This is a genomic window from Brachybacterium epidermidis, assembly GCF_015209585.1.
GTDB lineage: Bacteria > Actinomycetota > Actinomycetes > Actinomycetales > Dermabacteraceae > Brachybacterium > Brachybacterium epidermidis.
Genome location: NZ_JADEYR010000017.1, coordinates 1 through 54,097 on the forward strand (window position 1 = coordinate 1; position 54,097 = coordinate 54,097).

Annotated in this window: 48 protein-coding genes and 1 pseudogene; 24 read left to right on the forward strand and 25 right to left on the reverse strand. The window is 70.8% G+C overall.

Annotated features, from left to right (window positions below; translation table 11 throughout):
- Positions 1–678, forward strand: a pseudogene (locus tag IOE58_RS12355) (DNA polymerase III subunit gamma and tau); the annotation flags it as partial.
- Here IOE58_RS12355 and IOE58_RS12360 read toward each other — a convergent pair.
- Genes IOE58_RS12360 through IOE58_RS12370 form a run of 3 tightly spaced genes read right to left on the reverse strand, consistent with a single transcriptional unit; the run spans position 672 to position 3,412 of the window.
- Positions 672–1,226: a GyrI-like domain-containing protein gene (locus tag IOE58_RS12360; protein ID WP_193866684.1), complete on the reverse strand. Its 555-nt coding sequence runs from the start codon at positions 1,224–1,226 to the stop codon at positions 672–674. The pseudogene IOE58_RS12355 and the gene IOE58_RS12360 sit on opposite strands and share 7 nt — an antisense overlap.
- Positions 1,223–2,545, reverse strand: a complete 1,323-nt coding sequence (locus IOE58_RS12365; protein ID WP_193866685.1) for a glycoside hydrolase family 125 protein — start codon at positions 2,543–2,545, stop codon at positions 1,223–1,225. The genes IOE58_RS12360 and IOE58_RS12365 overlap by 4 nt, the downstream gene beginning before the upstream one ends.
- 33 nt (positions 2,546–2,578) lie before the next feature.
- A complete protein-coding gene (locus tag IOE58_RS12370; protein WP_193866686.1) occupies positions 2,579–3,412 on the reverse strand; it encodes a CDP-alcohol phosphatidyltransferase family protein in 834 nt (277 codons plus the stop codon).
- 71 nt (positions 3,413–3,483) lie between these two features.
- Here IOE58_RS12370 and recR point away from each other — a divergent pair, with 71 nt between their 5' ends.
- Positions 3,484–4,077 carry a recombination mediator RecR gene (recR, locus tag IOE58_RS12375; protein WP_193866687.1) on the forward strand — a complete coding sequence of 198 codons (594 nt, stop codon included), beginning with the start codon at positions 3,484–3,486 and terminating at the stop codon, positions 4,075–4,077.
- Positions 4,078–4,147: 70 nt separating this feature from the next.
- Positions 4,148–5,851, forward strand: coding sequence for a hypothetical protein (locus IOE58_RS12380; protein WP_193866688.1), 1,704 nt, complete (start codon positions 4,148–4,150; stop codon positions 5,849–5,851).
- A 141-nt stretch (positions 5,852–5,992) separates the two neighbouring features.
- Here IOE58_RS12380 and IOE58_RS12385 read toward each other — a convergent pair whose 3' ends face one another.
- The 6 genes from IOE58_RS12385 to IOE58_RS12410 form a co-directional block, all read right to left on the reverse strand.
- Positions 5,993–7,039 (reverse strand): ABC transporter permease, encoded by a 1,047-nt coding sequence (locus tag IOE58_RS12385; protein ID WP_348981979.1) that lies wholly within the window; start codon positions 7,037–7,039, stop codon positions 5,993–5,995.
- 225 nt (positions 7,040–7,264) lie between these two features.
- Entirely contained in the window at positions 7,265–8,485 is a 1,221-nt protein-coding gene (locus IOE58_RS12390) for an ABC transporter ATP-binding protein (protein WP_311199671.1), read from the reverse strand.
- Between the two features lie 243 nt (positions 8,486–8,728).
- On the reverse strand, positions 8,729–10,096 hold the full coding sequence (locus IOE58_RS12395) for an ABC transporter substrate-binding protein (protein WP_193866689.1): 1,368 nt from the start codon (positions 10,094–10,096) through the stop codon (positions 8,729–8,731).
- 637 nt (positions 10,097–10,733) lie between these two features.
- A complete protein-coding gene (locus tag IOE58_RS12400; RefSeq protein WP_228020034.1) occupies positions 10,734–11,756 on the reverse strand; it encodes a carbohydrate ABC transporter permease in 1,023 nt (340 codons plus the stop codon).
- Positions 11,757–11,771: 15 nt separating this feature from the next.
- Positions 11,772–12,635: a carbohydrate ABC transporter permease gene (locus IOE58_RS12405; protein WP_228020037.1), complete on the reverse strand. Its 864-nt coding sequence runs from the start codon at positions 12,633–12,635 to the stop codon at positions 11,772–11,774.
- Positions 12,636–13,021: 386 nt separating this feature from the next.
- Entirely contained in the window at positions 13,022–14,434 is a 1,413-nt protein-coding gene (locus IOE58_RS12410; RefSeq protein WP_431831709.1) for an IS1380 family transposase, read from the reverse strand.
- Between the two features lie 226 nt (positions 14,435–14,660).
- Here IOE58_RS12410 and IOE58_RS12415 point away from each other — a divergent pair, with 226 nt between their 5' ends.
- The 11 genes from IOE58_RS12415 (at position 14,661) to IOE58_RS12465 (ending at position 26,497) form a co-directional block, all read left to right on the forward strand.
- Positions 14,661–15,779 (forward strand): aspartate kinase, encoded by a 1,119-nt coding sequence (locus IOE58_RS12415; protein ID WP_228020040.1) that lies wholly within the window; start codon positions 14,661–14,663, stop codon positions 15,777–15,779.
- Positions 15,707–16,159 (forward strand): ACT domain-containing protein, encoded by a 453-nt coding sequence (locus IOE58_RS12420; protein ID WP_348981980.1) that lies wholly within the window; start codon positions 15,707–15,709, stop codon positions 16,157–16,159. Before IOE58_RS12415 ends, IOE58_RS12420 begins: the two co-directional genes overlap by 73 nt.
- Positions 16,156–17,382, forward strand: a complete 1,227-nt coding sequence (locus IOE58_RS12425) for an aspartate-semialdehyde dehydrogenase (RefSeq protein ID WP_193866691.1) — start codon at positions 16,156–16,158, stop codon at positions 17,380–17,382. Before IOE58_RS12420 ends, IOE58_RS12425 begins: the two co-directional genes overlap by 4 nt.
- Entirely contained in the window at positions 17,379–18,200 is an 822-nt protein-coding gene (locus tag IOE58_RS12430) for a TetR/AcrR family transcriptional regulator (RefSeq protein ID WP_193866692.1), read from the forward strand. Before IOE58_RS12425 ends, IOE58_RS12430 begins: the two co-directional genes overlap by 4 nt.
- 91 nt (positions 18,201–18,291) lie before the next feature.
- Complete coding sequence (locus IOE58_RS12435; protein WP_193866693.1) at positions 18,292–18,657, forward strand: PRC-barrel domain-containing protein; 366 nt, start codon at positions 18,292–18,294, stop codon at positions 18,655–18,657.
- Positions 18,654–19,973: a glycosyltransferase family 4 protein gene (locus IOE58_RS12440; RefSeq protein WP_193866694.1), complete on the forward strand. Its 1,320-nt coding sequence runs from the start codon at positions 18,654–18,656 to the stop codon at positions 19,971–19,973. Before IOE58_RS12435 ends, IOE58_RS12440 begins: the two co-directional genes overlap by 4 nt.
- A 12-nt stretch (positions 19,974–19,985) precedes the next feature.
- Complete coding sequence (rfbA, locus tag IOE58_RS12445) at positions 19,986–20,879, forward strand: glucose-1-phosphate thymidylyltransferase RfbA (RefSeq protein ID WP_193866695.1); 894 nt, start codon at positions 19,986–19,988, stop codon at positions 20,877–20,879.
- 193 nt (positions 20,880–21,072) lie between these two features.
- Positions 21,073–22,077 carry a dTDP-glucose 4,6-dehydratase gene (gene rfbB, locus IOE58_RS12450; protein ID WP_193866696.1) on the forward strand — a complete coding sequence of 335 codons (1,005 nt, stop codon included), beginning with the start codon at positions 21,073–21,075 and terminating at the stop codon, positions 22,075–22,077.
- A 12-nt stretch (positions 22,078–22,089) separates the two neighbouring features.
- The gene (locus tag IOE58_RS12455) at positions 22,090–23,514 is read left to right on the forward strand and encodes a sugar nucleotide-binding protein (protein ID WP_193866697.1); all 1,425 of its coding nucleotides are present in this window, start codon (positions 22,090–22,092) and stop codon (positions 23,512–23,514) included.
- 139 nt (positions 23,515–23,653) lie between these two features.
- Positions 23,654–24,946 (forward strand): Fic family protein, encoded by a 1,293-nt coding sequence (locus tag IOE58_RS12460; protein WP_193866698.1) that lies wholly within the window; start codon positions 23,654–23,656, stop codon positions 24,944–24,946.
- A gap of 87 nt (positions 24,947–25,033) precedes the next feature.
- A complete protein-coding gene (locus IOE58_RS12465; RefSeq protein ID WP_193866699.1) occupies positions 25,034–26,497 on the forward strand; it encodes an APC family permease in 1,464 nt (487 codons plus the stop codon).
- Between the two features lie 96 nt (positions 26,498–26,593).
- Here the strand turns inward: IOE58_RS12465 and IOE58_RS12470 are convergent, their stop codons facing one another.
- Together IOE58_RS12470 and IOE58_RS12475 are read right to left on the reverse strand one after the other, a co-directional pair.
- A complete protein-coding gene (locus IOE58_RS12470) occupies positions 26,594–27,019 on the reverse strand; it encodes a ribonuclease HepT family protein (RefSeq protein ID WP_193866700.1) in 426 nt (141 codons plus the stop codon).
- Positions 27,016–27,477, reverse strand: coding sequence for a helix-turn-helix domain-containing protein (locus IOE58_RS12475; RefSeq protein ID WP_193866701.1), 462 nt, complete (start codon positions 27,475–27,477; stop codon positions 27,016–27,018). The genes IOE58_RS12470 and IOE58_RS12475 overlap by 4 nt, the downstream gene beginning before the upstream one ends.
- A gap of 279 nt (positions 27,478–27,756) precedes the next feature.
- Here IOE58_RS12475 and IOE58_RS12480 point away from each other — a divergent pair, with 279 nt between their 5' ends.
- Positions 27,757–28,725 (forward strand): outer membrane protein assembly factor BamB family protein, encoded by a 969-nt coding sequence (locus IOE58_RS12480; RefSeq protein WP_193866702.1) that lies wholly within the window; start codon positions 27,757–27,759, stop codon positions 28,723–28,725.
- Positions 28,726–28,855: 130 nt separating this feature from the next.
- On the opposite strand, the gene IOE58_RS12485 is transcribed toward IOE58_RS12480, so the two are convergent.
- From IOE58_RS12485 to IOE58_RS12500, 4 genes are all read right to left on the reverse strand, one after another.
- Positions 28,856–30,325, reverse strand: a complete 1,470-nt coding sequence (locus IOE58_RS12485; RefSeq protein WP_228020042.1) for a hypothetical protein — start codon at positions 30,323–30,325, stop codon at positions 28,856–28,858.
- Entirely contained in the window at positions 30,322–31,635 is a 1,314-nt protein-coding gene (locus tag IOE58_RS12490; protein WP_193866703.1) for a KGGVGR-motif variant AAA ATPase, read from the reverse strand. The genes IOE58_RS12485 and IOE58_RS12490 overlap by 4 nt, the downstream gene beginning before the upstream one ends.
- Positions 31,632–32,042: an SAM-dependent methyltransferase gene (locus tag IOE58_RS12495; RefSeq protein WP_193866704.1), complete on the reverse strand. Its 411-nt coding sequence runs from the start codon at positions 32,040–32,042 to the stop codon at positions 31,632–31,634. The genes IOE58_RS12490 and IOE58_RS12495 overlap by 4 nt, the downstream gene beginning before the upstream one ends.
- 121 nt (positions 32,043–32,163) lie before the next feature.
- Positions 32,164–33,270 (reverse strand): SGNH hydrolase domain-containing protein, encoded by a 1,107-nt coding sequence (locus IOE58_RS12500; RefSeq protein ID WP_193866705.1) that lies wholly within the window; start codon positions 33,268–33,270, stop codon positions 32,164–32,166.
- A 91-nt stretch (positions 33,271–33,361) separates the two neighbouring features.
- Here IOE58_RS12500 and IOE58_RS12505 point away from each other — a divergent pair, with 91 nt between their 5' ends.
- On the forward strand, positions 33,362–33,763 hold the full coding sequence (locus tag IOE58_RS12505) for a signal peptidase I (RefSeq protein ID WP_348981981.1): 402 nt from the start codon (positions 33,362–33,364) through the stop codon (positions 33,761–33,763).
- 177 nt (positions 33,764–33,940) lie between these two features.
- Positions 33,941–35,029 (forward strand): Fic family protein, encoded by a 1,089-nt coding sequence (locus tag IOE58_RS12510; protein ID WP_233190888.1) that lies wholly within the window; start codon positions 33,941–33,943, stop codon positions 35,027–35,029.
- Positions 35,030–35,059: 30 nt separating this feature from the next.
- Here IOE58_RS12510 and IOE58_RS12515 read toward each other — a convergent pair whose 3' ends face one another.
- From IOE58_RS12515 to IOE58_RS12545, 8 genes are all read right to left on the reverse strand, one after another.
- On the reverse strand, positions 35,060–36,247 hold the full coding sequence (locus IOE58_RS12515) for a sensor histidine kinase (RefSeq protein WP_193866706.1): 1,188 nt from the start codon (positions 36,245–36,247) through the stop codon (positions 35,060–35,062).
- Positions 36,248–36,305: 58 nt separating this feature from the next.
- Positions 36,306–36,998, reverse strand: a complete 693-nt coding sequence (locus IOE58_RS12520) for a hypothetical protein (RefSeq protein WP_228020045.1) — start codon at positions 36,996–36,998, stop codon at positions 36,306–36,308.
- Between the two features lie 12 nt (positions 36,999–37,010).
- Positions 37,011–37,262 carry a permease prefix domain 1-containing protein gene (locus IOE58_RS14425; RefSeq protein ID WP_228020048.1) on the reverse strand — a complete coding sequence of 84 codons (252 nt, stop codon included), beginning with the start codon at positions 37,260–37,262 and terminating at the stop codon, positions 37,011–37,013.
- A 2-nt stretch (positions 37,263–37,264) separates the two neighbouring features.
- Positions 37,265–37,618: a PadR family transcriptional regulator gene (locus IOE58_RS12525; RefSeq protein WP_193866707.1), complete on the reverse strand. Its 354-nt coding sequence runs from the start codon at positions 37,616–37,618 to the stop codon at positions 37,265–37,267.
- A gap of 81 nt (positions 37,619–37,699) precedes the next feature.
- The gene (locus IOE58_RS12530; RefSeq protein ID WP_193866708.1) at positions 37,700–39,091 is read right to left on the reverse strand and encodes a TIGR01777 family oxidoreductase; all 1,392 of its coding nucleotides are present in this window, start codon (positions 39,089–39,091) and stop codon (positions 37,700–37,702) included.
- A 91-nt stretch (positions 39,092–39,182) separates the two neighbouring features.
- Positions 39,183–39,479 (reverse strand): DUF4235 domain-containing protein, encoded by a 297-nt coding sequence (locus tag IOE58_RS12535; RefSeq protein ID WP_193866709.1) that lies wholly within the window; start codon positions 39,477–39,479, stop codon positions 39,183–39,185.
- Positions 39,480–39,530: 51 nt separating this feature from the next.
- Positions 39,531–40,049, reverse strand: a complete 519-nt coding sequence (locus IOE58_RS14430; RefSeq protein WP_228020051.1) for a DUF3618 domain-containing protein — start codon at positions 40,047–40,049, stop codon at positions 39,531–39,533.
- Between the two features lies 1 nt (position 40,050).
- The gene (locus tag IOE58_RS12545) at positions 40,051–40,461 is read right to left on the reverse strand and encodes a phage holin family protein (protein ID WP_017823151.1); all 411 of its coding nucleotides are present in this window, start codon (positions 40,459–40,461) and stop codon (positions 40,051–40,053) included.
- A 231-nt stretch (positions 40,462–40,692) separates the two neighbouring features.
- Between IOE58_RS12545 and IOE58_RS12550 the strand changes: the two genes are divergently transcribed.
- Genes IOE58_RS12550 through IOE58_RS12560 form a run of 3 tightly spaced genes read left to right on the forward strand, consistent with a single transcriptional unit; the run spans position 40,693 to position 43,105 of the window.
- The gene (locus IOE58_RS12550) at positions 40,693–41,781 is read left to right on the forward strand and encodes a YihY/virulence factor BrkB family protein (RefSeq protein WP_193866710.1); all 1,089 of its coding nucleotides are present in this window, start codon (positions 40,693–40,695) and stop codon (positions 41,779–41,781) included.
- Positions 41,782–42,285 (forward strand): DUF2243 domain-containing protein, encoded by a 504-nt coding sequence (locus tag IOE58_RS12555; RefSeq protein ID WP_193866711.1) that lies wholly within the window; start codon positions 41,782–41,784, stop codon positions 42,283–42,285.
- Between the two features lie 10 nt (positions 42,286–42,295).
- The gene (locus tag IOE58_RS12560; protein ID WP_193866712.1) at positions 42,296–43,105 is read left to right on the forward strand and encodes a cytochrome c oxidase assembly protein; all 810 of its coding nucleotides are present in this window, start codon (positions 42,296–42,298) and stop codon (positions 43,103–43,105) included.
- A 126-nt stretch (positions 43,106–43,231) separates the two neighbouring features.
- Here IOE58_RS12560 and IOE58_RS12565 read toward each other — a convergent pair whose 3' ends face one another.
- On the reverse strand, positions 43,232–43,912 hold the full coding sequence (locus IOE58_RS12565; RefSeq protein WP_193866713.1) for an LPXTG cell wall anchor domain-containing protein: 681 nt from the start codon (positions 43,910–43,912) through the stop codon (positions 43,232–43,234).
- A gap of 473 nt (positions 43,913–44,385) precedes the next feature.
- On the opposite strand from IOE58_RS12565, the gene IOE58_RS12570 reads away from it, so the two are divergent.
- The 3 genes from IOE58_RS12570 (at position 44,386) to IOE58_RS14690 (ending at position 49,636) form a co-directional block, all read left to right on the forward strand.
- Complete coding sequence (locus IOE58_RS12570) at positions 44,386–45,495, forward strand: AAA family ATPase (RefSeq protein WP_193866714.1); 1,110 nt, start codon at positions 44,386–44,388, stop codon at positions 45,493–45,495.
- A gap of 95 nt (positions 45,496–45,590) precedes the next feature.
- The gene (locus IOE58_RS12575) at positions 45,591–46,973 is read left to right on the forward strand and encodes a DUF58 domain-containing protein (protein WP_348981982.1); all 1,383 of its coding nucleotides are present in this window, start codon (positions 45,591–45,593) and stop codon (positions 46,971–46,973) included.
- Positions 46,970–49,636, forward strand: a complete 2,667-nt coding sequence (locus IOE58_RS14690; protein ID WP_193866715.1) for a transglutaminase TgpA family protein — start codon at positions 46,970–46,972, stop codon at positions 49,634–49,636. Before IOE58_RS12575 ends, IOE58_RS14690 begins: the two co-directional genes overlap by 4 nt.
- Before the next feature lie 256 nt (positions 49,637–49,892).
- Here the strand turns inward: IOE58_RS14690 and IOE58_RS12585 are convergent, their stop codons facing one another.
- Positions 49,893–51,287, reverse strand: coding sequence for an NAD(P)/FAD-dependent oxidoreductase (locus IOE58_RS12585; protein ID WP_193866716.1), 1,395 nt, complete (start codon positions 51,285–51,287; stop codon positions 49,893–49,895).
- Between the two features lie 555 nt (positions 51,288–51,842).
- Between IOE58_RS12585 and IOE58_RS12590 the strand changes: the two genes are divergently transcribed.
- Positions 51,843–54,097, forward strand: a 2,255-nt coding sequence (locus IOE58_RS12590) for a bifunctional metallophosphatase/5'-nucleotidase (protein WP_193866717.1), incomplete at its 3' end; no start/stop codon positions are given.

Here is a 54,097-nt window from a genome sequence, read left to right on the forward strand (position 1 = left end):
ATCCCCCTGCGGGTCTCCCCGGCCGCCCACCCCGCCACCCCTCACGCCCCGCCGCCCGCGCCGCCCCGCCGCCGCCCGCTCGCCCGCGCACCGCGCCCGGCGCGCCCCCGCCGCCGCCCGCCCGGGCCCCCAGGCCCCCGCGCCCCCCCGCCCGCCCCGCCGGCCCCGCCCGCCGACGAGGACATCCCCGTGGTTGAGGACGAGGGCCGCGACAGCCTCCCCGAGGGAGAGCCGCGCACCTACGGCCAGGCAGCCCTGCGCCGTGCCATCGCCGAGGGGCGCGTGGTGCACTCGAAGCCGGCGGAGTCCACCGCACAGTCGACCGGTGAGCCCGCTGCTGCATCGGTGGTCGCCTCGGTGACGGCGGCCCAGCCGGCGCCTGCTGCACCCGAGCTCGAATCCGAACCCGCGCCGCAGCGTCCTCGCTCCGGGGCCGACCTGGCGCGCGAGGCCGCGCACGCCTCCCGGCATGCAGGTCGGCGCTTCGGAGTGGTCAAGGGGAAGCAGGCCGCACCGGGGGAGGCCGGTGGCGCGGACGAGCCGGACGATGATCCCACCGGCGGTGCCACCCGGGACGACGAGGATGCCGAGTACACTCGCCGCTCCGGGCGCGAGGTCATCGAGTCCGTGCTGGGCGGGAAGGTGCTCGAGGTGATCGAGGAGCGCCCGGACTACTGAACCGGGCCCGGTGCTACGCGCTCGCCGCGCGGCTCGAGCAGGCTGAACAGGTCCGTGCGTAGCGCCGCCGGGTCGACGTCGGGGGAGGGCACGCTCACGTACATTTCCCAGAACGGGTATGTCATCTGCTCCCCGTCCCGGCCGATGTCCTCGGTGAACGCGCCCCAGGTCTCCGCCAGGCCCCCGTAGGCACCCATGTGGGAGATCGCGGCGACGCGACCCCCGGGCAGCACCGAGCCCACCACCTCGTAGTCGCTGGGCAGCGTGAGGGTCTCGGTGAGAGGGGAATCCACGGGGAAGCCCACCTCCAGATCCGCCGTGTCCACCGGCATCCGGTGGTGCAGCACCACGGCCGGCCCGATCGGGTGGATCCCCACCTCGGCCAGGGCATCGGCCAGGTGCGAGAACGTGCCGTCCATCAGGGAGGACATCTCGTACATCGGGAAGTCGTCCAGCTTCACCACCGCAGTGGGGATCTCCGGTGCCTCCACCACACGGCTGGCTGTGAACGGCTCGCTCGCATCATAGGGGTGCGGCATCGACGTCATCGCTGGGTCCTGTGGATGCCCGCCAGGTCCAGCGCCAGCTCGCAGAACATCGAGTTCGACCAGGAGAACCACTCGCGGGTGAAGATCGTGGGATCGTCCACGTGGACGCCCTCGTGCATCATCCCGGTGCCGCCGTCGGTGCGCATCAGCTGCTCCAGGATGCGGCGCTTCTCGGCGTCGTCACCGCTGGTGAGACCCTCGATGTTCTTCGCGATCGGCCACACGTGGTCCTTCGGCGTGTGCGGGGAGCCCACGCCCTCCAGGTACAGGCCGGCGAAGTAGTACGGGTTGGCGCGGGAGAGCACCGCCGCGCGGGTGGCCCGGTACAGCGGATCGGCGGCATCGGAGCAGTCCAGGTACGGCAACGCCATCAGACTGGGCACGTTGGCGTCGTCCAGGAACACGTGATTGCCGCGGCCGTCGACCTCGTAGGCCCAGATCCGCTCACCCTCCGGTCCGTCGATCTGGCCGTGCTCGTCCAGCGCCTGACGGATCTCGGCGGAGAGTCGACGCGCCTCGGCGGCATCGTCCGCCTCACCCGCCACGTGCTCCAGCAGGTCCCCGAGCCGTTCCAGGGCCAGCGCCAGGAAATGGTTGCCGGGGATGTTGTAGCCCAGCTCGCAGGTGTCGTCGCTGGGCCGGAAGCCCGCCCACACCAGGCCCGTCGGCTCCGTCAGGCCGCCCAGGCCGTCCCGCGCCAGGGTGTCCTGGGCAGGGACGCCGGGGCGGCGGAAGCGGTACGGGGAGCGCTCCTCGTGGTGCTGCTCGGTGCGCACCGTCTCCAGGATCGCGCGGGCCGCGGGCAGGAACTCCTGATCGGCCCAGGAGGTGTCCCCGGTGGCCTTCCACACCCGCCAGGCCAGGTCCGGCCCGTAGGAGAGGGAGTCCAGCTCGAACTTGCGCTCCCAGGCCCAGGGGTTGTCCCGATCGGTCTCGTCGCCGTCCCAGGAGGAGCCGTCGGGGTGGCGGTTGAAGGCGTTGGCGTACGGGTCGATCACGATGTACTGCCAGTGGCGGCGCAGCAGGCCCGACAGCAGGGACACCAGCCCCGCTCGGTCCTCCGCGGAGCCCACCTCGCCCACCACCAGGCGCAGCAGCGGGGTGAGCTGGGCGGCGGAGTCCCGCAGCCACATCGCCGGGATGTCCCCGGTGATCACGAACGTGGTGCCGTCCGGTTCCACGCTCACCGTCGTCTCGGCCGTGTTGCGCAGGTAGGCGATGACGCGGCCGGCGATCTCCTGGCTGGAGCCGGCCTCCCCCAGGCCGTCCAGGAGTCTCTCGTGGACGGCGTCGAGCAGGGTGTCGGGCAGCTGGACCATGACTCTCCTCGGAAGCGGATGTGAACGTCAAGGCTAGCGGGGGCGGCCCTGCCCGGGGGAGGCGTTCGCGCCGAATCCGCGCAGCAGATCCGCGCCGTCCCGGGCGAAGGAGGCCGACAGCGCTATCGCGGCCCCGCCCGTCAGCGCGCGGACGGCACGCTGCGGGACCATGGGCCACGTGGTCGCCACCAGCGCCACCATCGACCCGCCGGCGATCACCCGGCGCGACAGGCGCGGCTCCAGCTCGCCCCGCAGGGCCGGGACCAGCTGCCGCGCCGCCCCGAACACGTAGCGCAGTGCGCCGGGCACCACCACCCAGCGGGTGCGGTGCAGCATCGCGGCCGACAGCACCGCGATAGCCGCGGCGTCGGCCTCCAGGTCGAAGCGCCAGCCGCGCGAGGTGGTGCAGCCGGTGCGGCGCGCCACTTGCCCGTCGATCGCGTCCAGGCCGATGGCGAGGGTGAACAATGCTGCCTGCGGGATGGTGCGGAGGCGGGCCTTGCTCCCATCGGCACCGCTTTCGAGGTCTGCGTCCGCGAGCAGGCGGCTCGCGAGCAGGCGGCCCGCTAGCGCCGCGATCAGCGAGGCGCGCACCCGGGTCACGTGATCGGCGCGCGTGAGCGGCTCCGGTCCCAGCAGCACCTCGGTGAGGATCCCGCCTGCCAGTGCCGTCCCGGCAGAGATCGCGCCCCGGAGCGGACCGAGACCGTCGGCTGCGCACAGGGCGCCGGCGACCAGAGGGGCGGAGCCCAGGTGCAGGGCACGGGCCCAGCGGTCCCGGGAGCGGTCAGCCGCATCCCCGGAAGTGCCAGCCGCGCCACGGGAGCGGGTCGTGTCACGGATGCGGGAGGCGCGGCGGTGGAGCATTCGCCAAGTCTGCCAGGGCTCGCGATGCACCAGGCGTTCGGGTGTCAGCCAGGGCAACTACAGTTGGACGGGTGTACGAAGGCATCGTCCAGGACCTCATCGACGAGCTCGGCAAGCTGCCGGGCATCGGCCCCAAGTCGGCCCAGCGCATCGCGTTCCACTTGCTGGACGCCGATGACGCCGCCGTGCGGCGCCTGGCCGAGGTGCTGGTGAAGGTCAAGGACACGGTGCGGTTCTGCGAGGTGTGCGGGAACGTCTCGGCCGAGGACCGCTGCCGGATCTGCACCGATCCCCGCCGCAGCGACGAGGTGATCTGCGTGGTCGAGGAGTCCAAGGACATCGTGGCCATCGAGCGGATCCGCGAGTTCAAGGGCCGCTATCACGTGCTCGGGGGTGCGATCGACCCGATCGGCGGCGTGGGCCCGGGCAATCTGCGCATCACCGAGCTGATGAAGCGCCTGGGCACCGGGGAGACCACCGAGGTGATCCTGGCGCTGGACCCGAACATCGAGGGGGAGGCCACCGCCGCCTATCTCTCCCGACTGCTGGGGCCGCTGGAGATCACGGTCACCCGCCTGGCCTCCGGCCTGCCCGTGGGCGGGGACCTCGACTACGCCGACGAGATGACGCTGGGCCGTGCCTTCCTGGGCAGGCGCAGCGTGTGAAGCCCGCGCGTCGGCCCCACCGGCCGCCCCATCCATCCGCCACCGCCCGACGCGGGAGAAGGGAGCAGCGATGACCTCGCCGTTCGATCGCGCCCTGCCGCCGCTGACGGACCTGCCGCCACCCGTGCGCCTGCCTGAGGATCCCCCCTCCCTGGTGCCGCCCGGGGAGATCCTGGTCGACTCGCGCGCCGCCATCACCCGCCGCCTGCTGCGCATCGCGTGGATGCCCGCCCTGGTGCTGATCGGCCTGTGGTACGTGCTGCTGTTCCTCTACGTCACCGGGGCTTCGCCCACGTACTGGCTGCTCAGCCTGCTGGTGGGCCTGTTCGAGCCGGTGTACCTGCGGGTCGCGCTGGGATCGCTGGGCTTCACCTCCGCCGGGCTGTGGACGGCCGCCCTGTTCCTGCCCGCCGGTGCCACCGCACTGAGCGTGGCCCTGCTGCCACTGGCGTCCCGGGCGATCTCCGGGATCAACCCGCAGCACCATCTCAGTGAGGCCGGCTTCCAGCGGCAGGTCGCAACCCGCATCACCGCGGTGCTGATGGCCCCGCCCCTGGTGGGCACCGCCATCCTGCTGCTGCTGGTCAGCCAGCCCTTCGGGCGGGTGCCGCTGCTGCACTGGCCCAGCCTGAGCGCGGGACCGCTCACCGCGGCCTGCGCCGGCCTGCTGGCGATCATGCTGGCGTGGGTGTGGATCCGCGCCTGGGTGAGCGCGCCGCGCGTGCTCGGCGTGACCCCCGCCAGTGCACTGGAGACCACCGCCCGCCTGGACCGTGACCACGACCAGCGTCGCACCGCCGCGAAGAAGGTGCTGGCTCAGGACCGCCGGCACCTGCCGCCCAACCTGGGCACGCCCGAGGCCGGCGGCGCCCTCACCCCGCGGGGCATGGGATACGCGCTGCTGCACTCCGGTGAGGCCTGGCTGCGGTGGGTGGCACCGGCGCTGCTGTGCCTGGGCGTGATGGTGTTCGGCATCGCCGATGTCGTCACCGTGTTCACCGGCATGGGGCAGGACCTGGAGGCCGTGCAGTCCGCCCCGCTGAGCCTGCCGGTGATCATGGGGGCGTTCCTGGTGCTGGCCGTGGCGGGGGTGGCTACTGCGACCGCACCGGCGTTGGCCGCGGCCCTGTCGGCATCCCAGAGAGAGCAAGTCACCGACCAGCGCTCCTACCCGTCGTGGGCGCACCGCGCACGGGTGAACCCCTGGGAGGCCAGGGTGGTGGGCCTTACCGGATGGATCACCGCCGGGGCCGCGCTGCTGGCGATCGTACTGGTGGCGCTGCTGCTCGAGCTGCTCGGGGCCGCCACGGGCCTGGCCTGGACCTGGATCATGCTGGGCGCGCTGGTGGGGGTGCCGCTGCTGGGTGCGGGCACGGTCGCCGCGATGCGCAACGGGCTGCGGGACGTGTTCTACGGGCCCGCCCACCGGTACATGCGCCGGGAGACCGAGCATGCTCTGGTGGCGCCGGACATCGGCACCCGCGCCGATCGGGCCCGCGATCCCGCCGTGCGCGCCCACCTGCGCCAGCGCCTGCAGGCCGACGGCAAGGACCACTCCCTGGAGCTGTTCGACCTGGATGCGGCCGGGGAGCGGCTGTGGATCGACGAGTCCCTGCCCGGGGCCCGCACCACCGAGGCGCGCGCGGCCGACGTCGCCGCCGGACAGCTGCCGGACTTCGGCGGGGAGGGCTCGACCTTCCAGGCCCCACCCCAGGACGGCCAGTCGCGCGGGCACGAGATCCCCGACAGCATCACAGGCCTGCGGGAGCGCTGAGGCGACGGGGTCGCTGGGGACCGGTCGGCCCCCAGGGTCGGGCCGCGGGCCAGCCGTGCGAGGGACGGCCCGCCGGGTCGGCACGCGGGCCAGCCGTGCGAGGGACGGCCCGCCGGGTCGGCGCCGTTCGTCGGCCCGGACTCAGGCGATCCGGATCCCCTTGCCGAGCATCCTGATCGGCACCGCGAGGCGCCACGTGGCCAGGGCCAGGGACGCACCGCCCGCCAGGAACCAGCAGCCCAGCCCCAGGGGCCAGATCGGCCGGTTGGCGGGACTGCCCAGCTCCGACGGGTACCCCTCGGCGTCCAGTGAGCAGTGGTTGAAGTTGCTGGGATGCAGGGGCTGGGTGGCATGCCGCAGGCCCAGCTGCATCAGCTGCAGCAGGTCCCACGGCTCCTCGTCGGCCGACATGGTCGACCGCGGCATGGGCGGGGCCACGTCGGCCAGCAGCAGCACGGGGTTGGGCCAGATCAGCGGCTGGGAGATGTCCAGGCGCACCACGGTGCGCTCGTCGAGCTCGCGCACGCAGCGCGCCTGGCTCCAGGAGTCGTCCGTGCCGTCGCTGAAGTCGTAGTCGTCGTAGTAGGCGGTGACCTCGCGCTCCTCCTGAAGGAACGCCGCTGAGGAGCCCCACATGATCGGCCCCACCACGGTCACCCCGAACACCGCCACGTAGGCCAGCACCACCGAGCCGAGCTGCCGGGCGGTGATGGCCGAGAGCCCCAGGCCCACCGCGGTCACGCACAGGGCCAGCGCGGCGATCACCAGCAGCACCCGCAGCAGGTACAGCGGGCCCACTCCGCCCAGCAGGGCCGTGGGCAGCACCGACGGCAGCGCCAGCAGCAAGAAAGCCAGGCCCGTCAGCCACCCGGCCAGCAGCTTGCCCAGCACGATCTCCAGAGGAGAGACCAGGCTGGACTGCAGCGTGGCCAGGGTGCCGGCGCTGCGGTCACCGTTGATGGACCCGGCAGACATCGCCGGCAGCACCAGCAGCATCGCGAACAGCACCAGCAGCATCTGCAGGCTGAACACCACTCGGGAGGTCTCGCGGAAGGCGACGTACCCGGTGAACATGGCCGTCGGCGCCAGGATCACCAGTCCGAGCAGCAGCAGCGCCACCGTCCACAGGCCCAGCGCCACGTACCAGCGGCGCGAGCGGATGCGCTGGCGCAGCTCGAGGGAGGTCACCAGGCCCAGTCCGCGCAGGCGCAGTGCGAGCGCGCCGTTGGCGAAGGGCGCGCTCGCGGGGCCGGTCGAGGGCGCGGGCCGGTCGAGGGTGCGGGGCCGGTCGAGGGCGCGGGGCCGGCAGAGGGCGCGGGCCGGTCGAGGGCGCGGGGCCTGTCGAGGGCGTGGGGCCGGCAGAGGGTGCAGGGGCCTGCGGGCTCGGGCCCTGCGGCGGAGGGGGAGTGCTCATCACAGGGCTCCTTGTCGCTGAGCTGCGGCGGAGGAGAGGTACGCCGCTTCGAGCCTGCCGGTCGCCGGCCCGAAGGAGACGATGCGGGCGCCCTGGGCGGTCAGGTCCGCCAGCAGTCGGGCTGCGGTCGCCTCGTCGGGCAGCCGGAAGGTGGCCTCCGCATGCCCGCTGGCCGTGCTGTCCGGTGGGGCGACGCCGCTGTGCTGCACCCCCACGGCCTCGAGAGCCCGCATCAGGGCGTCGTGGTCCAACGACCCCACCTTCCAGGTGCGGGGCCGGGCGGCGAGGGCGCGGATGCTGCTGGCGTCCACCACGCGGCCGGCGTCCATGAACACGACGTGGTCGGCCATCTCCTCCAGCTCGGAGAGGATGTGGCTGGAGACCAGCACGGTGGTGCCGTCGGAGGCGGTCTGCCGCACCACTCGCAGCAGGCGTCGGCGCGAGGCCGGATCCAGGCCCGAGGCGGGCTCGTCCAGGATCAGCACCTGCGGGGAGTGCACCATGGCGCGAGCCAGGCCCAGGCGCTGCTTCTGCCCGCGGGAGAGCACGTGCGCCGGCTGCTGCGCGAGGGTCTGCAGGTCCATGAGGTCCAGCAGCTCCATCGCCCGGGTGGAGACCTGCCGTGAGGGCAGGAAGTAGGCCCGACCCATCACCTCCAGCACCTCGGCCACGCGCAGGGAGTCCCACGCCCCGAACTGGTCGGGCATCCAGCCCACGGCGCGGCGCACCGCGGGGGAGTCCTTCGTGGGGTCGATGCCTCCGATCAGCACCCGACCGGAGTCGGGTGCCAGCAGGGAGGCCAGCATCAGCATCAGCGTGGACTTCCCGCATCCGTTGGGGCCGACGAGCGCTGTGACCGCGCCGCGCGGTGCCTCGAAGCTGAGGTCCAGCACCGCCTGCACACTGCCGAAGGCCCGGCTCACGTGCTCGGCGCGGATGCCGGGCCCGTCGGTCGCGTGGGGTGAGGCGGCGACGGCGTGGGGTGAGGCGGCGACGGCGTGGTCGCGAGGCCGAGGTGGGGGCGCCCCCCAGGCCGGTTCGCCCGGGCCGTGCTCCGGGCCGCCTTCCGGTGCCGCCCCGCTGGCGCCGCCGTACCCGTCCGTGTCGCCGTAGTCGTAGCTGGGGTGGACCGTGTGGCCGGGCTCGCGGCCTTCCTGGTGCCCGTCAGCGGCCTGTCCCTCGCGTCCCGTGCCCCCGGGCGGCGGTGTGGTCTGCATCATGCGCTGAGCCTGCCATGCCCCGGGACGTGACGGGGGCGGGACTCGGGCACATTACGGGAACGATTCGTGCAGGGTCAGTGGAGGGGCCACCGGAGGCACTGAGAGCGGGACGCACCTCAGAACCACTGTGTGGTTCTCAGATGCGCCCCGCTTTCAGGGCCCCGACACCGACAACGGGCGTCCAGTGCCCGGCGCGCAGCACGTCGGCTCCGCAGCGCCCAGCTCACCGGGAGGCTGCTCGCCTCACACCTGCATGGCGGCGTTGCCCTCTTCCTGCGCCTGGGGGATGCCCTCGGAGGCGGGCAGGCGGCCGATGAAGACCTCCTGGAAGATCGGGATGGCGGCGGTCAGGCCGGCATTGGCGCGAGCGCCGGTATCGGCCTCCGCAGGGTTCTTCGCCGCCTCCACGAACACGCTCACGTCCACCCCCTTCTCGTCCCAGAAGGAGATGAACGCGTCCTGCGCCTCCTTGTGGCCGGGGAAGGCCACGCCCTGCTCGGCCAGGGGGCGCTGCCCGTCCGCGCTGCCCAGCCACTCCAGCAGCGCCTTGATGCCCTCCTGCTTGTCCTCGGGGGCCTTCGCATTGCCCACCGCGACCACGCCGTGCACCAGCGACTTCGCACCCTCGGGCCCGGCCACCGGCGGGGCGATCGCCCACTCGAAGCTGTCGGCCACGCCATCGAAGATGTTGCCCAGGTTGTAGGGGCCGGACTGGAACAGCCCCAGCTTCCCCTGCGTGAACAGGTCGCGACTGAAGTCGCCGTTCTCGTTGGTGTCCGCCGCGCTCGGTGCCACCTGATCCACATTCACCAGGTCCGCCATGTACTGGAAGGCCGCGATGCCTTCCTCGGAGGCGAAGACGTACGCATCGTCCTGCTGCCACTGGGCGCCGTTGGAGGCCAGGAACGGGCCGATGATCGCCTGCCGGTCGGCCTGCGAGTTGAAGCCGAACTGAGCGCGGCCATCGGCATCGAAGCCGTCCTCGCCGGGATGGCGACCCTCACCGTCCAGCGTGAGCTTGGTGGCCGCCTCGCGCAGCGAGTCGGTCTCGGCCGACGGATCGAACTCCAGGGCCGACGGGTCCACGCCCGCCTCGTCCACCAGCTGCTTGTTGTAGAACAGCGCGATCGAGTCCCACAGCTGCGGCACACCCCACAGGCCGCCGTCGCGGGAGTAGAGCTCCACGACGCTGTCCTCCCACTGGTCAGCGGCGTCGGGCAGCACCTCGTTGATGTCCAGCAGGTCGCCGGAGTCCTTATACAGCACGTAGTTGGCGGAGTTCATCCAGTACACGTCGGCTGCATCACCGCTGGCCACGTCCAGGGGCAGGCGTGTCCAGTAGTCACCCCAGGCGACCAGGTCGATGTTGACCTGCCAGCCGGACTGCTCGGTGAAGGCGGCGAAGGACTCCTCATAGGCGGGCTGGGCGAGCTCGTCCCACAGGCGGAACGTCAGGGTGCCGTTGCTGCCCCCGCCGCCGTCGCTGCCACCGTTGCCCCCGCTGTTGCCACCACCGGATCCGCCGTCCTGGGCGGAGGGGGAGCAGGCGACCGCCGCACCGGCGAGACCGGCGGCGGTGAGGGAGGCGAGCATTGTGCGGCGGTTCAGCATGGCGGATCCTTCCGTTCTGCCCCCGGTGCGTCCCGGCTGATCCGGGGTGAGGGGAGCGGGCTGGTGGGTTCATTATGGCGATAACCGCAGGGGGTATGGGGGGGGAGACCGGATCGTGACGTGGGGTGGGCTGGCTGGGGCGGGCTGGCCGGGGCGAGCCAGCTGGGCTGGGCTGGCTGGGCTAACCGGGGCGGGCTTGCTGGGCTGGGCTGGGGTGGGCTTGCTGGGCTGGCTGGGCTGGCGGGTGCTGACGAAGCACGGGACGCCAGTGAGGCACCGACTGCATTTCAGCCCTGAAATCGGCAATTCCGTCCCATCGCCAGCGAATCGGACATAGCGGGCTGGCTGGGGGCGGCTGGGGCGGGCTGGTCGGGCTAGCCAGCTGGGGCGGGCCAGCTGGGCTGCGCGGGTGCTGACGAAGCACGGGACGCCCGTGAGGCACCGGCTGCATTTCAGCCCCGAAATCGGCGATTCCGTCCCGTCGCCAGCGAATCGGACATAGCGGGTTAGCTGGGGCAGGCTGGTCGGGGCTGGTCGGGGCTGGTCGGGGCTGGTCGGGGCTGGTCGGGGCTGGTCGGCGGGCCGGCCGGGGCGGACTAGCTGGGCGGGCTGGGCTGGCTGGGCCGGGCAGTCCGGTTCAGCGCAGCGTGGTCTCGCCCACCGAGCGGGTGATCTGCTTCTGGAACACGACCATCAGGATCACCAGCGGCAGCATCGCCAGGGTGGTCCCGGCCATCACCAGGGTCCAGTTGTTGTTGTACTGCGACTGCAGGGCGGAGGTGGCAACCGTGATCACGCGCCAGGTGGGGCCGGAGGTGATCACCATCGGCCACATGAAGTTGTTCCAGTGGGTGACAACCGTGATCAGCACCAGGGTCACGATGATCGGCCGGTTCAGCGGCACCACCAGGTTCCACAGCAGACGACCGGTGCCGGCGCCGTCGATCCGCATGGCGTCCATCAGCTCCGAGGGCACCGAGCGGAAGTTCTCCCGCAGCAGGAAGATGGCGTACGGCGAGCCCAGCACGAACGGCAGCACCAGCGCCCAGAAGGTGTCGCGCAGCCCCATCTCGCTCATCATCAGGTACAGCGGCACCACCACCACGACCTGCGGCACCATCAGGGTGGCCACGTACACCCAGAACAGCATGTCCCGGCCCGGGAAGCGCACGTGGGCGAAGGCGTACGCGGCCAGCACGGAGAACACCATCTGCCCGGCCAGGATCACCGCCACCATCTGCACCGTCACCGCCACCGGGGTCACGAAGCCCTCGGGATCGGTGAACAACCGAACGAAGTTCTCCAGCACCGGTGGGTCCGGCACCGCCAGTGGGCCCTGCTGGGCGAACTGCTGGCGCGAGGTGAAGGCGGTCATCACCGAGACCAGGAACGGGGCCAGGGTGAGCAACGCGGCCACCAGCAGCACCGCATAGGTGGCGAGGTGGTGCAGGAGGCGCCGGCCGTGCAGGCCGCCTGCGCTGCGCTGGGCGCGGGCGCTGCGCTGGCCGCGTGAGCCGCGCTGGGCGTGGGCGCTGCGCTGGCCGTGCAGGCCGCGTACGCCGCGCTGGCCGCCTGCGCTGCTGCGGTCGTGCGCACTGCCGTCCGCGTGCGCACTGCCGCCGTTGCTCTGCGGAGCGCCGTCGGTGCTCGCTGTCGTCATCGTCCCCGCCTCCTCTCAGCTCATGTCGTAGGTGATGCGGCGGGAGAAGTACCGCTGCTGGACCAGGGTGATGATCACCAGGATCACGAACAGGATCACCGCCACGGCGCTGGCGCGGCCCAGGCGGGAGGCCACGAAGGCCTCGTTGTAGATCAGGGTGGCGATCACTTCGGTGCGGTGCTGGGGGCCTCCGCCGGTGAGGGCGTACACCATGTCGAACACCTGGAAGCTGGCCACCACCTGGGTGATGGCCAGGAAGAACGTGGTGGGGCGCAGCAGGGGGATGGTCATGTGCCGCATCTGCTGCCATGACCCGGCGCCGTCCAGGGTGGCCGCCTCGTAGATCGAGGTGGGGATCTTGCCCAGCCCCGCCTGGAAGAACAGCGAGATGTACCCGACGTTCTGCCAGATCGCCACGAAGGCCACCGCCGGCAGGGCCAGTTGCGGGTCGGTGAGCCACTCGATGCGCACGCCCAGGATCTGGTTCAGTGCACCCACCGACGGCTGGAAGATCCACTTCCACACCACGCCCAGGGCCAGGGGTGCGCACACCCAGGGGATCACCACGATCACCCGCACGATCGCCGAGCCGGGCAGGGCCCGCACCAGCTGGGTGGCCAGCAGCAGCCCCACCGCCAGCGACACCGGCACCGAGATCAGCGTGAAGATGGCGGTGACCAGCAGGGAGTTGGTCAGTGCGCCGCCGGTGACCAGGCTCGTGTAGTTCTCCAGTCCCACGAACTGGCGGGTGCCCAGCAGGTCCCAGCGGAACAGCGAGATCACGAAGGCCAGCACCACCGGCAGGATCAGGAAGGCGCTCACGCCGATCAGGCTCGGGGCGATCAGCAGCCAGCCGATCAGCGGTCGCCGAGCGTTCATCATGCCCCTCCGTCGCGGTGTGCGTGGGTGCCTGGCAGCAGCCCCGGGTACCGGCTCAACCTATAGCCCGGGTACCGGCTCAACCTATAGCAGGCCTGCCCGGCCCCTCGACCGACACCTGTCCATCACCGGTGGTCGGGCCGGGGATCGCGCATGGCGACATCCGCGTTCATCCGCGCGAACACGGCGCACACGAGCGCCCTGTGGATCCTAGCCTCGATGTTTCATGGGGCTGGTGAGCGGGGTGGGTCGGCGTCGTTGCCGGTGTTGAGCTGCTGATTCTGGCATTCGGGTATGACAGATCGTCGCAGTGTCCGTTGCGGGCGGTCGGGTTCCACTCCCGAGAAGAGGAGCTGCTGGTCGTAGGGGCGGGTGGTCTCGCCGGGTTAGGTCTGTGCGACGGTGGTGCGGAGCCGGTTGACGCCGGTCAGGACCCTCACGGCTTCGGGTGCATGTTCGGCGAGGTGGAGGACCTTGTGCCGGGCGCGGCGCACGAGGGTCGCGGGGATCTCGAACAACCGCGCGCGGAGCCGTTTGGGTTCCCATTTCCTCGCGTCGTGCCTGCTGAAGGCGATGGTTTGCATCCAGGCGACGAGCTCGGAGGCGAGTTGGATGATCTGGCACCAGATCTGGTTCTGCGCGAAGGACTGCAGCGGGAACTTCTCAAGGCCCATGTCCTTGGCGTTACGGATTCGGTCTTCGCAGCGTGCACGGCGACGGTGCCGCAGTTCCAGGACGGCAAGCTGGCCGCGCGGGGAGTTGGTGGCGAACGCGGTGATGCGCATCCCCTCGTGATCGGTGATCCGCAGCTGCGCCCCAGGATGAGGACGTTCCTTCCGCACGATCACCCGCATCCCGGCAGGCCACGCGGCTAAGTCAAGGAGCCCGGTCAGCTCCGCCACCCATGTCCCCTCGCGGATCCCCTCGTCCTCGCTGTCGTAGGCGGGGGTCCACGCCTTTGCCTCGTCGATACGTTCCAGTAGGTCAGGCGTGTTCGCAGGGAGGGTGAACCCGACCGAGTAGGCCAGACGCTGCCGCTGGAGCCAGGCCAGGAAGTCTTTGGTGCCGCCGGCCCCGTCGGTGCGGATCAGGATCTTCTTCGACCCCCGCCCGCCCCGGGCCAGCAGGCCCGCAGGCAGCTGGGCCAGAGCGTCACGGGTGACGGTGATGTGATCAGCGGCGGTGTTGGAGCCGGCGTTGCCGGGGCGCAGCTGGATCGCCAGTGGTTCCCCGGGCCCGTCGCTGCCGTGGTCAAGGAACGCACACAACGGGTGGTATCCGAAGCCGCGTTTGAACGTCGGTGCGGCCTGCTCCTTCTCACTGTGGGCGGTGATCAGGGTGGCGTCGAGGTCGATGACCAGCGGGCTCTTCACGCTCGCCCCCACAGTCGGGGAATGGTCTCCGGCCAGGGCCCAGGCCTGTTCACGCGCGGCCCGGCGGGCTTTCGAGATCGCCTCGATCACGGTGGGCGCGTCCTGGGCGAGGGTGGTGAGCGTGCGGGAGATCGTCGGGGCCGAGGCGACATCACCGAACAGGCCCGGCTCGCAACGCAGCAGATCAGTATCCGAAGCATGCTCCCCGCCGATTGCGAGAGTGAGTGCGAGGTCCAGCAGGACCTTCGCCGCGTGGTGCTCGGCCAGCGGCTTCGTCCACGGAGCCAGTGCTTCCCGCAGCGAAGAGGCGAGGCCGGTGGCGTGGATCGTGTCGGTCAGCAGCACCGCACCAGCATGCGAGAGGGCCGGGACCTCAGCGATGTCCACGCGCGGACGGGGGTAGAAGAACAAGGTAGGGTGGGACACCTGAAAGGTGCTCCTTCCGGCGGATGGCTACGAGCTTCAACACCCCGTATCATCCCAGGCCAGGAGCACCTTTCTCTATGCCTCCCACCCATCGAGACCACACCGCTATGAAAACTCGAGGCTAGAATGATCACCGGCGCCACCCTGGCCAGGGGATCCCTGACCCCTCACAGCCCTTGCAGCCCGGCCGGCCCCGCATCGTCCCCGCAACCCGAGGAGTCGCCCCATGAGCCTGGTGGTCCAGAAGTTCGGCGGGTCGTCCGTGGCCGACGCGGCGTCCGTCAAGCGCGTGGCGGACAGGATCGCGCTGTACGCCCGGGCCGGTCACCAGGTGGTCGTGGTGGTCTCCGCTATGGGGGACACCACCGATGAGCTGCTGGACCTCGCCGCCCAGATCACCCCCACGCCGCCGCCGCGCGAGTTGGACATGCTGCTGACGGCGGGGGAGCGGATCTCGATGGCGGTGCTGTCGATGGCGCTGAACGCGCTGGAGGTCAAGGCGCGCGCCTACACCGGCTCCCAGGCCGGGCTGATCACCGACAGCGTCCACGGCAGGGCCCTGATCCAGAAGGTCACCCCCGGTCGCATCCGCGACGCGATCGATGACGGCGCCGTCGCGATCGTGGCCGGCTTCCAGGGCGTCTCCCAGCTCAGCAAGGAGATCACCACCCTGGGCCGGGGCGGCTCGGACACCACCGCGGTGGCGCTGGCGGCGGCACTGGGGGCCGACGTCTGCGAGATCTACTCCGACGTGGACGGCGTGTTCACCGCCGATCCGCGCATCGTGCCCTCGGCCCGTCGGGTGCCGCTGATCTCCTGCGAGGAGATGCTGGACCTGGCCGCCAACGGCGCCAAGATCCTGATGGTGCGCAGTGTGGAGTACGCGCGGCGCTACGGGGTGCCGCTGCACGTGCGCAGCTCGTACTCCGGCCTGCCCGGGACCATCGTCACCGACGACCTGCAGCGGGAGATCCCGATCGATCCGGGCGTCGTCAGGCGTGCCGTGGAGCTGGCCGTTGCGCCCGCGACCAGCACGGACGCCACATTCCCGACCACTCGGTGGGACGCGGCGGGCACTCGGGGTGCCGACGCCGATGCGGTGCGGATCGAGGCCTGTGAGCCATCCGACCCTCGGATCCCACCGCCCTTGCCCGCCCCACCGTCCCCACCCAGGAGGGTCCCGTGGACGAGTCCGCTGTCCCCGGTCTGGAGGCCCCGATCATCTCGGGCGTCGCGCATGATCGCAGCCAGGGCAAGATCACCGTCGTGGAGGTGCCGGACATCCCCGGCAGGGCCGCGCTGCTGTTCGACGTGGTCGCCTCCGCCGGTGCGAACATCGACATGATCGTGCAGAACACCTCCACCACCGATGACACCGTGGCAATCTCCCTGACCCTCCCGGAGGCCGACGCCCTGGCCGCGATCGCGGCGATCGAGGCAGCCCATGAGGCCATCGGCTACACCGAGGTGCGCTACGACGAGCAGATCGGCAAGGTGTCGGTGGTGGGAGCGGGCATGAAGTCTTCCCCGGGCGTCTCGGCCACCCTGTTCCGCTCCCTGGGTGAGGCCGGCATCAACATCGACATGATCTCCACCTCGGAGATCCGCATCTCCGTGGTCACCGACCAGTCCCGCCTGGACGACGCGGTGCGCGTGATCCACACGGCCTTCGGCCTGGACACCGATCAGACCGAGGCCGTGGTGTACGGGGGGACGGGCCGATGACCGCGCAGGATCCGCGCAGCGCCGCCCCTGGCGCAGCCGCGCCCGACACGTCCGACATCCCCGCCACGCCGGACTCCGCTGCGATCCCCGACTTCACTGCGACTGCTGACGTGGCTGCAACTCCCGACTCCGCTGCCGCCCCCGACTTCACGGGGACTCCCGGCTACGCGCCCGACGGGCCCGTGATCGCCGTGGTCGGCGCCACCGGCCAGGTGGGCCGCGTGATGCTCACCCTGCTGGCCGAGCGCGCCGTCCCGCACTCCGCGATCCGTGCCTTCGCCTCCGCGCGCAGCGCCGGCTCCACGGTGCAGTACGCGGGCCTGGAGCTGCCGGTGGAGGATGCCGCCGCGGCGGATCTGGCCGCGAACGGCGGGGTGGACATCGCGATCTTCTCCGCCGGGGGCTCCACCTCGAAGGCGCTCGCGCCCCGCTTCGTGGAGGTCGGTGCTGTGGTGGTGGACAACTCCTCCGCCTGGCGGCGCGACGACCAGGTGCCGTTGGTGGTGGCCGAGGTCAACCCCGAGGCCATCCACGAGCGGCCCCGGGGGATCATCGCCAACCCCAACTGCACCACCATGGCCGCCATGCCCACCCTGAAGGCGCTGCACGAGGAGGCGGGCCTCTCTCGTCTCACCATCGCCACCTACCAGGCAGTCTCCGGCTCCGGAGTCAAGGGCGTGGCCGAGCTGGCCGCCCAGCTGCGCGCCGGCGCGGATCGCATGGAGCAGCTGGCCACCGACGGCAGCGCCGTCGAGCTGGGCGATCCCGAGGTGTACGTCGCCCCGATCGCCTTCAACGTGCTGGCGATGGCCGGCTCCCTGGTGGAGGACGGCTCCGGGGAGACCGACGAGGAGCAGAAGCTGCGCCACGAGTCCCGCAAGATCCTGGGCCTGCCGGAGCTGCCGGTGGCCGGGACCTGTGTGCGGGTGCCCGTGATGACGGGGCACGCCGTGGCGGTGCACGCCGAGTTCGAACGGCCCCTGGATGCTGAGCGCGCCCGCGCTGTGCTCGAGCAGGCCGAGGGTGTGACCGTCACCGACCTGCCCACCCCGCTGGACGCCGCCGGTCGCGACGGCACCTTCGTGGGCCGCATCCGTCAGGACCAGTCGGTTCCCGACGGTCGCGGTCTGGTGCTGTTCGCCGTGGCCGACAATCTGCGCAAGGGTGCAGCTCTCAACGCCATCCAGATCACCGAACTGCTCGCGCGGAAGGACCAACGATGACGATGTCCGAGCTCAGCCCGCTGGCCAACGGCCGCCCGGGCCCTACCCCGCTGGCCACGTTCCTCTCGGACCGCGCGGGGGAGGAGGTCATCGACCCCGCCCCGCAGCCGGTCGGGGACTACGACCCCATCTCGCGGGCGCTGCGAGCGCTCAGCCAGGGCATCACCGAGCCTGCGGACGAGCCCGAGGAGATCCGCAACGTCCACACCCCGGTGGAGACCGCCGGCCCCACCACCCCGCAGGCCCCCAGTCGTCGGGAGGAGATCCTTGACGGCGCCGCGGCGCTGTTCGCCGAGCGCGGTTATCACGGGTCCAGCCTGCGGGACATCTCGCGCCGCGTGGGCATCTCCCACCCGGGCATGCTGCACCACTTCGCCTCCAAGGACGTGCTGCTGGGGTCGGTGATCGACCGCCTGGAGGCCCACGCCAAGGGACTGCTGGACTCGGTCGAGGAGCTCTCCGGCAGCCCGGCCGCGCTGGATGCCGCCCTGGCCGGGCCCTGGGATCCCACCCAGCACCTCATGGGCCTGCTGTCCACGCTGGCTGCGGAGATCGTCAACCCCGAGCACCCGGGCCGCTTCCGCATCGCTCGGCTGCGCCTGGTGCACGAGCACATCCTGGAGTCGGTGCTCACCGCCTTCCAGGAGGCAGGCCGCCTGGCGCCCGACGCCGACCCCGCCTTCGTCGCCCGGTCGACCTTCTCCCTGCTGCTGAGTCTGGCGGTGCGCGAGCAGTCGGTGAGCCCGCTGCAGCCGTCGGTCACCACTGATCCGGTGGAGGATGTGCGCCGACTGGTGCACCATTACCTGAAGGGCTGAGCACGGCCCGGCCGGTCGCGGCGCGGTCGCCGCTGCCGGAGAGGCATGTGGGGTCCGTCGTGGCCGCGCCCGTCGAGGAGGTCGACCGCCGGTGACCCGCAGCACCCCCGCGCCCGAGCACGTCCAGGAGCTGTCGGGCGCTGCGGTGCGCGGCAGTGATGGCGAGCACGTGGGCCGGGTGCGGGACATCTACCTCACCGATGCCACCGGGGAGCTGGCCGCCATCACCGTGACCATCGGCCGCCTGCGGGGCCGCGTCGTGCTGCTGCCCGAGGTCGCCATCGCCCCCGGTTCCCTCGCCGAGCTGGTCAGCACGCCCTCCCAGCACATCACCCTGGTGGTGGATGCAGCCGCCGCCCGCGCGGGGGACCCGCCGCCACCCACCGCGCACGCCGATCCGCAGACCCTGCGGCGAGCAGCCCGCGCCCTGGGCATCGAGGAGGCGCCCCGGGCATGAGGATCCTGCTGATCACGCACTACTACGCGCCCGAGTTCGGCGCACCGCAGCGGCGCTGGTCCGCCCTGATCCAGCGGTTCGTCGATGCCGGGCACCAGGTCACCGTGGCCGCCCCGGTTCCGCACTACCCGGGTGGCAGGCCCACCCCGCAGCAGCGCCACACCCACCGCGTGGGGGCCGTCGAGCGCGGAGACCACGGGGAGACCGTGCTGCGCACCGCCTACCTGCCGCACCGCTCCGACATCGGCACCCGCACCGCCGACCACGCCGTGGCCGCGGCGGACTCGCTGCGCCGGCTGCTGTGCCGCTTCGCCCGCACCTCCACTCGGCCCGACGTGGTGATCGCCACCGCCCCCGCCGTCCCGAGCCTGCTGGTGGGCAGGATGCTGGCGCTGCGCTGGCGGGTGCCGCTGGTGGCCGAGATGCGGGATGCCTGGCCGGACCTGGTCACCCACGTCGGCCCCGCCGGTGCGGTGCCCGAGAAGCTCGCCCCCCACACGCGCCCGGACCCGCTGCGGCGGGCAGTGGGGCTGGCGATCGGCCGGGCCAAGAAAGCGGTGCACCGTGCGGTGACCAGCTGGCAGCAGGGCGCACAGGTGGTGGTGACCACCACCGGTCGCTTCGCCGAGGTGCTGCGCGAGCGCGGCATCGATGACCCCCAGGTGGTGCGCAACGGCACGGACCTGGCCGGGGTGCGCGCCCAGCTCGATCACCCGCGCGGGCACCACCGCGAGCTGCGCTGCCTGTACCTGGGCAACATGGGCCGCTCCCAGGGCCTGGAGACCGTGGTGCGGGCCGCCGCCCGGCTGCGGGCCCGGGGCGTGCCGGTGCAGGTGCGGATGATCGGGCACGGCGTGGAGGCTCCCGCGCTCGCGGCCCTCGCCCATGAGCTGGGCGCGCCGGTGCAGGTGCTGTCCCGGATCCCGCACTCCGAGGTCCAGGAGCAGTACGCGTGGGCGGACACCGTGGTGGTGTCCCTGCGCGACTGGGAGCCCTTCGCCTGGACCGTGCCCTCCAAGCTGTACGAGCTGCTGGCCACCCGGCGCCACATCACCGCCCTGCTGGACGGGGAGGCCGCCGAGGTGGTGCGGGAGGCCGGCGCCGGGGACGTGCTGGCCCCGCAGGATGAGGACGCCCTAATGACGCTGTGGTCCCGCCTCGCGGCTGACCGCTCCCTGGCGGCCGGGAGGGACAGCGGCCGGGACTGGGTGGCCGCCCACGCCGATGACGACGTGCTCGCTGCGCGGTATCTGGGGATCCTGGAGCAGGTGGTGGCGGCAGGTCGGGGTGCTTCCGGCGCACCTGCCCGACCCTGACATACTGGCGCCATGCGTGGAATCATCTTGGCGGGCGGCACCGGCTCGCGACTGCACCCCCTGACCATCGGCGTCTCCAAGCAGCTGATGCCGGTGTACGACAAGCCGATGATCTACTACCCGCTGAGCACCCTGATGCTGGCCGGGATCCGCGACATCCTGATCATCACCACCCCGGAGGATCAAGCCGCGTTCCAGCGCGTCCTCGGTGACGGATCCCGCTTCGGCGTGAACCTGCAGTACGTCGTGCAGCCCTCCCCGGACGGCCTCGCCCAGGCCTTCGTGCTGGGCAAGGACTTCCTGGACGGCGGCCCGGCGGCTCTCGTGCTGGGCGACAACCTGTTCTACGGGCAGGGCATGGGCACCCAGCTGCGCCGCTACCGTGAGCTCGACGGAGCCGCCGTGTTCGGCTACTGGGTGAAGGACCCCACCGCCTACGGCGTGGTGGAGATCGACGACGCCGGCCGTGCCCTCTCCCTGGAGGAGAAGCCTGCCCAGCCCCGCTCCAACCTCGCCGTGCCCGGCCTGTACTTCTACGACGACACCGTGGTGTCCCGGGCCGAGGCCCTCACCCCCTCCGCCCGGGGCGAGCTGGAGATCACCGACCTCAACCGCAGCTACCTCGAGGAGGGCACCCTGCAGGTCGAGGTGCTCACCCGCGGCACCGCCTGGCTGGACACCGGCACCTTCGATGACCTCGCCGCTGCTGGGGACTTCATCCGCACCGTGCAGCATCGCCAGGGCCTGTCCATCGGGGCGCCTGAGGAGGTGGCCTGGCGCATGGGCTACCTGAGCGACCAGGAACTGCGCGAGCGCGCGGAGCCGCTGGTGAAGTCCGGGTACGGGCGGTACCTGCTGGACGTGCTCGAGCGGGAACTGGCCGACCGCTCCGGGAACGCGGGCTGAGGGCGGAAGCGCGAGATGAGGGGGCGGCAGCGACGCGAGCGGGCGTGAATCGCGGCTGCAGGGCACTGAAACGACAGCTGCGCTCCGCTGGCGGACTGCGCCCCGCCGCGAGCGCGCGTCCCGTGCCTGCGCCGCTCTGCGCCGTAGGCAGGTGCCACAATGGCAGAAAAGCACCCTCGCGCTAGGAGTCCCCGTGGCCTCTCGTCACCTGCTTGTCACCGGTGGAGCCGGCTTCATCGGCTCCAACTTCGTCCATCACGTGCTGTCCCACACCGATGACACCGTGACCGTGCTGGATGCGCTCACCTACGCCGGCAACCGGGCCTCGCTGGAGGGCCTGCCGGAGGGGCGGATGCGCCTGGTGGTGGGGGACATCGCCGATGCGGCGACCGTGGACCCGCTGGTCGCCCAGGCCGATGCGGTGGTGCACTACGCCGCCGAGTCCCACAACGACAACTCTCTGGCCGACCCCTCCCCGTTCCTGCACACCAACCTGATCGGCACGTACACGTTGCTGGAGGCGGCCCGCAGGCACGGCACCCGCTTCCACCACGTCTCCACCGACGAGGTGTACGGGGACCTGCAGCTGGATGACCCGCAGCGGTTCACCGAGACCACCGCCTACAACCCCTCCAGCCCGTACTCGGCCACCAAGGCCGGCAGCGACCTGCTGGTGCGCGCGTGGGTGCGCTCTTTCGGGGTGCAGGCCACCCTCTCCAACTGCTCGAACAACTACGGGCCCCGCCAGCACGTGGAGAAGTTCATCCCCCGCCAGATCACCAACCTGATCGACGGGATTCGCCCCCGCCTGTACGGGGCGGGCACCAACGTGCGCGACTGGATCCACGCCGATGACCACTCCTCCGCGGTGCTGGCGATCCTGGAGCGCGGGCAGATCGGGGAGACCTACCTGATCGGCGCCGACGGCGAGAAGAACAACAAGGAGGTCGTGGAGCTGCTGCTGCAGATCATGGGCCGCGACGCGGGCGACTACGACCATGTGGCCGATCGCCCCGGCCACGACCTGCGCTACGCGATCGACTCCACCCGTCTGCGCGAGGAACTGGGCTGGAAGCCCGCCTACGGCGACTTCGAGCAGGGCCTGGCCGCCACCGTGGACTGGTACCGGGCCAACGAGGCCTGGTGGCGCCCCCAGAAAGAGGCCACCGAGGCCAAGTACGCCGCGACCGGCCAGTGAGGGGGGCACGAGATGACCACCAAGCCGCTCGCCGCCCATTCCACCCCCATCCCCGGACTGCTGGTGATCGACCTGCCTGTGCACGGCGATCAGCGCGGCTGGTTCAAGGAGAACTGGCAGCGCCAGAAGATGGTGGCCGCCGGGCTGCCGGACTTCGGCCCCGTGCAGAACAACATCTCCTTCAACCAGGCCGTGGGCGTCACCCGCGGCATCCACGCCGAGCCGTGGGACAAGTACATCTCCGTGGCCACCGGCCGCGTGTTCGGCGCCTGGGTGGATCTGCGCGAGGGGCCGACGTTCGGGGCCACCTACCACCACGAGATCACCCCCGATACGGCGATCTTCGTGCCGCGCGGGGTGGGCAATGCCTTCCAGACCCTCGAGGCGCCCGCCGCGTACACCTACCTGGTCAGCGCGCACTGGTCCGAAGCCGCACAGGCCCAGTACACCTTCCTGAACCTGGCCGATGAGACCGCCGCGATCCCCTGGCCCATCCCCCTGGAGCAGGCGGAGCTGTCCGAGAAGGACAAGGCCCACCCCCGACTTTCGGAGGTGACGCCGGTGCCGCCGCGCCGCACCCTGGTGGTGGGCGCCGGCGGCCAGCTGGGCCGCGCGCTCGCCGAGCGCTGGCAGGGCCGGGCCGACGTCGACGCCGTGGATCGCAACGAGCTGGACATCGCCGACGCCGCGAGCGTGGACGCCTTCGACTTCTCGCCGTACGCCGTGATCGTCAACGCCGCCGCGCACACCGCAGTCGATGCCGCGGAGGCCCCCGAGGGCAGGCGCGAGGCCTGGGCGGTGAACGTCACCGGTGTGGGCCGCCTGGTGCAGGCGGCCCGGCGGGAGCGGGCCACGTTGGTGCACGTCTCCAGCGACTACGTGTTCGACGGTGAGCGAGAGCTGCACGACGAGGCCGAACCGCTCAGTCCGCTCGGCGTATACGGGCAGACCAAGGCCGCAGGCGACCAGCTGGTCGCCACCGCGCCGGATCACTACATCGTGCGCACCAGCTGGGTGATCGGCGAGGGCGCGAACTTCGTACGGACGATGGCGCAGCTGGCCGAGCGGGGGATCGACCCGACTGTGGTGGACGACCAGATCGGCCGCCTCACCTTCACCAGTGATCTCGCCGCCGCGATCGACCACCTGCTCACGCAGCGGCCGCAGCCCGGGGTGTACAACCTCAGCGGGGGAGGGGAGTCGCTGAGCTGGGCCGACATCGCCGCAGAGGTGTTCGCCCTGACCGGTCACGACCGCGCACGGGTGCACCCGGTGAGCACCGCTGCGTACTACGCCGCCCAGGGCAAGGCCGAGGGCGACGGCACCGTGGCGCCCCGGCCCCGCAACTCCGCGCTGGACCTGACGAAGATCGAGGCCACCGGCTTCGAGGTGCGGGACCACATGCGTGCGCTGAGGGAGTACCTGCAGCGGGGGTGAGGGCGAGCACCATGTGGGGCGCCGTTGCCTGGGAGAAGTCAGGAACAGGTAGCGGTTATCCGGGCGGGCGGCGCCCCGAGATGTAAGGATAAGAGTTATCCGAACATCATCGAGGTGTCAGCGGCCGGGTGAGGACTACATGAACGCGTGGGAAGAACAGGAATGGCAGTCGTCCGCGATGTCGGGGTTGCCACGGCGCGACCGGCGCTCCGGGCCGTTCCTCGCGTATGTTCCCGACACTCTCGTCCAGGCTCCTCTCGTGCTGGGTCGGGAGGCCGAACATCTGCTCGCCACGGCGGAGTCGAAGGTCAGGTCGTTGACCGGCCTTAGCGATGACCTCCCGGCGATCTCCAGGTTCCTGCTGCGCTCCGAGGCGATCGCTTCATCGCGGATCGAGGGGATCGCGCCGTCGGCGCGGCAGGTGGCGCTCGCCGAACTCGGCCAGAGCGAGACCGTTCAGGGTGTCAGCGCACCGGCACAGATGGTCGCCAACAACATGACACTGGTTCGTGAGGCGACCACACGCCTGGTCGGCGCGCCGCTGGTGACCGTGGAGAGCATCATCGACCTGCACCGGAGCCTGCTGCGCGATGAACCCCACCATCACGGGATCAGGGACGTCCAGAACTGGATCGGTGGATCCGACTGGCATCCACTCGACGCGGATTTCGTCCCGCCTCCTGCGGTCCGTGTGGAACCGGCGATGCAGGACCTCGTGGACTACATGAACGGTGCCTCGCACGCACCTATCGTGCAGGCCGCACTCGTCCACGCCCAGTTCGAGACGATCCACCCCTTCACCGACGGGAACGGACGGGTTGGTCGAGCTCTGATCCACTCGGTTCTCACCCGGCGAGGTCTCACCCCTGACTCGGTGCTCCCCGTGAGCCTTGTGCTGTCGACGCTGCGTGACAGGTACGTCGATCATCTTCAGCAGTTCCGTGACGTGGAGGGCCGGGGGAGCGGGAGCAGTGGTCGTGAGCGATGGATCAGCTTCTTCGCGGAGGTGACCCTTCTGGCGAGCGAACAGGCCGTCACGCTGTCCGGAGAGCTGTCGGAGATCCGGGAGGAGTGGGAGCAGCGCTTGACGTCGTCGCGCCAGCGGCGGGGGAGTCAACGAGCACTTCGCAGTGATTCCGCCACAGCGTTGATCCTGGCGGACATGGTGGGTACACCCGTCCTCACCGTCGATACGGCGCAGAGGATCCACGGGGTGTCCAGGGTTGCTGCACTTCGTGCGCTCGATGAGCTGCATGAGGCTGAGATCCTTACTCGACGGTCGATCGGTTCCGGTCGTCACGCGTATGTGTCGGGCGAGGTCCTGGATCTGATCACGTGGGCTGAAAGACGATTGGCGAGCACGAAGTTCGACACCCGGAAGTCGCCTCCGCACCCGGGGGTTCCTGCTCCACCGCAGCGCCCTCCCCTGTGAACAGCGGCGGAGGTGTCGGTCTCCGGCCAGGCCGAGCACCGGTAGTGTGTGCCCCCAGTCACGCCCCCGGATTACTGGAGCCTCTTCATGTCCGCATCGGACAGCCCCGCGCCCGCCCCGGTCGACGCCACCGCGCACGCCGAGACCCGCAAGCTCGACAGGACGATGAAGCCCGCGTGGGTGTTCGCGATCGCGCTGGGCTCTGCCGTGGGCTGGGGTGCGTTCATCCTGCCGGTGGAGTGGCTGGCCGACGGCGGCACCGCCGGTGCGCTGATCGGCTTCGCGATCGGCACGGTGCTGATGGCGATCATCGCCGTCTCCTACGGTCTGGTGATCCGGGCGCTGCCGGTCACCGGTGGGGAGCTCTCCTTCACGCTGCACGCCTTCGGCAGGTACGCCTCCTTCGTGGTGGGCTGGTTCCTGGCTCTGGCGTACGCGTGCATCATCGCGCTGAACGCCTCGGCGATGACCCTGGTGTTCCGCCAGCTGTTCCCCTCGGTCATGGAGCGCGGCTACCTGTACACGATCGCCGGCTGGGACATCCACGCCCCGGAGGTGGCGGTGGCCCTGGCCGCGATGATCATCGCCGGTGCGCTCAACGCCCGTGGCGCGGCGCTGTCGGGACGCTTCCAGTTCTACGCCTGCGTGATCATGATGGCGGCGGTGGCCATCATCCTGGTGTGGACCGCGGTGCTGTACCTCCAGAACCCCGTGCCGCTGTATCGGGGCTTCCCCGCGGAGGTGTCCCCGCTCGCGGCGATCGCGGTCATGGTGGCGTTCGCGCCGTGGGCGTTCGTGGGCTTCGACAACGTGCCCCAGGCGGCCGGTGAGTTCGACTTCTCCCCGAAGAAGGCGATGGGCCTGATCGTGGCTGCGATCTTCGCCTCCGGCGCCATCTACCTCACGATGATCCTGGTGACCTCGGTGGCGGCCTCCCACGCCGGCGGCAGCGTCGACGGTTCCGTGTGGGCCACGGCCGATGCGATCACCGCGATGCTGGGCCCGGTGGGCCGCGCACTGGTGGTGATCGCCGTGTTCATGGGCGTGATCACCGGACTGAACGGGTTCACCGTCTCGGCCAGCCGGATCCTGATGACGATGGGCCGGGCCCGGATGCTGCCGCCCGTGCTGGGGCGGGTCAGCCACCGCTTCGGCACCCCGGTGGTGGCGGTGACCGCAGCGATCCTGATCGCCTCTCCGTCCCCGTTCTTCGGCCGCTCGGCGCTGCTGTGGATCGTGGACATGACCTCCGTGGGCGTCACCGTGGCCTACTTCGTCACCTGCCTGGTGGCGTTCAAGATCGCCGAGGAAGACGGCTGGTCGCCGGGAAAGACCAAGCTGGCGAAGGTGATCGCCATCGTGGGGGCGGTGCTGTCGGTGGGCTTCCTGCTGCTGCTGATCGTGCCCGGCTCCCCGGGCGCCCTGGCCACCGAGCCGCTGATCGCCCTGGCCGCCTGGGTGGTGCTGGGCATTGTGTTCTTCGTGCTGCGCAAGCCGGCGGTGGACGAGATGCCGGAGGAGCAACTGGAGCAGGTGATCCTCGAGGGGTGAGCCGGTGAGCGGGCTTGCTGAGGCCCGCCCCTCACGGTTTTGCCCGCTGTGCTTCCAGTAGTGGAAGCACAGCGGGCAAATCGGTGAGTTGCGCCGTCAGGGAGCCGACTCGACTTCAGTGCGGAGACGCGCGATGACACCCGGCAGGTGCTCCGTGGTGGTCTGCCAGAAGAGGTCGGCGTCCATCGCCCGGTAGCCGCTGTGTGCCGCGATGTTCCGGGTCGTGATGATCCCCCGGCGCTCGTCGTCCGCCACTGCGGTGAGGAATGGTGCGAAGCGGCTCGGCTCCTCGAACAGCGCGGCGAGTCGGATGACGGCCACTGTCACCCGGTCATAGCTGTCCGAGCCCTCGAAGAAGGCCGGGCGCCCCTGCTCGATGACATCGTCGAGGCGGACCTGGATGCGGTCGAGCTCGACCAGCAGCGCCTCTGCGGGCGAGGGCGCACCGGGGGCTTCGCACTCGGCGCGGCCCTGGATCCGCCACCGGTGCCGCGCCGACGGGGAGTCGTCTGCCGAGCTCACAGCGGCACCGCCGTCTCCCGGAGGTGCTCGGGCGTCTCCACCCCGTCGATCACCACGTCGACCGGGAACCCGAGCAGGTCGGACGCGTCGGCGACGAAGAGCGCATAGTCCAGGGGGTCGGAGTCAGGGTCCCGGGACACCAGGAGGTCGACATCGGACTGGTGGTGGTCCGATCCTCGGGCGACGGAGCCGAAGACTCTGACGTGATGGAGTCCCCGCCGCGCGGCGAGGGCCAGCAGCTCGTCCCGATGAGCGGCCAGAGCGAGGGAGGGGCGGTAGTCCGCCGCGGCGAGCAATCGGGCGAGCATCTCGGCGGAGACCGCTCGACGCCCGGATTCGATGCCTGCGATGTGCGGCTGCTGGGCTCCGACCGCCTCGGCCAGCGCACGCTGCGTCATCCCGGCATCCTTGCGGGCGGCGCGGAGCACCCGGGGGGCATCCTGGAGCGGCACGGTCATGACGCCAAGTATACCCAGCGTGGTATGCGGCTGGGTTGGCGAGTGTGCATCGGTCGATCCGCTGGACGACGGGCGGGGTCGTTGCCGGCCCCGAAGAGACAGGCTCAGCTCTCGGACCGGGTGAGCCGCCGAAAGTGTCGCCCAGCCCGGGGAGCGGTACGACGCATCTCCTCCGCCGGCCGGGGCGTGGCGAGGATGCCTCGCCCGGGCCGTGCCCTCGATAGCCTGACTGACCAGGGCGGGAGAACCGCCCGAGGTGAGGACACCAGGGGAGGGGCCATGGAGGAGCGGCAGGCGCGCCGGCGGATCGGCATCGGGGCGGTGGTCGGGCTCGGCGGAGCGGCGGCGATCGGCGCGGTGCTGTGGACCGGCGGGGGGCTCGTCCCGTACCTGCTCGCCCTCGCGCTCGCGGCAGTGGGCGTGCTCGTCCTGCTCACGGCGCTGCCGACCACCCGCTGGCGCGCCCTCGGCACAGCTCTGCTCGTCCTCGCCCTCGCGCTCGCCGTCGCCGTCCCGTGGCGCCTCGCCGTCCGGGAGCTGCACGGCGACCCACTGTGGTCCCTCGACGTCCAGGGGTTCGTGCGAAGGGTCCACTCCGACGGGACACGGCTGCTGTACTCGGACGATGTGGGCCTCCACGCGGTGGACCTCGCGAGCGGGGAAGAGCTGTGGGTGCACGATCCGTCGGGCGCAGGCACGCCGCGGCGCTTCCATGTCGCGACCGACGGGCACGTGCTGGTGCAGCACGAGAGCCGACCGGGCCAGGTCCTCACCCAGTGGATCTCCCCGGGCGGCGAGGTGCTGTGGAGCCATCCCGCCGAGGCGGCGGCGGGAGACGGGGACGGCGCTCCCGTCGAGATCGATCTCGAGGGCCACCATCTCCGCGAACCGGTCGCCGCCGCCGATGGTGCCCTCGTGGTCGTCACCTGCGCGGACGACGCCGACCATGAGTCCTGCCGCACGCTCGGCATCGGCCCGGACGGGACGGAGGCCTGGTCCCGCGCCTCCCATCCCCGTCCGCTCGGCCTCCGCACGGTCCGCCAGGTCGACGTCGATCCCGGGGAGCCGCGGGAGATCCCGGCGGTCGCGGCGGTGCACGGCCCGGACTCGTCGACCCGCGCGCCGCGGCCGACGGATCTCCTCGACCCCGCGACCGGCGAGGTGCTCGGGACCTTCCCGCTGCCGGAGCCGCCGAACACCGCGATGTGCTGTTCCAGGTCTCGCTTCTTCGCCATGGCGTCAGCATAGGAGCTTCGCGAGGAGCCATGCTCCGGTTCGTGTGCCCAACCGGCAGTGGTCGTTGCCGGCGTGCACATGCGATGACCACTGCCCTTCCGCCGGACGGAGCGCCACTCGAAGGAGATCGCCGTGCAGTGACTCACTGAGGTGGTGCGACACCACCCTTGCGTTTCACCTCATATCCGATCCGGTAGAGATCAGGCATGTCGATGCGATCATCGGTTCTACGAGTGAGCACCCCGATCTTCAAGAGATCCTGGATGATGCCCGGCCACCCCTCATCAACGTGCTCCGGCGGCAGGGAGCTATGAGGGACTTCTCTGACTGCGTCGACGGGACCGTTCGGGTGCCTGGCGGAGAACACGTCGATCACGGCGGATTCGTCGAGCGGCACGGTGGAGCCGCTGAGAGAGCGTGCAACGGGATTCACCCAGGGGTAGTCCTCGCTCAGTTCGTTCACGCGTCCCCGCGAGGCGTCACCGATGCCGCGTTTGATGCTCTCGTAGTGCAGGGCGTAGGGGAAGGGGTTGTCAGCGTATCGCTGCGCAGAATCCTCGGCGGCGCTACGCATCGCGGTAAGCAGGGACCGGGGGGAAGTGTCCCCGTTGCCATCGGCGAGGTGGCTGATGACCCACGTGTACGGATTGCCGCGGCGATGGTCGGTGCCCATCTTCGAGCCAGCCAGCGCGGCGAAGAGCTTCCTCAGCTGCGCATCGGAGGAGCGCACGGAGTCATTGAGCTGCCACACCGACCCCGCGTCGTAGAAGACCTCGCGGTCGACGGCGCGCATTCCGAGCTCGCGCAGCAAGCTGCCGCTATCTCTGGGAGTATTTATCAGCCGCTGCCAGAGAAGACCGTGGAGATCTTCGCGGCGCCATGCGAGCTTTGCCTCCGTGGCCTTCAACTTCGATGCATCCGCGAAGTCATGAATCGCGCGCTGATACTGGTCCTCACGGAGGAACACCTTGATGTGAAGATTCCGGAACGGCCGGAACCACAGTGCGGTGCGCAGAAGGTCCCGTGCGATCTCGTCGGCGCGGTCCCAGGTCGAGCTGGTGCGATCCAATGCGTCGAAGACGAGCAGCACATGGCGCCCTGCTGCCGCCTGCGCTTTCTGTGCAGACTCGATATCGCGCGCGAGGTCCTCGGGAGCGGACCGTACGCGCGCGACCTTCAGCGGCCATGGGTCCTCGCGCGAGTACTCCAGCCGGTTCGACCCAGGCGCGACCAGTCCATGGACGACGGCACGCCATACCTCGTACGGCGAGAACCCTTCGTCGAGCAGGTGCGCGAGAGTGCCCGGGTCCGGATAGGCGTCGATATCCGATTGCTCCGCATGCCCCACTCGGACGTCAGTTACGTCGAGTTCCTGGTGGGCAGTTCCGAGCCGGCTCCGAAGACTCTCGTCCCGGAGCGCAGAGGTCCAGAACGTCTTGCCAGTTCCTCGACCACCGACCACGAGTGAGGCGTCCAGGCGCAACGCACGGTGATGGGACTGCGGCGTGTACAGGGTCGCCTCAGTCGCCGGCTGATCCGGATGCACCTCGGAGAGAGCCTCGAGAACTGCGAGCCGAATCTGCTGAGAAGAGGCTACCGGCGATGATGTCATGAACTACTCGATTCGTCGTCAGCCTCGAGCATCGTGGAGATACCGGAGAGCAGCGGTCCGAAAACATGGTCGAGCGCGGACGGATCCAACCGTCCGATCCCATCGGAGAGCGAGCGCAGAGAACGCATACCGCGGTTCCAACGGACCGCCCACGGGAAGTGGGGTGCGGCTTCGTCGTTCTCGATGAAAGAGAATGTCTCTCCAGTGGTCTCCTGCGCGCCCACCTCATCATAAAGCGCGGATTCGAAAAGGTTGAGCGCGGCGTCGCGCACCCGCCCCGCGTGGGCGAAGGCGTCCTCCTCAGGGACCAGCGCCGCGACGATCTGCAGTCGACCACGGATGTCGTGGACGACCCCGTTGCGTTGCCAGTGCTCGAAGAGGCTCGCGTAACCACGCCATGACTGCTGATCGTCCGTTGCGAACAACAGCGGCAACCGGGCACCGAGTGAAGCGATGGCGTTCGATGCCACATCATCGAGGCCCGAGCGGGAATCGATCAGGATGACGTCGGGGCGATGGACGTCCTCGAGCTGCTCGAGCAGCCGTCCGAGCCGCTGCTCCCACGTCTCCTGCTCAGCGCCGGCCCCTTTGGACATCCATGCGCGGCCTAGCTTCGCGATGTACTCGCCGGGTGCGGCACCGTGGGCCGGAACCACCACGATCTCACCGCCCGGTGTCGCGGGGGAGAGGGCGTACAGCTCAGGTAGCAGGGAGTCGCCGTTGTCGACGAGATCCTCGACGAGCCAGTCGACGATTCCTGCGCTGGGCTGGCTGTCCTCGGGGAGCAGGAAGGCCGAGATCCCGGGGGACTCCAGATCGAGATCGATGGTCATCACGCGCTGACCCCGGGACGAGAGGTCCCACGCGAGAGCGGATAGAGCCGTCGACCGCCCGACCCCGCCCTTCACGGAGAAGAAGACGACTCGCGGAGCACCTTCGGAGACCTCTGCGATCTGCGACCAGCTCGATCCATGCATGAGACGGTCCGCGACCTGGATCGTGTCCGTGTCGTCGAAGAGCGAGAAGAAATGGGTCCCGTAGCGGGCCAGCTCCAGATCGTTCTCCCACAGCAGCATGCTGTCCGCAGGGTACGAATGCGGGGCGAGAGCGATCGACAGCGTTTCGGCGATGTGCTCGATATCGGCTGATGCAGCACCCTCATCGATGGCGTGCGTGGGAACGACAAGCCGCACCCGAGAACCGAGATCGCGATTGAGCAGGGTGCCCGCAGGGACAACATCCAGATGGGGGTGAAGGACATCGCGTGCGATGCCGAGGATCTGGTCGAAATGGACTGGCTCGCGACTCATGGCAGCAATCCTTCTACTCGGGCTTGGCGGACGAGAGCATCGACTTGCGCCGCACCGTTGCGGTGCCGTTCCAGGCTCGTAGCAGTGACATGGCCATCTTCCGCATAACGATCTGCGGCGCGCCAGTCGTCGAAGTGGTTCGTCGCATCGAGTTGGTAGGCCGAGGCCGAAGGACCCGAGGCGTACACGGAATATCTCGTCCAAAGACTGTCGATATGGACGCGGTTCGGCCTCAGGGGGTCGCCCGCAGGGTCGACCGGCATGCCAAACTTCGTCATGAGTGCTTTGAGCCCACACTCAGCGGCGAACCCGTAGAGGTGATCAGCGTTCGAGAGCCGCGCTGAGTTCTCCAGGTGTTCCGCATCGCTCAGGTGGCGATCGTGAGCGCCCGCGAAATCGGTGGCCATAGATGCGTCTCTCCTTGTTGTGCGCGTCAGCCGGCGATGGTCCGTGCATAGCGTATAGGCGCGACGGGAACGGGGCCCGCAGATGGAGCATGCCGCTCAGCTGGGCGCCGCCTGGCTTTCCTCAAGCCACCAGCGGCTCGATCTCCTCCCACAGCGGCTCCGCCATCTCGCGGCTGAAGGTCTGGGTGAGGTGGTGCTGATCGCGGTAGATCACGGTGTTCCCGAGCAGCACCGGGCAGGTGCTGTCATTGCAGAAGTAGTCGGTGAGGTCCACGTGGTGTGCATCCACGTCGGATTCGGCGATCGCGTCGGCCTCCGCCTGCACCAGGGGCTCCTCGAAGGCGTCGGCCCGCGGTGTGGCGCACCGGCCGGCGCTCTCGGGATTCTGCGCGAGGCAGTGGGTGGGTGCCTGGGCCTGCGTGGGCACGTCCCGCATGACCGCCACGGGCGGGCCGTCGATCCGGGCGAGCGTGCGGGCGAGCCCTTCATGCCACCGGGTCTCGGGGCTGTCCTGCCCGCCGGGCATCAGGCGGTCGGGATCGTGGAAGGCGGCGAGGACCACCAGGTCCGGATCCACCTCGTCGATCCGCTCGAGCACGTCCCCGCACCAGCGGTCGCAGGAGTCGAAGGGGCGGTCCTCGAACTGCTGCGGGGTCTCCAGCGGCAGGCACGAGCTCTTGGTGCTGCTGTCCAGCCGGATCTGGCCCTCCTCGGCGAGGCGCTCGAGCGCCGGATACCAGCTCGCGGCGTGGGAATCGCCCACCAGGAACACCAGCGGGGCGCCGGGGTTCTCGCCGGCCCGGCAGCCGCTCGCGTCGGCCGCCTCGCCCTCCTGGTGGCAGCCTGCGGCGTAGATGGAGGGGTTGTCCCCGGAGACGGTCTCGAGGGTGGGGGAGAGGTTCGCCGGAACGAAGTCCGTGCCCGCCGGAGCGAGGGAGGGCTGCTCCTGTGCGGCGGTGCGGTCCGAGGAGGTCTGCTGGGGAAGGACCTGCGAGATGCCGGTGGAGGTGGCGATCAGCGCGAGCGACGCCGCGGCCGCCAGGGCACCGGTCCGCCAGGACGGTCCCCGCCGCAGGGAGGGCCAGCGCAGCACCGGCCGCTCCACCAGGCGATGCAGCAGCCAGGCCAGCGGCACCGCGGCCGCGCCCAGCAGCAACCGGATCCACAGCGGCAGAGGCTCCTCCGACAGGGACGCGGCCTGGGGGATCACCTGCAACGGCCAGTGCACCAGATACAGCTAGTACGAGATCGTGCCCAGGAACTGCATCGGCGCGAGGCCGAGCACGCGCCCCGCATGGAGCCCGCCCGGCACGCTCGTGGTGATCAAGCCCGCTGCCCCCGAGGAGATCGGGGTGGGGGACGTGATCACCTTCCAGATCGAATCCGGCAAGCCTGCGGTGGCGACACACCGTGTGATCGCCCGCAGCACGGACAGCGGCACCGGGGAGATTCGCTTCACCACCCAGGGCGACGCCAACAACACCCCCGATCCCGAACGGGTCCAGCCCGCGCAGATCCGGGGGAAGGTCTGGTACGCGATCCCTTACCTGGGCTGGGCGAACCAGGCCATCGACGGCAGCACCCGCAGCTGGGCGGTGCCCACCCTCGCCGGTGCGCTGTTCGCCTACGCGGCCTGGACCGTCGGCTCCGGGTTGCGGGAACGACGGCAGAAGAAGCGCACGGCCGAGGAGGCGCCGGCGCCCCGCTCCGAGGGGGACTGAGCCGGCAGCCATGCTGCGAGCGTGAACCCCGGACAAGGTTCAGTTAACCTTATGCATCTAAGGTTTACTGAAGGGGTGCTCATGGGTATCCATGGCTCATGGCTGCCAGGCCGTCAGCAGCCCGACTTCCGAGGTGCGACGGCGGCGGAACGACGGGGCGGCGCCTACTCCTACTACGTGCCTGCACGTCTCGCCGAGCAGGACGTGGGAGCTCTGCTCGGGCGGGAGCTGCGGGAGGAAGCACTCGAGATCGCCAGCCTCATCACTGCGACCTCCGCGCAGGTCGATGAGGCGACGCGACGGGGCATCTACCCCCTGCTCCTGCGCTCCGAGTCCATCGCCTCCTCGCGGATCGAACGCGTCAATGCCTCCGGTCGGGACGTCTCCTACGCCCAGCTCGGCGATCAGCAGGATCACCTGCGCAATCACGAGGCCATGAGCGTGGCCCGCAACGTCCAGGCGACGCGCGACGCGATCGAGGAGCTCGCGGGGCGCGATGAATGGACCATCGGTGATGTCGAGCAAGTCCATCGTGCGCTGGGAGTGGTGGGCGCCTCGGAAGGTCTGCGCCGGGTGGACGTGTGGATCGGCGGCCGGGACAAGCTCCGCGCAGAGTATGTGGCCCCTCCGCCGGGTGAGGTCCCCGCCCTGGTGGAGGATTTCCTGCAGTACCTCAGCAGCTCCGGAGAGCATCCCCTTCTGCTCGCCGCCATCGGCCACCTGCAGTTCGAGTCCATCCACCCGTTCGAGGACGGAAACGGACGCGCCGGACGAGCACTGATCCACGCGGTCCTCGAACGTGGTGGCGTCGTGCGCTCGGGCCTCCTTCCCGTCTCCACCGCGATCCGTGCACGAGAGCGGGAGTACGTGCAGCATCTCAGCACTTCACGTACGGACGACCCGTCAGAGGCGGCGGAGGCACTGAACGCGTGGGTGCGATTCTTCGTCGAGATCGCCGCCGAGGCATGCGAGCGGATGCAGGGCGTCCAGGACGAGATCCGTGCCCTCGACACGCTGCTCGCGGAGAAGGCCGCGGGCCTGCGCGCCGATTCCTCGGCCCGCCGGATCCTCCCGGTCCTCAGGGAGCAGCCGGTCGTCACCGCGAAGTTCATCGCTGAGCAGCTGGGAGTCTCTGCAGTGGCCGCGCATCGCGCCGTGGACACCCTGGTCACCCGTGGGATCCTCACTCCGGGAACAGGTAGATACCGCCGCTCGGAGGCCTTCCAGGCGGACGATGTGCTGCGGGTGATCGACGGGGCGAGCTGAGGTGTGAGATCCAGGCCGCCCGCCGCCTGTTCACGCCCGATCCGCCCACTCGACCTCGTCCAGACCGAACCGGATGGTGAAAGTCGAACCCTCGCCCGGGCGGGAGCTCACGCTGATCTGACCGCCGTGGGCGACCACGATCCGCCGGGTCAGCGACAGCCCGATGCCGTGGCCGGGGATGTCGCTGTTGCGGGCCGTCTCGGTGCGGTAGTAGTCGGTGAACAGGTTCGTCTGCTCCTGATCGGATATTCCGATCCCGGTGTCGGTGACCGCGAGCTCGAGATGGTGATCCTCCACCGCGGTGTGCACGCAGACGGTCCCGCCGCGCGGCGTGTACTTCAGGGCATTGGACAGCAGGTTCCCCACCGCCTGCTGCAGGCGCTGCGCATCCAGCGGGAGCTCCGGGGTCTCGACGATCTTGCGCTCCAGGGTGATGCCCCGCTCCTCGGCCCGCAGCGCCACCGACTCCGCGGCCTGCTGCGCTATCTCGGACAGGCGCGCCGGACGCAGCGTGAGCCGCTCCGTGCCCGAGCGGGCCACCTGATCCGCGAGCAGGTCCTGCACGATCAGCAGCAGCTGATCCGCGTTGCGCTGCGCGACCTGGAGGTACGAGGCCGTCTCCCTCGAGAGGTCCCCGTCATCCTGAGCGAGCTCGAGGTAGCCGATCACGGAGGTCAGCGGGGTGCGGAGCTCATGGGAGACAGCGGCCACGAACTGCTCCTGAGAGCGCACCGTTTCGATGTACGAGGTGACATCGGAGAAGACCACCACAGCGCCCGAGCGCTCCCCTCGGTGATCGATGATCTGCCGGGCTGAGGCGGAGAACACGCTCGCCTCGCGCTGCAGCGGTCCCATCGCCACGAGCGAGTTGGTGAACGTCTCCTGCATCACGGCGCGACGTACCGGACGCTGCTCGTGAGGCATCGGCAGAGCCGACCACGGATACCGAACGATCAGCTGGGACTCGTTCGGATCGTCGTTGCCCGGCGGGGAGGCGAGGTGATGGATCCGTCGCTGGGCGCGATTCATCAGCACATCGTGGCCATCACGATCCACCACCACGATCCCCACGTCCACGGAGTCGATCACGTTCTCCAGCAGGCGCTCGGAGGCCGCTGCCGACTCGAGCAGTGCTTCCTTCTCCGTGAGGGCTTCGAGGAGCTGCTGGTTCCGTCCGTCCATCACCGTCAGCGCGCCCAGGTCCGGACCGCAGGGCATCTCCCGGGGCGGTTTGAGACAGCACCGCCAGCACGGCACCGGCGCGGCCGGGTCGTTCTCAGCGGGCCGGGCCGGTGGAGCGCCGCGCCTTCACCCATCCACTGGCCGCATCCCACCCCGCGATGGCCGTCACGCCCACGCCCAGCAGCACACCGAGGATGCGCATCACGTCCGCACCCACACCGTTGTCCAGGAGCACGGCCTCGGTGAACGCGGGGTTCACCAGCAGTCCCCGGCCCAGCAGGGTCAGCGTCCAGCTCACCACCAGCAGCGCGGCCAGGGTGTTCACGGCCGCCAGGGGCGCCGTCCAGCCCCGCCGGATCCACACCGCCACCGCGATCACGGCTTCCAGTGCGAACAGGACGAACAGCGCCGCCATCCACCACGGCCACAGCTGCGGATGCAGGAACGAGAGCGTCTCGCCGCGCACGTGCACCACGCCGCGAGTGCCGTCCCACAGGACCGCGGCGGCCGTCACCGCGAGCAGCGCCAGGGAGGCCACCACGTCCGAGAGGCGGGCATCGGGATCCTGGGCCTGCGGCAGCTGGTCCACGTCCCAGCCGGCGCCGGTCGGGGTGCCGCTGCGCTCCAGGATCACGAACACCAGCGTCACCCAGAAGAACACGTGCACGGCGGCGCTGAGCGCGATGGCCAGCGACTCGGCGATGATCGTCTCCACCGGGGAGCCGATCAGGGCCTGCGCGACGGCGACACCGCCCAGTGCGCACAGCGGCACGATGATCAGCAGCACCTTCAGCAGTCGCTACCAGGTGAGGTAGTAGCGCGGGCCGATCAGGTGCAGGGGGCGATCCGCATAGCCGGCCGCGAGCACCACCGGATCGCCCAGCTCGGTGAGCACCGCCCGCTCGGCGGCGGCCGGATCCTCGCCCTGCTCGATGCGGGCCTCGACGGCGTCGGCGATGGACACGCCCAGCTCAGCCCGCACGTCCTGCTGGGACTCGGCCGGCAGCGAAGCTGTGGTGGCGGCGATGTAGCGCTCGGTCAGTGTGGGCATGATCAGTCCTCCTCGGTCGCGAGGGTGGGGGAGCCGGGGGTGAGGGATGCGATGGCTGCGGTCAGCGCCGTCCACTCCGAGGTGAGCGCATCGGCCAGGGAGATGCCGGTGGCGGAGGTGCGGTAGAACTTCCGCGGCCGGGCCTCCTCGGTGTTCCACTCGCTGGTGAGGTGGCCCTGCTTCTCCAGGCGGCGCAGCAGGGGGTACAGCGTGTTCGCGTCGGTGGCGAAGCCGAGGCGTTCGAGGTCCTGCAGCAGCCCGTAGCCGTAGCCGGGGGAGCGCAGCAGCTGCAGGCAGGCCAGCACCACGGTGCCGCGCCGCAGCTCCTGCAGGTGGGTATCGAACACATCGTTCATGGAGCACACGATACTGTGTGGCACACACTATAACAATGGGTTCGCGCGGCATTGGGCCTTATCGGGGGCGGGCCGTGCGGATCAGCGCCGTAGCACGTGCCGCAGGGCGCCCTCCAGCTCGGGGTGCGCCGCCTGGAAGCCGCTGGCGCGCAGGCGCTCGTCGCTGACCCGCTGATCGGTCTCGACGATCGCGCGTGCCCCCTCCCGGCCCAGCACCAGTCGCGGACCGAACGGCGGCACCGGCACGGCGGAGGGGCGGTGCAGCACCCTGCCCAGGGTGCGGGCCAGCTCGCCGGCCGTCGTGGGCTGCGGGGCCACCGCGTTCACCGGGCCGTCGAGCGCGTCGGTGAGCAGGGCGTGCACGTAGCTGCGTGCCATGTCATCCAGGGTGATCCAGCTGATCGCCGCGTCCCGTGAGGTGAGCGGGCCGCCCACACCGGCCAGGAACAGCGGCAGCTGCGGGGCGAGAGCACCTCCCGCATCGGTCAGCACGATCCCGGTGCGCACAGCGCAGGTGCGCACCCCCGCCTGGGCGGCCGGAGCCATCTGCTTCTCCCACGCCCGGCACACGTTCGCCAGCACGTCCTCGCCCGGTGCGGAGTCCTCGGTGAGCAGCTCACCGGGGCGCCTCGCCCCGTAGTAGCCGATGCCGCTGGCCTGCACCAGAATGCGCGGCCCGGACCCGCTGCGGGCCAGCTGGGCCAGGGTGCGGGCGATCAGCCCCGACGAGGAGGTGCGGGAGGCCAGGATCTCGTGCTTGGCGCGGGCCGTCATCCGGGTCGCGATGCTGCGCCCGGCCAGGTTCACCACCGCATCGACCCCCTCGAGGTCCGACGGATCCAGCACCCCGGCCGCCGGGTCCCACGCGATCTCCCCCTCGCCCGCGCGCCTGCCCCGCACCATCCGCAGCACGCGGTGCCCGCCGGTGCTCAGCAGCGCGGTCAGCTGCGTGCCGATCAAGCCGGAGGCCCCGGCCACCGCCACCGTCAGGCGCGGCGCACCTGCCAGGCGCCGATGCAGGTCCAGATCCTGCTCCAGCTGCGCGGCCCGGAAGTCCAGCATCCGCCGCACCTGGCCAGCGGCGATGCGCTCGCCGATCCCGGCCCCTCGCGGCAGGCGGAGGTCGATGGTCTCCTGCAGCCGTGTGTTTGCACCGTCGTCGGTCTGCTCCATGTGGTGGTGGTGCCGCCAGGCGCGGAACGGGCCGGTCACCTGCGCATCTACGAAGGAGAAGGAGGTGGGGGTCTGCGTGACGTCGCTGTGCTCGAGGGTCCATTCCGGGCGGATCCGTCCCAGCTGCGCGGGACCCAGGCGAGTGCGCACCCGCGTGCCGTCCTCGATGCCGCCCTGGCGAGGATCCTCCACGCTGCCCAGCGCCGGCGGGATCATCCGCACCAGTGCGCCCGGCCGCTGATGCCAGGCCACCACGTCCTCCAGCCGATGGGGGATCACGGAGCTCAGCTCGATGCGCATGAGGGCACGATACGCCGTGGCCCCGTGGACACGGCAGCCATGAGCCGGGGCAAGGCCAGCCGCACCGCCTCGCAGTAGGGGATGAGCCGCGTCAGTCGCCGGGCCACTCACCGACCACGCGCTCGAAGGCACGTGCGCCGCCGCGCTCCATCAGTGCCTTGATCGTGGCGTACAGCGCTCCCTGCAGGGCGGCGGCCGCCAGGATCTCCCACAGCGGGAACTCGGACTGCAGAGCGGACGGGGCGTCGTCGACGGACTTCGGCGACGCCTTCTTCCACACCTGCTTGAACACGATGCCGGCGAGGGCGCCGCTCAGCACGCCGCTGAGGATGCCGACCGGGCGGTACAGCACCTTTGCGGAGGTGCTGGTGGTCTTCTTGTGGGCCATCGGGGTCTCCTTCGTCAGGGGGTGGGTCTGGCGGTGGGCGTCGGGCCGCGTTCAGTGATCCCGGCGCACCAGCAGCGCGACCAGGGCCGCCAGGGCACCGGTGGCGGCACCGGTGGCCACGAACACGGCCGGCGCGGCAGCAGCACCGGTGCGAGAATCAGTTGTCCGTTCAGCACGGATCTCGGTGACGGTACCGGGCGGGACGGGGACGGTCTCCGGTGCGGTACCCGCATCGGAACGGTTGTCGCCGCGCGATGTCAGACTGTCGATCCGCTCGCGGGCCTGTCCTTTGACCGATTCGACCCGGCCCAGGGCCTCCGCCTTCAGGTGCGCGGCCCGGTCGCGAGCCCGCCCCTTGACGTCCGCGACCTGGCGCTGCGCCTGCACCTTGGGGTTGAGCTGGTCAGAGAGCGCGCTGACGGTCTCTCCCAACTCCCGCCGGGTGAGGGCGATGTCGGTCTCGAGCTCCTCGGCCGATGCGTCATCACCCGGTTCCGGTGGCAGTGCGCCGCCGCGGGTGCGGGGGGCGGGGTCGTGGTCGGCGGGCAGGTGGGAATGGCTGGTGCTCATGTCAGATGCTCTCCTTGATCTCATCGATGTCGCGCTGGACGGTCTCGACGGTGCGCTCCGGCACGGGGGTGAGGCCCTCCGCCTTCTTCTTCCCCAGCAGGGCGGCGATGCCCGCGGCGATGAACACGACCACGGTGACGATCAGGGCCGCCGCCCAGGCGGGCAGGAACAGGGCGAGCACGAGGATCAGGGTCGCCAGGAGGCATCCCAGGCCGAACCAGGCCAGCACAGCCCCGGCGCCGAACAGGCCGGCGGCGGTGCCGCCCTGCTTGGCCTTCTCGGTGTACTCCACTCGGGCCAGCCGCAGCTCGTCCCGCACCAGGCGGGTGGTCTGCTCGGTCATGCGGTCCACCAGGTCCGCGACGGTCGGCTCTGTGCCCGGCTGCTTCTGGGGCGGGTAGGCAGTGCTCATGGACAGCTCCTCTCGAGGGGTGCGCGGGCTCGTCCGCCAGCGCCGCGCCGTTCCCGGTGCCGCTCGGCGCGGCCGCGGTTCTGGGAAGGAGGATACGGGCCGCAGTCGTGGAAAAGCGGGGCCGGATGGTCATCGACCGGTCGGTCGCTCACCCCAGGGCTTTGTCGCGTGCCCCTCCTACACTCGGCGGTGGAGACCTTCAAGCCCGCCACCTGGCGATAGGACGTGACGATGAGCTCGACCACCACAGGCCACCGGGACGACCCGGCCGACGCCCCCCACCCCGAGGACGACCGCAAGCCCGACAGTCCCACCGAGGTCACCACACCGTCCTGGAAGTACATCCTGCGCACCACCGTGCGGGAGTTCAGTGCGGACGGCTGCACCGATCTCGCCGCCGGACTGACCTACCGCACCGTGCTGTCGATCTTCCCGGCCCTGATCGCGCTGGTGTCGATCCTCAGCCTGTTCGGACAGAGCGAGTCCTCGGTGACCGCGGTGCTCGACCAGGCCGAAGGCATCGTCCCGGCGGACATGTGGCAGACGGTGCGACCCGCCCTCGAATCGATCCTCACCGCTCCCGCGGCGGGCCTGGGGCTGATCATCGGTCTGCTCACCGCCCTGTGGTCCGCCTCCAGCTACACCAAGGCCTTCGGCCGGGCGATGAACACCATCCACGACGTGCCCGAGGGGCGCGGCGCGATCAAGCTGAACGTGCAGATGTACCTGCTGACCGCCCTGTTCCTGCTGCTGGGCGTGATCGGGTTGATGATCTTCGTGCTCTCGGGCCCGGTGGCGCAGGCCGTGGGAGACGCGATCGGTCTGGGCAGTGCAGCGGTCGCCGTCTGGAACATCGCCAAGTGGTTCGTGCTGGCCGCAATCGTGGTGCTGGCGGTGGCGCTGCTGTACTACGCCACCCCCAACGTCCAGCAGCCCAAGTTCCGCTGGATGAGCCTGGGCGCGCTGCTCGCCATCATCGTGGCCGTCCTGGCCAGCCTCGGCTTCTTCCTGTACGTCTCCAACTTCGGCAACTACAACGCCACCTACGGGGCGCTGGCCGGCGTGATCATCATGCTGCTGTGGATCTACATCATCAACGCCATCCTGCTGTTCGGTGCGGAGGTGGACAGCGAGATCGAGCGCGGGCGTGAGCTGCAGGCCGGCATGCCCGCCGAGGAGGAGCTCCAGCTGCCCGCCCGGGACACCAAGGCCAGCGACAAGAAGGAGAAGAAGTACCAGGAGGATCTGGAGCGCGGCCGCAACCTGCGCAAGAGCGCCGGCCGCAGCCAGGAGGATCCGCATCGCACCGAGGAGCAGTGAATGTCCACCGCTGAGACGCGGTCGGGCGGCGGCCCCGCCGCTCCGCCCCGCCCCCACCGCCCCCCCGCCCGCCGCACCGTGGCCTCCGGCTTCCTGTTCGGCTGCGGCATCGCCGCCGCCATGATCGACCTGTTCATCTTCCATCTGGGCCTGCAGTGGCACCACTTCTACGACCTGTCCACCACCCAGGTGGCGCTGACCGCCGACGGGTTCTCCCACGCCTTCGCCTGGTTCATCGCCGTGTGGGGCCTGTTCCTGCTGGCCGACGTGCGGCGCCGCGGCCACGTGGCCTGGCCCCGCTGGACCGCCGCGGTGATCACGGGAGTCGGGTTCTTCCAGCTGTTCGACGGGGTGGTCAACCATAAGATCCTGGGCATCCACCAGGTCCGCTACGGCGTGGACCTGCTGCCCTACGACGTGGCCTGGATCGGTTCGGCGATCGTGCTGTTGCTGATCGGCCTGGCGATGCTGTGGCGCACCCGCCCGGCCGCATCCTCCCGCTGAGAGCCCGGGAATGGGACACGATCACACCGGTCACGCCACGAGCTCGGCCGGATGGGTGCTGTTCGAGATCGCGGCCGTCGTGGTGCTCCTCGCCGCTGCGCTCGCCTACGCGGTGGCGCTGTGGGCGGCCCGCGACCGCAGCCCCTGGCCGCTGCGCCGCACGCTGTTCTGGTACACGGGGCTGGTGAGCGTCGGGGTGGGGATCGCGGGCCCACTGGCGCAGGCAGCGCATGCGAGCTTCACCGCCCACATGGCGGCCCACCTGCTGCTGGGCATGACCGGTCCGCTGCTGCTGGTGCTGGGCGCCCCCATCACCCTGGCCCTGCGGGCACTGCCGGTGGCAGGGGCGCGGGCCCTCACCCGCATCCTGCGCACCCCGTACGTGCGGGTGGTCACCCATCCAGCTGTCGCGGCCCTGCTCAACGCCGGGGGTCTGTGGCTGCTGTACACCACGACGCTGTACACGCTGATGCACGAGTCGGTGCTGGTGCACGCGATGGTGCACGTGCACATCGTGCTGGCCGGCTACCTGTTCACCGCCTCGCTGATCGGGCCGGACCCGGATCCGCACCGGTCCTCGATGGCGGTGCGGTCGGTTGTGCTGATCGTGTTCATCGCCGCGCACTCCGTGCTGGGCAAGTGGCTGTACGCCTACCCGCCGGCAGGGGTGGATGCGGCCGATGCTCGGCGCGGTGCACAGCTGATGTACTACGGCGGCGACGTGGTGGACGTGCTGATCATCGTGCTGCTGTTCGCCGGCTGGTACGCCGCGACCAGGCCTCGGCACGGGCTCCAACCGGCGTACGCCAACGGAGCCTGAGCTTGCCCGCGGGGGCAGAGCGTGCCAGGCGGCCTGAGCGCCGCACCGGGGTGGAGGGCGCGAGCGTCGCCTGGCCTGAGCCGCCTAGCGGTGCCTTTCGAGTGCGACGAGGCTACGGCGTGTGCTTCAGCGCTCGTTGCGGCGCCGCTGAAGCCAGACCATCCCAGCACCGGCAGCCATGGCCAGTGCCGTGAATGCGGCGGCCGCGGAAATCTCGGTTCCGGTCTTGGCCAGCTCACCGCCGCCGTCGGCCGCCTCAGCATTGCTGCCCGTAGCCTCGGACGAGTTGCCGAACGCACCCGCAAGGGCCTCACCCAGGGTCACGGACAGTGCACCCAGGCGCTGCTGCGGTGCGGTGGGCTGGGACTTCCCACTGCCGGAGAAGTCACGAGTTCCCGTCTCGGGAGCGGCCGGCAGTTCGGCGCCGGCCCGCGGGGAGCTGGGCTGCTGACCACTGGCCGAGGGAGCGGGGCTGTTGGAGCCGGGGAAGTCCTTGATCGGGGTGGACGGGCTACCGGTTTCGGGGGCGGAGTTACCCGGGGTCGTGCCCGGCTTGTTCTCCTGGTTGCCCGTGCCGCCACCGTTGTTGCCGGTGCCCGTGTTGTCGCCGCCCGTGTTGTCGTCGTCCGGGTTGTCGCTGCCGGGGGTGTCGTCGTCCGGGTTGTCGCTGCCGGGGGTGTCGTCGTCCGAGTTGTCGCCGCCGGGGTTGTCTCCGGGGTTGCCGTCGCCGGGGTTGTCTCCGCCGCCGCCCTCGCCCTCCTCGACAGTCAAGGTGGCGCTGGCCTGCTCCTGGCTGTCAATCAGCACACTGACCCTGTACGAGCCAGGACCTGGAGCACTGATCTGCGTGTTGAAGCGACCGTTGATTACCTCCGCAGGTTTGTGTGTCGTCTGCCCACCGCCTCCGATGACCGCGATGCTCACTCCTGTTACGCCGTCGTAGCAGTCCCCTGAGACATTGAATATCTCGCCGGCCTTGACTGTGTTCGGTGCTAGAACGATCTTCTCTGCGGCACAACCGGTCTCCATCGGCGCCACCCCACCCAGCGGCGCGGCGTTGGCGGCTGCCGGTCCCATCACGCAGGCAGCAGCGAGCATCACGCCGGCGCCCAGGCGCGCGGGAGCGGTTCGTCGGCGAACGGACACAGAAGACTCCTCAGCAAAAGAAGGGGGTTCAGCCATACTCTAGGGGGACGCGCCGCTGTTGTCCGCCCAATGCGTCGATCCGTGGACGAACTTCTCGTGAACGCCACGTCGGCCCCGGTCCCCAGGAGCCGTCCTTGCCCCACGCCGAACTCCAGCCCGACCACCCCGGGGCCACCTCGGGGCCCCACCGCGATTCCCGCGCTGACCTCGCCGACCCCATGGTCGGCAACCCCATGCCGACGCGCGCCGAGAACGCCGCCCCCGCGTCGGACGAACCGCTCGCGGAGCGTGCCGCCCAGCGGATCGCGGAGGAGTCCCAGGCTGTCGTGGAGGAGATCACCACCGTGGTGGAGGGCAAGCCGGAAGTGGCCCGCATCGCAGTGCTGGTGCTGCTGGCCGGCGGGCACCTGCTGATCGAGGACATCCCCGGGGTGGGCAAGACCATGCTCGCCAAGTGCCTGGCCGCGGCTCTCGGCGCCCGCCAGCACCGCATCCAGTTCACCCCCGACCTGCTGCCCGGAGACGTCACCGGCGCGAGCGTGTTCAACCAGGCCACCAGCGAGTTCGAGTTCCGTCCCGGCGCTGTGTTCACCCAGGTGCTGCTGGCCGACGAGATCAACCGCGCCTCCCCCAAGACCCAGTCGGCCCTGCTGGAGGCCATGGAGGAGCGGCAGGTCACCGTCGACGGCGCCACCTACCCGCTGTCCGAGCCGTTCATGGTGGTGGCCACCGCCAACCCCGTGGAGATGGAGGGCACCTACCGCCTGCCCGAGGCGCAGCGGGACCGCTTCCTGGCCCAGACCACCATGGGCTACCCGCTGGCCGGCGCCGAGGTGCGGATGCTCGATGCCCAGACCGGGCCCGTGCGCGAGGGCGACCGCGAGGTGCTGGACTCCGTGCGCGCCCGCACCAGCCCCGAGGCGATGGCCCGTCACATCCGCGACGTGCGCCGCGTGTACGCCTCCCCGCCGCTGCTGGAGTACGTGGTGCGCCTGGCCGAGGCCACCCGCACCCACCCCCAGGTCACCCTCGGTGCCTCGCCCCGCGCCGCCGTGCACCTGGTGCGGGCCGCCAAGGCGCGCGCCGCGATGGACGGCCGCACCTTCGTCGAGCCCCAGGACGTGCGCGCCATGATCATGCCGGTGTGGCGCCACCGGCTGCACCTGACCCCGCAGGCCCTCTCCCGCGGCGCCGGCGCCGGGGACCTGCTGGACCAGGTGCTGCGCACCACCTCCGTGTCGTGACACCCTCGCCGGGCCACCACGCACCGCCCCCCGCACAGCCAAGGGAGCGCACCGGCGACCGTGCAGCGAGAACCACCACCTCCATACGGCCCACGGTGCGCGCGATCGTGGTCGCGGTGTGCGCTGTGGCGCTGTGGATCCTGGCCGACCTCACCCGCGTGATGCCCGCCCGGGTGCTCGCCGCCGCACTGCTGCTCACCCTGGCCGTGGGCGGCGCCTGCATCCTGCTGAGCCTGGTGGGCCTGCACGTGCGCCGCCGCGTGGTCGACGAGGTGGTCCCGGTCGGCAGCCGCGCCCGCATACAGGTTGACCTGGCCCCGAAGGCCCTGCTCACCACCGTCCCCCTGGGCCGCGCAGTGCTGCGCGAGGACCTGCCCGAGGAGCTCGGCGGCCGCGGCGACCTCCCCCTGGCGCACCGCATGCCGCACGCCCTGACCGTGACCCGTCGCGGCACCCACCCCATGGGGGCGCTCAGCATCGTGGTGCGGGACGTGTTCGGCATGTTCCACCTGGACCGCACCATCCACGACGACGCCCGCATCATCGGCCTGCCCGTCGCCGAGCAGATCGACCCGGCCGCCGCCCGCGCCACCGGCATCGCCCACCAGGGCCAGCAGGCTGCCGCCACCGCCCCGGGCATCGGCGAGATCGGTCCCATCGCCCGCCCCTACGTGGCGGGGGACGACATCCGCCGCATCCATTGGCGGGCCCGCGCCCGCCCCGGCCCCCTGATGACCCGGGAGGACGAGCCGCCGGTCGGCCGCACCGCCCTGATCGTGCTGGACAACCGCCGCAGCGGCAGCCAGCCGCACCAGACGGGGCCCGTCGGGCGAGGGGCGCAGCAGCCCCGGCCCGGCAGAGATGGGGCGCAGCATCCCTGGCCCGGCAGAGATGGGGTGCAGCCGCCCCGGCCCGGCAGAGATGGAGCGCAGCAGCCCCGGCCCGGCGGGTCCCATGCCCAGCAGCCACCGTCGGCCGCCCTGATCGCGGCCGAGGACCGCCTGGTGGATCACGCCGCCTCCGTGCTGGCCGGGCTGCGCTCCCACGGCTGGGAGGTGCGGGTGGTGGACGCCGACGGCGATGAGATCACCCGCGCCGAGCGCCACCGCGCCGGCGCCTCCCTGTTGGGCCGCGAGGCCGATGCGAGGGGGGAGCGGGTCTCCCTGATGGCCCTGGCCGACCTCGACTTCGAGGACTCCGAACCCACCCCGCGGCACGCCCAGGGAGGCGAGCACGCCACCGGGCACCCCCAGGTGGTGGTGGCGCTCGGCATCGACGACGGCACCCCCTTCGACGGCCTCGAGCTGGACCGCTTCGCCGGCCGCGCCCACCACCGCACCGCCATCGCCCTGCTGCCCGAGGCCGGTGGTACCGGCCCCACCTCGACCACCGTGAACGGCTGGATGCTGGTGCGCGGTCACGTCGACCATGCCCTGAGCGATCTGCTCACCGCCGCCGGCCCGGGGGAGGCGACATGAGCCCCCTGCTGGGTCGCCCCGGCCTGCACGGAAGCCACCTCCTGCGCCGGGCGCTGCTGCTGGCCGTGAGCATCCTGATCGCCTCGGCGCCCCTGTCGATCCTGCTGGCGGGCTCCAGCTGGTTCGTGCTCACCGCGATGGCCGTGGTTTGCGTGATCGGCTCCGGGGTGCTGCTGCGCATCCTGCTGCGCTCTTCCGTGCTGGTGCCGCTGCTGCAGCTGGCGGTGGCGTCGGGCCTGATCATCACCCTGCAGCGGCTGCGGGGGCTGATCCCCATCGGCGGCGGGCCGCGCGGCATCATCACGGCCCAGCGCGACATCATCGTCGCCGGCTTCCAGGAGCTCGCCGGGAGCTGGCCGCCGGTGGTCCTGCAGGGACCGGGCGCGGTGGTGGTGCTGCTGCTGATCAGCCTGGTGGTGCTGGGCCTGGACCTGATGTTCCTGGACCTGGGCTGGCACACGCCCACGGCCCTGGTGCTGATGGGCTTCATGCTGGCGCCCGCCCTGCAGCAGCCCGCCGGGGGACCCTGGTGGACCCTGCTGGGACCGGTGGTGGCGGGGCTGCTGATCCTCACCGCCCGCACCCTGCACGGCGACCCCTCCTACCTCGAGGGTGATCAGCGCCCCCAGGCCGGGCCCCTGCCCCGCGGGGGCCGCACCGCCGCGGCCGTGGCCGTGTGCTGCCTGCTGGTGGCGGGCAGCACCCTGCCGCTGTCCCGCGCCCTGCCGCAGACGGCCCCGCCGCGGATCCCGCTGTCCCTGGACGTGGTCAACTCCTGGCAGGGCAGGAACGTACCCGCGCCGGGGCCGGTGATGATCGACGACAGCGTCTCGGTGCGCCAGGACCTGCTGCGGGGTGAGGAGCACGAGGTGCTGCGCTACACCACCGACGACGAGGACCCCTCCTACCTGCGCCTGCACACCATGTACCGGTACGAGGACGGGGACTTCGTGACCGGGCCCGGCATGCCCCCGGCGGCCGACGGCGCTCCCGCCCCCTTCTCCGACCTGCAGACCGATCACGAACCTCGCGACGCGCGCACTGATCACCTGGTCTCCACCGAGATCAGCCTCACCGGCTTGGGCGGCAGCACCCTGCCGATGCCGCAGAACGTGCGCGGCCTGTTCGGCCCCATGGTCGACGGCACCTCCGTGGTGCCCGGTGACCCCGGCCAGGTGCAGACCCTCGGTGGCGTCGGCACCGACGGGTTCCAGTACGGCGTCGCCCACGAACCGCGCCCGACCACTCCCGAGCAGCTGCGCGCCGTCCCTGCTGATCAGCTCCGGCAGCCCCTGGAGATGGGGGTGATCACCGGGGAGATCCCGCAGGTCACCGTTGATCTCGCGGATCGTCTGGCCGAGGAGGCCCAGGCCGAGAACGCCTACGACACGGCCGTGGCCTACCAGGAGTTCTTCCGCACCTCCTTCGCGTACTCCCTGACGGTGCGCACCCCGCCCGGGGCCGACCCCGTGGAGACGTTCCTCGAGGACCGCATCGGCTACTGCGAGCAGTTCGCCGCCACCTTCGCGCTGATGATGACCTCCCAGGGGTACCCCACGCGCGTGGTCATCGGCTTCACCGCCGGTCAGCGCGACGGCGACACCTGGGTGGTCACCAACCACAACGCCCACGCCTGGCCCGAGGTGTGGTTCGGCCCCGAACACGGCTGGGTCCCGTTCGAGCCCACGCCCCCGGCCGCCACCAGCGGCGTGAACCCGCCCGCCCACACCGACCCCGATGCCGGCACCGCCGACGAGGAAAACCCCACCCCGAGCAGGAGGCCACCCCACCGAGGAGGAGACCCCGAGGCGGACCAGACGGAACCCACCCCGGAGACGGAGGATCCCACCACCGGCGCGGACGACGCCGGCCAGGGCAGCGGGCAGGATGCTGGCGAGGGCGCCGGGGGCAGCCCTGGGCGTGCTGTTGGGCCTGCTGGGCCTGGCGCTGCGGCGGCCGCGGTGACGTGGGCCCAGCGCAGGCAGGCGGCCGTGCGGGAGCAGCGCTGGGCGGAGGCCGCTGCGAGGGGCCCGGGTGAGCTCACCGCCCTGGCCTGGTCGCAGCTGGAGGCGGCCCTGCGGGCCCGGCAGCGGCGACTGCGATGGCTGGGCTGGACAGGCTGGTACGGCAGGCCCCCGGTGCACCTGCAGCTGGATCCCGCCCTGCCGCCGCAGGAGGCGCTGGCTGCTCTGGTGGAGCGTGCCCGGGAGGGGCGGATCCCCGTCGAGCAGCAACACGAGCAGGCCGCTGCCCGGCTGGGCCGGGCCGTGCACGTGGCCCGCTACGCACCGTCCGGGGGGCAGTCTGGTGCTGGTGCTGGTGCTGGTGCTGGTGCTGGTGCTGGTGCTGGTGCTGGTGCAGGTGCTGGTGCTGGTGCTGGCGGTGCAGTGGCTGGTGCACCGGGCGGTGCGGGGACTGGTGCGCCGGGCGGTGCTGGTGCTGGGGCTGGTGCGCCCGCTGGTGCTGGTGCTGGCGGTGCAGGGGCTGGTGCACCGGGCGGTGCGGGGGCTTCCGGTTCCGGCGCGTCTGCGGGTGCGCCGGGCGGTGCGGGGGCTTCCGGTTCCGGTGCGTCTGCCCTGGGCGAGGCGGCCGGGGGAGTGCTGCGGCAGGACACCGAGACCCTGACCGAACTGCTCACCCGCGCCCCGAGCCGACGCAACTGAACCGGGGCCGCGCGGGCGCGGGGCGACCTGGCGACTGAGCCGGGCCGGCGCGCCTCGGGGCGCAGAACCTCGCTCGACCTCGAGGCAGTTGGCGGTTAGGGACCTCGATACCGCCAACTGCTCACACCTCGGCCGCGGGCGGGTCGCCCTTCTGATGTTTCGACCGGCCCGGTGACCGCCTGTGCGTCGGTCGGCCGGCCTGGTGACCGCCTGTGCGTCGGTCATCCGGCCCGATGACCGCCTGTGCGTCGGTCGGTCAGCCCCGTGCGCCCTCGCCGAACTTGCGCTTCGGCGCCTGCTCCTCGAACGCCCGGGCCGCCCCCAGGGAGTCCACCTCACCCACCACCGGGTTCGGCTGATGCGTGCGGCGGGTGCCGCCGTACAGCGAGAGCAGGTTCATCGACACGGCCCGCTGGTTGCGGTGACCCAGCAGCTGGCCCACGTGCACCGTCAGCCATGCCGCCCAGCCGATCGAGCCGGACAGGTCGGGGAAGGAGGGGATCTCGGCGATCGCGGCATGGCGGCCGATGGTGGCCATGGTGCCGGGGTTCTTGTACCGGAACGCGGTCAGGGGCTTGCCGGCCACCTCGGCGGCGATCATCCGGGCCACGTGCTTGCCGCCCTCCACCGCGGGGCGGGCCAGCTGCGGGAGGCCGTGCTCGCCGCCTGCCATGTCCCCTGCCGCGTACACCCCGGGGAAGCCCTCCACCTGCAGGTGCTCGTCCACCACGATGCGGCCGCGGTCGTCCTGCGGCAGGCCCCACTGGGCGACCTCGTCGGGGATCCCCACGCCGGCCGCCCAGATCGTGATGTCGGCCTCGAGCACGCGGCCGTCGGCCAGGCGGACGAAGTCGTACCCCACCTCCGCCACGCCCTCGCCAAGCGCCAGGGTGACCCCGCGCTCCTCCAGCTCGCGGGCCGCGTACGTGCGGAAGCTGGGGCGGAACTCCTTGATCAGCTCCTTGCCGCGCTGGATCAGGGTGATCTGCAGGGTGCCCGGGTCCATCTCCGGGTACAGGATGTCCAGCTCCTGCCTGCGGAAGTCGGCCAGGGCGCCGGCGATCTCCACGCCGGTGGGGCCGCCGCCCACCACCGCCACGTTCAGGCGGTCCTCGAATCGCCGGCCGGCGGCGTGCGCGGCGGCGCTCTCCCGGCTGGAGCGCTCCAGCTCGGCGAACACCCGGTCGCGGATGGCCAGGGCCTGGGAGCGGGTGTACATCGGCATGGCGTGCTCCTCGGCCCCCTTGGTGCCGAAGAACGTGGTGGTGGCTCCGCCCGCGAGCACCAGGTAGTCGTACTTCATCTCCACCGTGCGGTCCCCGCCGCCCTCGATGGAGACGATCCTGCGCTGCGGGTCCACACCGGTGACCTCGCCCTGCCGGTAGCGCATGTTCGGCACCGTCAGCGACAGCCCGCGCAGGAACATGGTGACGTCCCCGGGGTTCAGACCGGCCGTGGCCACCTGGTACAGCAGCGGCTGGAACGTCTTGTACACGTTGCGGTCGATCAGGGTCACGCGCACCCGGGCATCGCGCAGCCCCAGCACCGCATTCGCGCCGGCGAAACCGCCGCCGACGATCACCACATGGGGCCAGCTGGCACCGTCCTTCGCGGGGACGGCACGGCGGCGACGAGTCAGACCGAGGACCATGGGGAGCTCCTTCGAAGCAGGGCACTGCGCGAAGCGGCGACCACGGGCCGTGGGCCGGGGCGGGCCATCGGCCGGGCGGGCCACCGAGCGGCAGTGCGCGTCGGGACTGTGACGACACTAGGCCACCGGGACGCGCGGTGCGAAGGGGCGGTGGCCGACGGTGGGTAGGAGAGGGGCCGACGGTGGGTAGGAGAGGTGGCCGGTGGTGAGTAGCGGAGGTGGTTAGTGGTGCGCGAAGGAGGGGGTCGGTGGCCGGGTCGAGGAGCGGTGCGCAAGGGAGGGGGTCTGTGGCCGGGTCGCGAAGCGGCCCGAGCGCGGGGTCGGTTCCACTCCGCTCCGCCCGCCCCCGCATCGTCAAAATGCGGCAAAGCCTCACCCGTCGCCCGGTCAAACCATGGCCCTGGGGGATCGACGCAGGGGAACATCGGGTGACACCTTGCCTCCGCGAGGGCGAACCCCTCGGCGTGTCGAGCAGCACGTGAGGTTTGATGGCTGGTGCCACCGTCGGCGCCGTCGTCGCCGTTCCGCGTCCCTTTCCTCCTCAGGAGCATCGTCATGTTCGTACCCCCTGCCCGCCGGGTCACGCGCGGTGCGTCCGTGGGCCTGGGCGCCGCTGCCCTCGCCTTCGGTGCCGCCGTGGTGCCGCTCGGATCCGCCGCTGCCGCCGAGCCCGGTGAGACCGTCACGCTGGTCACCTTCAACGACTTCCACGGCGCACTGAGCGTCGGAAAGCCCTTCGCCTGCACGGTCACCAACGCCCTGGCGGGCGATGAGAACTCCGGGCTCATCTCCGCCGGCGACAGCGTAGGCGGCTCCGAGTTCGCCTCCGCCGTGCAGAACGACGAGCCCACCCTGGACTTCCTGAACGCCCTGGGCGTGCAGGCCACCGCGGTGGGCAACCACGAGTTCGACCAGGACCAGGACGACCTGATGAACCGGATCGTCCCCAACTCCGACTTCCCGACGCTGGCCGCGAACGTCTACCAGGCCGACGGCTCCCGCCTGCTGGAGCCCTACGCGATCGTCGAGGCCGGGGGTGTGAAGGTCGCCGTGGTCGGCGCTGTCACCACCCTGACCCCTTCCAAGGTGAGCCCGGTCGCCGTCGAGGGTCTGGAGTTCCGTGACCCGGTGGATTCCGTGAACGCCGCCGTCGAGGAGCTGAAGGCCTCCGGCGAGGAGTTCGACGTCATCGTCGCCTCGTACCACGAGGGCGCCGGCGCCTCCGCCGACCCCGGCACTGCTCCCTCCGCCGGAGACCGCGCGATCTTCACCAAGATCGTCGAGCAGACCTCCGCCGATGTCGACGCGATCTTCAACGGCGACTCCCATCGCGAGTACGCCTACGACGCGCCTGCCCCGGACGGCGAGGTGCGCCCCGTCGTCCAGGCCGGCTCCAGCGGCTCCCACATCGGCTCGGTCGAGCTCGTGCTCGGGGACGACGGCGACTGGGACGTCGTCAAGGGCGGCACCCAGCTGATCCCCGTGAAGACCGTCAAGGACTCCGACGAGCCCACCGCCGAGGCGCTCGCCGGCTGCGCCACCGATCCCGCTTACATCGCCGCCTCCGGTGTGGCTGAGCAGGCACTGGCCGACGCTGCCATCGAGGGTGCCCGCCCCGTAGGCACCATCGAGGGCGACATCACCACCGCCTGGAACTCCTCCAAGGCCCAGTACGTGGACGGCACCTGGACCCGCACCGACGAGGCTGCGGCCAAGGGCGATGACCGCTCCCGCTTCTCCGCCGCCGGCAACATGCTGGCCGACTCGATGAAGTGGTTCCTTGAGGACCGCGGCGGCTATGAGGGCCAGGAGATCATCGGCTTCATGAACCCCGGCGGCATCCGCGCCGAGTTCTGGTACGAGGCCTCCGGCAGCGAGGGCGATGGCGTGGTCACCTACGCCGAGGCCAACAACGTCACCCCCTTCGGCAACACCCTGAACTCCGGTGAGGTCACCGGCGCGCAGTTCAAGCAGATCCTCGAGGAGCAGTGGCGGATCGCCGACGGCAAGGAGGCCTTCCTCGCCTTCGGTGTCTCCGAGAACGTCACCTACGCCTACGACCCCACTCGTGAGCTGGGTGATCGCATCATCGACCTCAAGATCAACGGTGAGCCGATCGACCCGGAGGCCACCTACACGATCGTGGCGGCCAGCTTCCTGTTCGAGGGAGGCGACGGCATGACCACCCTGGCCCAGGCCTCCAACATCCGCGACACCGGCGTGCTGGACCGCGATGCACTGTCCACCTACTTCGAGAAGAACTCCCCGGTCGCCCCGGACTACGCGCAGCGTCAGCTGTCGGTGCAGATCCTGGAGAGCGGCGAGTACAACGACGAGGAGGGCATCGACCAGGATCCGGTGCTGCGACTGGGCAACCTGGAGTCCCTGAGCCTGGGCGCCCCCCAGATCGAGAAGGTCATCGTGAACGCCGGAGAGTACGGCACCTTCGAGGCCCCCTACGTGCTCGACGAGGAGTCCGGCCGCTACTTCGGCGGCGTCACCCTCACCGACTGGCTGTGCGTGCCCGAGGGCACCTCGGTCCGGCTGACCATCACCGCTGTGCCGGAGACCGGTTCGGAGTTCACCATCGAGGTTCCCTCCTCCACCTGGACCGAGGGTGGCCCGCCTGCCTCCTGCGAGGATGACGACCAGGGCAAGCCCGGTGAGCCTGGCGAGCCCGGTGAGCCCGGCAAGCCCGGTGACGACGGGCAGCCCGGCAAGCCCGGTGACGACGGGCAGCCCGGCAAGCCCGGTGACGACGGGCAGCCCGGCAAGCCCGGTGACGACGGGCAGCCCGGCAAGCCCGGTGA

Coding starts and splice junctions, on each gene's coding strand:
- IOE58_RS12360 (WP_193866684.1), bottom strand. CDS start 1,226: ATGACGTCGATGCCGCACCCCTATGATGCGAGCGAGCCGTTCACAGCC.
- IOE58_RS12365 (WP_193866685.1), bottom strand. CDS start 2,545: ATGGTCCAGCTGCCCGACACCCTGCTCGACGCCGTCCACGAGAGACTC.
- IOE58_RS12370 (WP_193866686.1), bottom strand. CDS start 3,412: ATGCTCCACCGCCGCGCCTCCCGCATCCGTGACACGACCCGCTCCCGT.
- IOE58_RS12380 (WP_193866688.1), top strand. CDS start 4,148: ATGACCTCGCCGTTCGATCGCGCCCTGCCGCCGCTGACGGACCTGCCG.
- IOE58_RS12390 (WP_311199671.1), bottom strand. CDS start 8,485: ATGATGCAGACCACACCGCCGCCCGGGGGCACGGGACGCGAGGGACAG.
- IOE58_RS12395 (WP_193866689.1), bottom strand. CDS start 10,096: ATGCTGAACCGCCGCACAATGCTCGCCTCCCTCACCGCCGCCGGTCTC.
- IOE58_RS12400 (WP_228020034.1), bottom strand. CDS start 11,756: ATGACGACAGCGAGCACCGACGGCGCTCCGCAGAGCAACGGCGGCAGT.
- IOE58_RS12405 (WP_228020037.1), bottom strand. CDS start 12,635: ATGAACGCTCGGCGACCGCTGATCGGCTGGCTGCTGATCGCCCCGAGC.
- IOE58_RS12415 (WP_228020040.1), top strand. CDS start 14,661: ATGAGCCTGGTGGTCCAGAAGTTCGGCGGGTCGTCCGTGGCCGACGCG.
- IOE58_RS12425 (WP_193866691.1), top strand. CDS start 16,156: ATGACCGCGCAGGATCCGCGCAGCGCCGCCCCTGGCGCAGCCGCGCCC.
- IOE58_RS12430 (WP_193866692.1), top strand. CDS start 17,379: ATGACGATGTCCGAGCTCAGCCCGCTGGCCAACGGCCGCCCGGGCCCT.
- IOE58_RS12440 (WP_193866694.1), top strand. CDS start 18,654: ATGAGGATCCTGCTGATCACGCACTACTACGCGCCCGAGTTCGGCGCA.
- rfbA (WP_193866695.1), top strand. CDS start 19,986: ATGCGTGGAATCATCTTGGCGGGCGGCACCGGCTCGCGACTGCACCCC.
- IOE58_RS12455 (WP_193866697.1), top strand. CDS start 22,090: ATGACCACCAAGCCGCTCGCCGCCCATTCCACCCCCATCCCCGGACTG.
- IOE58_RS12460 (WP_193866698.1), top strand. CDS start 23,654: ATGAACGCGTGGGAAGAACAGGAATGGCAGTCGTCCGCGATGTCGGGG.
- IOE58_RS12465 (WP_193866699.1), top strand. CDS start 25,034: ATGTCCGCATCGGACAGCCCCGCGCCCGCCCCGGTCGACGCCACCGCG.
- IOE58_RS12475 (WP_193866701.1), bottom strand. CDS start 27,477: ATGACCGTGCCGCTCCAGGATGCCCCCCGGGTGCTCCGCGCCGCCCGC.
- IOE58_RS12480 (WP_193866702.1), top strand. CDS start 27,757: ATGGAGGAGCGGCAGGCGCGCCGGCGGATCGGCATCGGGGCGGTGGTC.
- IOE58_RS12485 (WP_228020042.1), bottom strand. CDS start 30,325: ATGACATCATCGCCGGTAGCCTCTTCTCAGCAGATTCGGCTCGCAGTT.
- IOE58_RS12490 (WP_193866703.1), bottom strand. CDS start 31,635: ATGAGTCGCGAGCCAGTCCATTTCGACCAGATCCTCGGCATCGCACGC.
- IOE58_RS12495 (WP_193866704.1), bottom strand. CDS start 32,042: ATGGCCACCGATTTCGCGGGCGCTCACGATCGCCACCTGAGCGATGCG.
- IOE58_RS12515 (WP_193866706.1), bottom strand. CDS start 36,247: ATGCCCTGCGGTCCGGACCTGGGCGCGCTGACGGTGATGGACGGACGG.
- IOE58_RS14425 (WP_228020048.1), bottom strand. CDS start 37,262: ATGCCCACACTGACCGAGCGCTACATCGCCGCCACCACAGCTTCGCTG.
- IOE58_RS12525 (WP_193866707.1), bottom strand. CDS start 37,618: ATGAACGATGTGTTCGATACCCACCTGCAGGAGCTGCGGCGCGGCACC.
- IOE58_RS12530 (WP_193866708.1), bottom strand. CDS start 39,091: ATGCGCATCGAGCTGAGCTCCGTGATCCCCCATCGGCTGGAGGACGTG.
- IOE58_RS12535 (WP_193866709.1), bottom strand. CDS start 39,479: ATGGCCCACAAGAAGACCACCAGCACCTCCGCAAAGGTGCTGTACCGC.
- IOE58_RS14430 (WP_228020051.1), bottom strand. CDS start 40,049: ATGAGCACCAGCCATTCCCACCTGCCCGCCGACCACGACCCCGCCCCC.
- IOE58_RS12545 (WP_017823151.1), bottom strand. CDS start 40,461: ATGAGCACTGCCTACCCGCCCCAGAAGCAGCCGGGCACAGAGCCGACC.
- IOE58_RS12550 (WP_193866710.1), top strand. CDS start 40,693: ATGAGCTCGACCACCACAGGCCACCGGGACGACCCGGCCGACGCCCCC.
- IOE58_RS12555 (WP_193866711.1), top strand. CDS start 41,782: ATGTCCACCGCTGAGACGCGGTCGGGCGGCGGCCCCGCCGCTCCGCCC.
- IOE58_RS12560 (WP_193866712.1), top strand. CDS start 42,296: ATGGGACACGATCACACCGGTCACGCCACGAGCTCGGCCGGATGGGTG.
- IOE58_RS14690 (WP_193866715.1), top strand. CDS start 46,970: ATGAGCCCCCTGCTGGGTCGCCCCGGCCTGCACGGAAGCCACCTCCTG.
- IOE58_RS12585 (WP_193866716.1), bottom strand. CDS start 51,287: ATGGTCCTCGGTCTGACTCGTCGCCGCCGTGCCGTCCCCGCGAAGGAC.